Source organism: Rhizobium sp. 10PS4, from assembly GCF_032464805.1.
GTDB lineage: Bacteria > Pseudomonadota > Alphaproteobacteria > Rhizobiales > Rhizobiaceae > Rhizobium > Rhizobium laguerreae.
Genome location: NZ_JAWDIW010000004.1, coordinates 1 through 55,962 on the forward strand (window position 1 = coordinate 1; position 55,962 = coordinate 55,962).

55 protein-coding genes and 1 pseudogene are annotated in these 55,962 nt (G+C 60.5%); 31 read left to right on the forward strand and 25 right to left on the reverse strand.

Annotation, left to right across the window (positions count from 1 at the left end):
• Positions 1 to 258 (forward strand): annotated as a pseudogene (locus tag RWJ89_RS08075) (ISNCY family transposase); the annotation flags it as partial.
• A 72-nt stretch (positions 259 to 330) separates the two neighbouring features.
• Here the strand turns inward: RWJ89_RS08075 and RWJ89_RS08080 are convergent.
• The 3 genes from RWJ89_RS08080 to RWJ89_RS08090 all read right to left on the reverse strand — a co-directional run bounded on the left by RWJ89_RS08080 (position 331) and on the right by RWJ89_RS08090 (position 3,984).
• Complete coding sequence (locus RWJ89_RS08080) at positions 331 to 1,356, reverse strand: ABC transporter permease (RefSeq protein ID WP_316030820.1); 1,026 nt, start codon at positions 1,354 to 1,356, stop codon at positions 331 to 333.
• Positions 1,357 to 1,400: 44 nt separating this feature from the next.
• A complete protein-coding gene (locus RWJ89_RS08085; protein WP_316030821.1) occupies positions 1,401 to 2,942 on the reverse strand; it encodes a sugar ABC transporter ATP-binding protein in 1,542 nt (513 codons plus the stop codon).
• A 79-nt stretch (positions 2,943 to 3,021) separates the two neighbouring features.
• Positions 3,022 to 3,984: a sugar-binding protein gene (locus RWJ89_RS08090; protein ID WP_131642690.1), complete on the reverse strand. Its 963-nt coding sequence runs from the start codon at positions 3,982 to 3,984 to the stop codon at positions 3,022 to 3,024.
• Positions 3,985 to 4,332: 348 nt separating this feature from the next.
• Between RWJ89_RS08090 and RWJ89_RS08095 the strand changes: the two genes are divergently transcribed.
• Both RWJ89_RS08095 and ilvB read left to right on the forward strand, forming a co-directional pair.
• Positions 4,333 to 5,421, forward strand: a complete 1,089-nt coding sequence (locus RWJ89_RS08095) for a LacI family DNA-binding transcriptional regulator (RefSeq protein WP_316030822.1) — start codon at positions 4,333 to 4,335, stop codon at positions 5,419 to 5,421.
• A gap of 422 nt (positions 5,422 to 5,843) precedes the next feature.
• A complete protein-coding gene (gene ilvB / locus RWJ89_RS08100) occupies positions 5,844 to 7,550 on the forward strand; it encodes a biosynthetic-type acetolactate synthase large subunit (protein WP_316030823.1) in 1,707 nt (568 codons plus the stop codon).
• A 166-nt stretch (positions 7,551 to 7,716) separates the two neighbouring features.
• Here the strand turns inward: ilvB and RWJ89_RS08105 are convergent, their stop codons facing one another.
• Positions 7,717 to 8,067, reverse strand: a complete 351-nt coding sequence (locus tag RWJ89_RS08105; protein ID WP_131666953.1) for a type II toxin-antitoxin system RelE/ParE family toxin — start codon at positions 8,065 to 8,067, stop codon at positions 7,717 to 7,719.
• Positions 8,068 to 8,069: 2 nt separating this feature from the next.
• Positions 8,070 to 8,321, reverse strand: coding sequence for a ribbon-helix-helix domain-containing protein (locus tag RWJ89_RS08110; RefSeq protein WP_027665810.1), 252 nt, complete (start codon positions 8,319 to 8,321; stop codon positions 8,070 to 8,072).
• Between the two features lie 274 nt (positions 8,322 to 8,595).
• Between RWJ89_RS08110 and RWJ89_RS08115 the strand changes: the two genes are divergently transcribed.
• Positions 8,596 to 11,841, forward strand: coding sequence for an adenylate/guanylate cyclase domain-containing protein (locus RWJ89_RS08115; protein WP_131642687.1), 3,246 nt, complete (start codon positions 8,596 to 8,598; stop codon positions 11,839 to 11,841).
• Between the two features lie 74 nt (positions 11,842 to 11,915).
• Entirely contained in the window at positions 11,916 to 12,596 is a 681-nt protein-coding gene (locus RWJ89_RS08120) for a peroxiredoxin-like family protein (RefSeq protein WP_131642686.1), read from the forward strand.
• 61 nt (positions 12,597 to 12,657) lie between these two features.
• Here the strand turns inward: RWJ89_RS08120 and RWJ89_RS08125 are convergent, their stop codons facing one another.
• The 3 genes from RWJ89_RS08125 to copM all read right to left on the reverse strand — a co-directional run bounded on the left by RWJ89_RS08125 (position 12,658) and on the right by copM (position 14,101).
• Positions 12,658 to 13,212, reverse strand: a complete 555-nt coding sequence (locus tag RWJ89_RS08125; RefSeq protein ID WP_077980980.1) for a c-type cytochrome — start codon at positions 13,210 to 13,212, stop codon at positions 12,658 to 12,660.
• Positions 13,213 to 13,325: 113 nt separating this feature from the next.
• Positions 13,326 to 13,658, reverse strand: a complete 333-nt coding sequence (locus tag RWJ89_RS08130) for a four-helix bundle copper-binding protein (protein ID WP_003539709.1) — start codon at positions 13,656 to 13,658, stop codon at positions 13,326 to 13,328.
• Between the two features lie 11 nt (positions 13,659 to 13,669).
• On the reverse strand, positions 13,670 to 14,101 hold the full coding sequence (gene copM, locus RWJ89_RS08135) for a CopM family metallochaperone (protein ID WP_168282236.1): 432 nt from the start codon (positions 14,099 to 14,101) through the stop codon (positions 13,670 to 13,672).
• 229 nt (positions 14,102 to 14,330) lie between these two features.
• On the opposite strand from copM, the gene RWJ89_RS08140 reads away from it, so the two are divergent.
• The gene (locus RWJ89_RS08140) at positions 14,331 to 14,534 is read left to right on the forward strand and encodes a hypothetical protein (RefSeq protein ID WP_168282234.1); all 204 of its coding nucleotides are present in this window, start codon (positions 14,331 to 14,333) and stop codon (positions 14,532 to 14,534) included.
• 88 nt (positions 14,535 to 14,622) lie between these two features.
• Complete coding sequence (locus RWJ89_RS08145) at positions 14,623 to 15,126, forward strand: cytochrome b (RefSeq protein WP_168282232.1); 504 nt, start codon at positions 14,623 to 14,625, stop codon at positions 15,124 to 15,126.
• Here RWJ89_RS08145 and RWJ89_RS08150 read toward each other — a convergent pair.
• Positions 15,109 to 15,549 carry a YqaA family protein gene (locus RWJ89_RS08150; RefSeq protein ID WP_221998725.1) on the reverse strand — a complete coding sequence of 147 codons (441 nt, stop codon included), beginning with the start codon at positions 15,547 to 15,549 and terminating at the stop codon, positions 15,109 to 15,111. The two genes, RWJ89_RS08145 and RWJ89_RS08150, sit on opposite strands and share 18 nt — an antisense overlap.
• Positions 15,550 to 15,699: 150 nt before the next feature.
• Between RWJ89_RS08150 and RWJ89_RS08155 the strand changes: the two genes are divergently transcribed.
• The 9 genes from RWJ89_RS08155 (at position 15,700) to RWJ89_RS08195 (ending at position 23,321) form a co-directional block, all read left to right on the forward strand.
• A complete protein-coding gene (locus tag RWJ89_RS08155; RefSeq protein WP_206116619.1) occupies positions 15,700 to 16,113 on the forward strand; it encodes a hypothetical protein in 414 nt (137 codons plus the stop codon).
• Positions 16,114 to 16,207: 94 nt separating this feature from the next.
• Positions 16,208 to 16,435, forward strand: a complete 228-nt coding sequence (locus tag RWJ89_RS08160; protein WP_017960474.1) for a hypothetical protein — start codon at positions 16,208 to 16,210, stop codon at positions 16,433 to 16,435.
• The gene (locus tag RWJ89_RS08165; protein ID WP_131666945.1) at positions 16,432 to 17,898 is read left to right on the forward strand and encodes a TolC family protein; all 1,467 of its coding nucleotides are present in this window, start codon (positions 16,432 to 16,434) and stop codon (positions 17,896 to 17,898) included. The genes RWJ89_RS08160 and RWJ89_RS08165 overlap by 4 nt, the downstream gene beginning before the upstream one ends.
• A gap of 15 nt (positions 17,899 to 17,913) precedes the next feature.
• Entirely contained in the window at positions 17,914 to 19,260 is a 1,347-nt protein-coding gene (locus tag RWJ89_RS08170; RefSeq protein WP_131666944.1) for a multicopper oxidase family protein, read from the forward strand.
• A gap of 30 nt (positions 19,261 to 19,290) precedes the next feature.
• Positions 19,291 to 19,770, forward strand: a complete 480-nt coding sequence (locus RWJ89_RS08175; RefSeq protein WP_020049948.1) for a cupredoxin domain-containing protein — start codon at positions 19,291 to 19,293, stop codon at positions 19,768 to 19,770.
• 22 nt (positions 19,771 to 19,792) lie between these two features.
• Entirely contained in the window at positions 19,793 to 20,080 is a 288-nt protein-coding gene (locus RWJ89_RS08180) for a copper-binding protein (RefSeq protein ID WP_020049947.1), read from the forward strand.
• A gap of 133 nt (positions 20,081 to 20,213) precedes the next feature.
• Positions 20,214 to 21,569: an adenylate/guanylate cyclase domain-containing protein gene (locus RWJ89_RS08185; RefSeq protein WP_316030824.1), complete on the forward strand. Its 1,356-nt coding sequence runs from the start codon at positions 20,214 to 20,216 to the stop codon at positions 21,567 to 21,569.
• A 619-nt stretch (positions 21,570 to 22,188) separates the two neighbouring features.
• A complete protein-coding gene (locus tag RWJ89_RS08190; RefSeq protein ID WP_020049945.1) occupies positions 22,189 to 22,524 on the forward strand; it encodes a hypothetical protein in 336 nt (111 codons plus the stop codon).
• Between the two features lie 263 nt (positions 22,525 to 22,787).
• Positions 22,788 to 23,321, forward strand: a complete 534-nt coding sequence (locus tag RWJ89_RS08195; RefSeq protein WP_316030825.1) for a YidB family protein — start codon at positions 22,788 to 22,790, stop codon at positions 23,319 to 23,321.
• 47 nt (positions 23,322 to 23,368) lie between these two features.
• Here RWJ89_RS08195 and RWJ89_RS08200 read toward each other — a convergent pair whose 3' ends face one another.
• Positions 23,369 to 24,877, reverse strand: a complete 1,509-nt coding sequence (locus RWJ89_RS08200; RefSeq protein WP_316030826.1) for a winged helix-turn-helix domain-containing tetratricopeptide repeat protein — start codon at positions 24,875 to 24,877, stop codon at positions 23,369 to 23,371.
• A gap of 124 nt (positions 24,878 to 25,001) precedes the next feature.
• On the opposite strand from RWJ89_RS08200, the gene RWJ89_RS08205 reads away from it, so the two are divergent.
• The 3 genes from RWJ89_RS08205 (at position 25,002) to RWJ89_RS08215 (ending at position 27,579) form a co-directional block, all read left to right on the forward strand.
• Entirely contained in the window at positions 25,002 to 26,222 is a 1,221-nt protein-coding gene (locus tag RWJ89_RS08205) for an MFS transporter (RefSeq protein ID WP_316030827.1), read from the forward strand.
• A gap of 116 nt (positions 26,223 to 26,338) precedes the next feature.
• The gene (locus tag RWJ89_RS08210; RefSeq protein WP_131666081.1) at positions 26,339 to 26,827 is read left to right on the forward strand and encodes a MarR family winged helix-turn-helix transcriptional regulator; all 489 of its coding nucleotides are present in this window, start codon (positions 26,339 to 26,341) and stop codon (positions 26,825 to 26,827) included.
• Positions 26,827 to 27,579 carry a GNAT family N-acetyltransferase gene (locus tag RWJ89_RS08215; RefSeq protein ID WP_131666080.1) on the forward strand — a complete coding sequence of 251 codons (753 nt, stop codon included), beginning with the start codon at positions 26,827 to 26,829 and terminating at the stop codon, positions 27,577 to 27,579. Before RWJ89_RS08210 ends, RWJ89_RS08215 begins: the two co-directional genes overlap by 1 nt.
• On the opposite strand, the gene RWJ89_RS08220 is transcribed toward RWJ89_RS08215, so the two are convergent.
• Entirely contained in the window at positions 27,522 to 30,440 is a 2,919-nt protein-coding gene (locus RWJ89_RS08220; protein WP_316030828.1) for a M16 family metallopeptidase, read from the reverse strand. The two genes, RWJ89_RS08215 and RWJ89_RS08220, sit on opposite strands and share 58 nt — an antisense overlap.
• 229 nt (positions 30,441 to 30,669) lie before the next feature.
• Here RWJ89_RS08220 and RWJ89_RS08225 point away from each other — a divergent pair, with 229 nt between their 5' ends.
• A complete protein-coding gene (locus RWJ89_RS08225; RefSeq protein ID WP_316030829.1) occupies positions 30,670 to 31,665 on the forward strand; it encodes a substrate-binding domain-containing protein in 996 nt (331 codons plus the stop codon).
• A gap of 49 nt (positions 31,666 to 31,714) precedes the next feature.
• Here RWJ89_RS08225 and RWJ89_RS08230 read toward each other — a convergent pair whose 3' ends face one another.
• The 6 genes from RWJ89_RS08230 to RWJ89_RS08255 form a co-directional block, all read right to left on the reverse strand.
• Entirely contained in the window at positions 31,715 to 32,980 is a 1,266-nt protein-coding gene (locus RWJ89_RS08230) for an ABC transporter substrate-binding protein (protein ID WP_131642672.1), read from the reverse strand.
• Positions 32,981 to 33,006: 26 nt separating this feature from the next.
• Positions 33,007 to 33,843: a carbohydrate ABC transporter permease gene (locus RWJ89_RS08235; protein WP_077980994.1), complete on the reverse strand. Its 837-nt coding sequence runs from the start codon at positions 33,841 to 33,843 to the stop codon at positions 33,007 to 33,009.
• The gene (locus RWJ89_RS08240) at positions 33,840 to 34,763 is read right to left on the reverse strand and encodes a carbohydrate ABC transporter permease (protein WP_316030830.1); all 924 of its coding nucleotides are present in this window, start codon (positions 34,761 to 34,763) and stop codon (positions 33,840 to 33,842) included. The genes RWJ89_RS08235 and RWJ89_RS08240 overlap by 4 nt, the downstream gene beginning before the upstream one ends.
• Entirely contained in the window at positions 34,756 to 35,982 is a 1,227-nt protein-coding gene (locus tag RWJ89_RS08245; RefSeq protein WP_131666077.1) for an ABC transporter ATP-binding protein, read from the reverse strand. Before RWJ89_RS08245 ends, RWJ89_RS08240 begins: the two co-directional genes overlap by 8 nt.
• On the reverse strand, positions 35,979 to 36,809 hold the full coding sequence (locus RWJ89_RS08250) for a metallophosphoesterase family protein (protein ID WP_221945993.1): 831 nt from the start codon (positions 36,807 to 36,809) through the stop codon (positions 35,979 to 35,981). The genes RWJ89_RS08245 and RWJ89_RS08250 overlap by 4 nt, the downstream gene beginning before the upstream one ends.
• 201 nt (positions 36,810 to 37,010) lie before the next feature.
• Positions 37,011 to 37,406, reverse strand: a complete 396-nt coding sequence (locus RWJ89_RS08255; protein ID WP_221998747.1) for a hypothetical protein — start codon at positions 37,404 to 37,406, stop codon at positions 37,011 to 37,013.
• Between the two features lie 146 nt (positions 37,407 to 37,552).
• Between RWJ89_RS08255 and RWJ89_RS08260 the strand changes: the two genes are divergently transcribed.
• Complete coding sequence (locus RWJ89_RS08260; protein WP_221998748.1) at positions 37,553 to 37,855, forward strand: hypothetical protein; 303 nt, start codon at positions 37,553 to 37,555, stop codon at positions 37,853 to 37,855.
• 156 nt (positions 37,856 to 38,011) lie between these two features.
• Positions 38,012 to 38,200: a hypothetical protein gene (locus RWJ89_RS08265; protein ID WP_027665837.1), complete on the forward strand. Its 189-nt coding sequence runs from the start codon at positions 38,012 to 38,014 to the stop codon at positions 38,198 to 38,200.
• A gap of 21 nt (positions 38,201 to 38,221) precedes the next feature.
• Here the strand turns inward: RWJ89_RS08265 and RWJ89_RS08270 are convergent, their stop codons facing one another.
• Positions 38,222 to 40,594 carry an alpha-amylase family glycosyl hydrolase gene (locus RWJ89_RS08270; protein WP_316030831.1) on the reverse strand — a complete coding sequence of 791 codons (2,373 nt, stop codon included), beginning with the start codon at positions 40,592 to 40,594 and terminating at the stop codon, positions 38,222 to 38,224.
• Positions 40,595 to 40,849: 255 nt separating this feature from the next.
• Here RWJ89_RS08270 and RWJ89_RS08275 point away from each other — a divergent pair, with 255 nt between their 5' ends.
• From RWJ89_RS08275 to RWJ89_RS08295, 5 genes are all read left to right on the forward strand, one after another.
• Positions 40,850 to 42,715 carry a calcium-binding protein gene (locus tag RWJ89_RS08275; RefSeq protein WP_077981000.1) on the forward strand — a complete coding sequence of 622 codons (1,866 nt, stop codon included), beginning with the start codon at positions 40,850 to 40,852 and terminating at the stop codon, positions 42,713 to 42,715.
• Positions 42,716 to 42,879: 164 nt separating this feature from the next.
• Positions 42,880 to 43,386, forward strand: coding sequence for a winged helix-turn-helix transcriptional regulator (locus tag RWJ89_RS08280; protein WP_316030832.1), 507 nt, complete (start codon positions 42,880 to 42,882; stop codon positions 43,384 to 43,386).
• Positions 43,387 to 43,399: 13 nt separating this feature from the next.
• The gene (gene fabF, locus RWJ89_RS08285; protein WP_131661917.1) at positions 43,400 to 44,665 is read left to right on the forward strand and encodes a beta-ketoacyl-ACP synthase II; all 1,266 of its coding nucleotides are present in this window, start codon (positions 43,400 to 43,402) and stop codon (positions 44,663 to 44,665) included.
• A gap of 81 nt (positions 44,666 to 44,746) precedes the next feature.
• Positions 44,747 to 45,175 carry a DUF4864 domain-containing protein gene (locus RWJ89_RS08290; RefSeq protein ID WP_020049925.1) on the forward strand — a complete coding sequence of 143 codons (429 nt, stop codon included), beginning with the start codon at positions 44,747 to 44,749 and terminating at the stop codon, positions 45,173 to 45,175.
• Between the two features lie 109 nt (positions 45,176 to 45,284).
• Positions 45,285 to 46,370, forward strand: coding sequence for an acyltransferase family protein (locus tag RWJ89_RS08295; protein WP_316030833.1), 1,086 nt, complete (start codon positions 45,285 to 45,287; stop codon positions 46,368 to 46,370).
• A gap of 3 nt (positions 46,371 to 46,373) precedes the next feature.
• Here the strand turns inward: RWJ89_RS08295 and tgt are convergent, their stop codons facing one another.
• The 5 genes from tgt to coaD all read right to left on the reverse strand — a co-directional run bounded on the left by tgt (position 46,374) and on the right by coaD (position 50,318).
• Complete coding sequence (gene tgt, locus RWJ89_RS08300) at positions 46,374 to 47,504, reverse strand: tRNA guanosine(34) transglycosylase Tgt (RefSeq protein WP_025394548.1); 1,131 nt, start codon at positions 47,502 to 47,504, stop codon at positions 46,374 to 46,376.
• A complete protein-coding gene (gene queA / locus RWJ89_RS08305) occupies positions 47,501 to 48,586 on the reverse strand; it encodes a tRNA preQ1(34) S-adenosylmethionine ribosyltransferase-isomerase QueA (RefSeq protein ID WP_131642665.1) in 1,086 nt (361 codons plus the stop codon). Before queA ends, tgt begins: the two co-directional genes overlap by 4 nt.
• Before the next feature lie 74 nt (positions 48,587 to 48,660).
• Positions 48,661 to 49,170 carry a peptidylprolyl isomerase gene (locus tag RWJ89_RS08310; RefSeq protein ID WP_025394546.1) on the reverse strand — a complete coding sequence of 170 codons (510 nt, stop codon included), beginning with the start codon at positions 49,168 to 49,170 and terminating at the stop codon, positions 48,661 to 48,663.
• 29 nt (positions 49,171 to 49,199) lie between these two features.
• Complete coding sequence (locus RWJ89_RS08315; RefSeq protein ID WP_025394545.1) at positions 49,200 to 49,772, reverse strand: peptidylprolyl isomerase; 573 nt, start codon at positions 49,770 to 49,772, stop codon at positions 49,200 to 49,202.
• Positions 49,773 to 49,823: 51 nt separating this feature from the next.
• Complete coding sequence (gene coaD, locus RWJ89_RS08320) at positions 49,824 to 50,318, reverse strand: pantetheine-phosphate adenylyltransferase (protein ID WP_020049920.1); 495 nt, start codon at positions 50,316 to 50,318, stop codon at positions 49,824 to 49,826.
• Between the two features lie 299 nt (positions 50,319 to 50,617).
• Here coaD and RWJ89_RS08325 point away from each other — a divergent pair, with 299 nt between their 5' ends.
• The 3 genes from RWJ89_RS08325 (at position 50,618) to RWJ89_RS08335 (ending at position 51,250) form a co-directional block, all read left to right on the forward strand.
• Positions 50,618 to 50,839: a hypothetical protein gene (locus tag RWJ89_RS08325; RefSeq protein ID WP_246622553.1), complete on the forward strand. Its 222-nt coding sequence runs from the start codon at positions 50,618 to 50,620 to the stop codon at positions 50,837 to 50,839.
• Positions 50,840 to 50,950: 111 nt separating this feature from the next.
• Positions 50,951 to 51,079: a hypothetical protein gene (locus tag RWJ89_RS08330; protein ID WP_260685777.1), complete on the forward strand. Its 129-nt coding sequence runs from the start codon at positions 50,951 to 50,953 to the stop codon at positions 51,077 to 51,079.
• Between the two features lie 36 nt (positions 51,080 to 51,115).
• On the forward strand, positions 51,116 to 51,250 hold the full coding sequence (locus RWJ89_RS08335; protein ID WP_018445350.1) for a hypothetical protein: 135 nt from the start codon (positions 51,116 to 51,118) through the stop codon (positions 51,248 to 51,250).
• Between the two features lie 154 nt (positions 51,251 to 51,404).
• Here RWJ89_RS08335 and gyrA read toward each other — a convergent pair whose 3' ends face one another.
• A complete protein-coding gene (gene gyrA / locus RWJ89_RS08340; protein ID WP_131666068.1) occupies positions 51,405 to 54,242 on the reverse strand; it encodes a DNA gyrase subunit A in 2,838 nt (945 codons plus the stop codon).
• Positions 54,243 to 54,478: 236 nt separating this feature from the next.
• Between gyrA and RWJ89_RS08345 the strand changes: the two genes are divergently transcribed.
• Positions 54,479 to 55,126, forward strand: a complete 648-nt coding sequence (locus tag RWJ89_RS08345) for a MarC family protein (RefSeq protein ID WP_131666067.1) — start codon at positions 54,479 to 54,481, stop codon at positions 55,124 to 55,126.
• A 149-nt stretch (positions 55,127 to 55,275) separates the two neighbouring features.
• Here the strand turns inward: RWJ89_RS08345 and RWJ89_RS08350 are convergent, their stop codons facing one another.
• Complete coding sequence (locus tag RWJ89_RS08350) at positions 55,276 to 55,842, reverse strand: DUF2569 family protein (RefSeq protein WP_131666066.1); 567 nt, start codon at positions 55,840 to 55,842, stop codon at positions 55,276 to 55,278.
• Between the last annotated feature and the right edge of the window lie 120 nt (positions 55,843 to 55,962).

The window sequence follows — 55,962 nt, forward strand, 5'->3', positions numbered from 1 at the left end:
GACCCGATCGCAGCCGAGCAACCGGCGCACTGCGAGGAGTTTCGCAATGCGGCGCTGGATCTGATCCGGGAGCGCTATCTGGATTTCGGTCCGACGCTGGTGATCGAGCTGCACCGGATCTCGGTGGCCAAGGAAACGCTGCGTCAATGGATGACCGAGGCCGGCATCTGGGTCTCGCGTCGCGAGCGCAAGAAGCGGGTTTTCCAGCCACGCGGCCGGCGCGACTGTTTCGGGGAGCTGGTTCAGAACGATGGATCGGCGCCCTCACCCGCCCCGATCTAATCTTGCAACGGGGCAAAGGTCACGACACGCATGGCCCGATCAATTGACCTAGTCCTGATTGGCAACCGCTGGCAAACTGCCTTCGTTCGAAAGACGAGTTTCGGCCTGCCGGGCGGCCGAGACAAGGCGGCGCTTTGCGCGGATCGCGTGCCATTGTTGGTCGATCAGGACGCCGATGAGGATCACGCCACCCATGACGGCGAAATTCAGCGACGAGGGAATACCCAGTAGATTGACGAGATTCTGCAGCTCCTGGAGCAGGACCGTCCCCAGCACGACGCCGACGATCGACCCCTCGCCGCCGCGGAGCGAAAAACCGCCAAGTACGGCGGCGGCAATCGCGTAGAGTTCGTAGAACTGGCCATGGCTCGCCGGCGAGATCGAGCGCGTGTACATGGCGAAATAGATCGCCGAAAGCGCCGTCAGCAGCCCACAGATGACATAGGCCGACATGATCATGCGGCCGGTACGGATACCGGAATAGCGGGCCGCCTCCTCGTTCTTCCCGATTGCGTAAAGATAACGCCCGAAAACAGAGCGATGCAGCATGATCCACATGACCACGGCAATGATGACGAGTGCGATGAAGGTGTTGGGAACGCCGTAAAACCGTCCGGCGGTCAGGAATTCGAGGTCTGGAAAATTCTGGCCGAAAGCAAAACCCGCGGTTCCGTCGGCCGTATAGAAGCGCGCTGCCCCGCGATAAATCAGGAGGCCGCAGAGGGTGACGACGAAGGGCTGCAGATTGAGCCGGGTGATCAGCCAGCCGTGGACGGCGCCGATGACCGCGCCGAGCGCGAGAATGAGCGGCAGCGCCAGCATCCATGACATATCCTGGACCGCGATGAAATCGACGAACAGCACGCCGAGAAGTGCTACCAGCGAGCCCACGGAAAGCTCGATACCGCCTGTAATGATGACAAAGGCCTGGCCGATCGACAGGATGCCAAACAGACCGATCAGGTTGGCAGTGTTGGCCAGGTTGATCGGCAGCAGGAAGCGCGGATTGATGATGGCGACGACGATGCCGACGACGACGATCAAAAGCAGCAGTCCGAGATCTTTTTTGATCATTCGAGATCCATCCCCCGATACGTAATTTTTATGTGCCGCAGCCGCTATTTTACCCTTTTGCCGACGGCAAGCAAAAGGACGCTTTCCTGGCTGATTTCGTCCTCTTCCAATATGCCGGCGATCTGGCCCTCGTGCATGACGGCGATGCGGTCAGAAACGCCGATCACTTCTTCCATGTCGCTGGAGATCATCAGGATCGCCACTCCGGCATCGGCAAGTGCTCGCATCAGGCCGTAGATCTCGTTCTTCGCGCCGATATCGATGCCGCGTGTCGGCTCGTCGAAGATCATCACCTTCGGGCTCATCGACAACCATTTGGCAAGTACCACCTTCTGCTGGTTACCGCCGGACAGAGTGCCGGTTCGCGTCGAAACGGAGGGCGCCTTGATACCAAGGCGAACGCGCTGCTTTTCGGCCGCCGCCCTCTCCCGCTCGGCAGAAAGCATGAAGCGGCTGGAGAGCCGGGGAAGGTCGGCAAGGCTTATGTTCTGGGCGATCGTAAGATCAAGAAGAATGCCGTTGCGCTTGCGATCCTCCGGGACCAGGAAAATGCCACGAGCGACGGCATCTCGGGCAGAACTGACCGCAATTTGCCGCCCGTCCTGCAGAATGGCTCCGCCGTAGCTCCGGTCGATGCCGAAGAGTACTTTTGCAAGCTCGGTGCGGCCCGACCCAACGAGCCCTGCAAGCCCCATGATTTCTCCATACCGGATTTCCAGATCAACGGGGCGGCCGGGATAGGCCTCGGTGCGCACGCCGCTTGCCTTCAGCGCAACCGAGCCGGGCGAGCGCTGCGGTTTTGCGGTCCGGGCCGCAAGCACCCGGCCGATCATCAGTTTGACCATCTGGTCGTGACCGATGTCTTTCTTGGCGAGCGTGCCCACAAGGGTGCCGTCGCGCAGGACCACGACCCGGTCTGCGACGCGCTCAACCTCGTGGAGGCGATGCGAGATGAAAACCACACTGATGCCATCGGCTTTCAGCGATTTGATAATGCTCAGGAGCCGCTCGGTTTCGGCCAGCGGCAGGCTGGACGTGGGTTCGTCGAAGATGACGAGCCTGGCGTTGATGGACAGCGCCTTGGCGATTTCCACCATCTGCTGCTCGGCAAGGGAAAGCGATGCGACGGGCGTGTCGGCGGAAAAATGAGCCCCTACCCGCTTCAAGAGCGGCTTCACCATGTCTCGCAGCCGATTGCGATCGACGAGCTTGAAAGGTCCGGCCTTCAGCGGTTCGCGGCCCAGGAAGATATTGGCGGCAACGTCGAGATTCTCAAAGAGATTGAGTTCCTGGTGCACGAAGGCGATGCCGGATGTGATGCTCGATTCCACAGTGAGAAAATGAAGCTCTGCGCCATCGAGCAGGATCGTGCCTCGGTCGGGTGCGATCACGCCGCCGAGAATCTTCATCAACGTCGATTTTCCAGCCCCGTTCTCGCCGACGAGGCCGATGACCTCGCCCGGTATGATGTCGATCGACAGGCCCTCAAGCGCAACGACGCCCGGATAGGACTTGCCAACGCCGGAAAGCGAAAGGAACGGCGTTGCAAGCGCGTCCGGTGACGGGAAGTCGGAGCTGTGGTTCATCGCCTGTCCATAGCTGCTAATGCTGTCGGCATGGGACGTCTTTCGCGGCGGCGGCAAGTGCCCCCGCCGCGAAAGAGGGTTATTTTCCAGACATGGCCTTCAGGCTGGCGGCATATTTGTCAACGTCATCCTTGCCGATGATTACCGTCGGTATGATGATCAAGCCGTTGCTAGGAACGCCTGACTTGTCGCCCTTGAGGTAGGCCGCCATCAGCTTCATGCCCTGATAGGCCCATTCGAACGGCTGTTGCACGACGGTCGCTGCGACCGTGCCTTCCTTGACGCCGCCGAGCGTGATCGGATCGTCATCAAAGCCGACGACGGTGATCTGGCCGAGTTTGCCGGCGTCGCGCAACGCCTCATAGATGCGCGGCGTATTGTAGGAGTAGAAACCGACCATGCAGGTGACGTCGGGGCTGGCCACCAGCGCATCCTCGACGTTCTTCTTTGCGCGCGTCTGGTCGATATCGTCGCCGCGTACATCTGTCAGCTCGATCTTCGTGCCCTTCAGGCCGTCCTTCATGCCCTGGATGCGTTCCTTGGCATTATCGGCGCCGAGCAGGCCGACGAAGCCGATACATTTGCCGCCGTCCGGCATCGCTTTCTTGGCGATTTCGGCGGCCTGCATGCCGGCGTCGATATTCGATGAGCCGATATAGGCGACGCGGTTGGTCTGCGGCGCGTCGCTATCTGTGGTGAAGAGAGCAGTCTGCGAGCCGATCTTGTTCAAACCGTCCGTCTGGGTCTTGGGATCGACTGCGGAAACCATGATCCCCTTGACGCCGGCACTGACCAAGTCTTCCATAAGCCGTTGCTGAACGGCGACAGATGCCTGCTCAGGGTACTTCAGCTCCATCTGGTAGTCGGGCATCTCGCCCTGCGCCTTCTTCACGCCCGCCTCTGCGGCTTTCCAGAAGTCGGATGCGCCGTTGACGACAAATGCGAGTGTCGGCTTGTCGGCAGCATTTGATACGGCAATCGGTGCCGCGCTCAGCATCAACCCGGCGAAGAACAAGGCTGCATTGCGTTTCAGCTGTTTCATAATACACCTCCCGAGGGCCGCAGTTGCACGGGCCCGTTTCCGATTTACGGCCGGCCGGATGCGCGCCCCCTCCTAGGGCCGTCGCAAAGCGACGAGTGGCATAGGTTCCGATCGCTCCTTGACGGTATACAAGAAATTTAATTAGTAAATAGTATTATCAATGCAGATCAAAACATTTCATCGTGCAATGGCTACGATGGCGATTTTGTACTGACACTTGCCAATAACTGATAGAGTTGCAACAATTCCTGCAATTGCCAGCGCTTTCAGATAGATGATAATATTAATTACCAAAACCGACAATCAATCACCCTGAACCGTTATCCCAAGCAGAGACAGTCTCCACGAATGCGAAAGTCCAAGACCCAAAATAAGCCTGTGCGCGTGACGATGATGGACATCGCCGCGGCGGCTGGCTGCTCGCAGGCGGCCGTCTCCTTCGTCCTCAACGACACACCCGGCACCCGCATCTCACAGCAGACGCGCGATCGCGTATTGGAGGCGGCGCGCGCGCTCGGTTACATGGAGAAGACCTATACGACGAAGGCCTCTTATTCGGGACTGGACAACGTCATCGGTTTCGCCGTGGATCAACTCGCCACCAGCCCGGAAGCGATCGTTGCGATCGAAGGCGCGCGGCAAGCCTCCTGGAACGCCGGCAATGTCCTTCTGGTAACCCAGACGCTCAGTGACCCCGTCATGGAGCCGAAAGCAATCGAGGCGTTGACGAACGGAGGCATATCGGCGCTCATATATATGACAATTTATACTCGCCAGGTGGAGCTTCCATCCTATGTCAGCAAGCTCAACATCCCGACGGTCCTGCTGAACTGTTATACCGTGGACCATGCCTTTCCCGCCGTGGTGCCGAGTGAGATCGCCGGAGGGCAGAGCTCTACCCGGCATCTGATCATGCACGGACACCATCGTATCGCGACGATCACCGGTGAAATCTGGATGCAGGCGGCGCAGGACCGACTGACGGGATATCGCCGCGCGCTGGCGACCGCCGATATACCCTTCGATCCGGAATTGGTCATTGAAGGCGACTGGTCGGCCAGTGCCGGCTATGCCGCCACGATGAAACTGCTTGCTCTGAAAGAGCCGCCCACTGCGATCTTCTGCCAGAACGACCGCACTGCCATCGGGTGCTACGAAGCGCTCAAGGATGCAGGGCTTCGCATTCCCCAGGACATGTCGGTGGTGGGTTATGACGACGAAGAAATTTCACGACATCTCGTACCCCCGCTGACGACTTCGGTCCTTCCCCATCTTGCCATGGGGCAATGGGCGATCGAACATCTCAACCCGGAAAGTGTGCCCGGCAGGCGCTATCCCATTGCGAAGCTCGAATGCTCGCTCGTTAAGCGTCATTCCGTCGCCGCGCCGCGGGCCGAGGCGCGGCAGATCCTCGATGGTGCATATACGTCGCCATAGCGTTCGCGCCGGGTCACTCATCCACTGAGTGGAGCCCAGCTCGCTCGGAACTCCTGACCGGCCCACATTGGAGGAAGTGGTAGAAATCACTTCTCGAGCGATAGAGCGGGCAGAGCTTGCCGTTGGTCGATAGGCTTGCGAACGGATCGCCCTGCCCTTGCGTCGTCACTGACGAACCACCGATCTCAAATAATCTCAACCACAGATACAATCTACGCAGAGGCGACGTTGACGACGTGTGGATTTAGAGCTAGCTCTAGCGCCATGAAAATCGCAATGGTTCTCGTAGTGGTGATATCGCGCATGGGCAGGACGGTCTGATCGTCCGGCAATAGCCACCCATGCGCCGAAAACAGGTCCCTGACGGGGCCTTTTTTTATGCCCCGTCGCACCCATCACCTCACTCACGACGGAACCCAGATATGACCGGCGAGACAGCCAACTCTTTCCTCAACACCCCCTCTGATCGTCGCATGAACGGCGGCGAGATCGTTCTGCAGGCGCTGCGCGACAACGGTGTCGAACACATTTTCGGTTATCCCGGCGCAGCGGTGCTGCCGATCTATGACGAAATCTTCCAACAGGAGGACATCAAACATTTCCTGGTGCGCCATGAGCAAGGCGCCGGACACGCCGCCGAAGGCTATGCCCGCTCGACGGGAAGAGTTGGCGTCATGCTGGTGACATCGGGACCAGGCGTTACAAATGCGGTTACGGCGCTGCAGGATGCTCTTATGGACTCCGTTCCGCTCGTCTGCCTCGCCGGCCAGGTGCCGACAAGTCTCATCGGTACCGACGCTTTTCAGGAATGCGATACGGTCGGCATCACCCGCCCCTGCACAAAGCACAATTTCCTCGTCAAACACGTCGACGATCTGGCCAAAACGATCCATCTGGCTTTCCGGATCGCGGCGGCCGGCCGACCCGGCCCTGTTCTCGTCGACATGCCGAAGGACGTGCTCTTCGCCAGCGGGACCTACGTTGCACCTGACCAGGTAGCTGCGCTGACGAGCTACCAGCCGGCAATGCAAGGCGATCGGAACGCGATCCGAGCGGCGGTCGCATTGATGGCCGAAGCCCGGCAACCCATCATCTATGCCGGCGGCGGCATCATCAATTCGGGACCGGAGGCGTCGAGATTGTTGCGTGAGTTCGTCGACCTCACCGGCTTTCCCGTAACGTCGACCGTCATGGGGCTTGGAGCCTATCCCGCCAGCGGGCGGAACTGGCTGCGCGTCGCCGGACAGGACGGATCGCATGAAGCCAATATGGCAATTGGCGACTGCGATCTGATGCTCGCCATCGGCGCGCGGTTTGACGATCTCGCGATCTCGCGCGTCCATGAGTTTTCGCCTCACTCGAAGAAAATCCAGATCGATATCGACGCCTCGTCGATCAACAAACGCGTTCCCGTCGACATCGGCATTCAAGCCGACGCCGCGCATGTGCTGGCGGATATGATCCATGCTTGGCGGTCGCTCTCCACTATGCCCGACCAGAAACGGTTGCGGGCGTGGTGGACGCAGATCGACCATTGGCGAACCCACGATTCGTTTTCCTACGAGCGGCTGGACCATGCAATCATGCCGCAACATGCGCTGGAGCGTCTGTATGCGCTGACAAAGCCGCACGACCCGATCATCGCCACGGAGATCGGTCAGCAGATGTGGGTGGCGCGGTTCTTCGGTTTCGACAGGCCCAATCGCTGGATTACCTCAGGGGGATTGGGGACTATGGGTTTCGGCCTTCCTGCCGCGCTGGGGGCGCAGCTCGCAAATCCCGGCCGCCTTGTCATCGACATTGCCGGCGACGCGTCGGTGCAAACGACGATGAAAGAGCTGTCGACGGCGATACAGCATCAAGCGCCGATCAAGATTTTCGTCTTGAGCGATGAGCATCCGGGCATGGCGCAAGAATGGGATTCCATGCCGGATGGCAACAGTCGAGCGCGCTCTTATTCGGCCTCACTGCCCGATTTCACCAAACTCGCGGAAGCCTATGGCGCCATCGGCCTTCGTTGCGAAAGCCCAAGCGAACTCGACGCCAAAATCAAGGAGATGATCGACGCGGACCGGCCGGTGCTCCTCCACTGCCGGGTTGCAAGGCTGACCGATACCCATCGGCAGTAACGGCTGATGATCGAACACCCCAAAAGCAAGCCGTGCGATCGTGCAGCCGCAGTCATCGTCTATCCTAGCCGAAGACCTCATGATCGAGACTGGCGTCTCGATCATGGATTTATGCCGTTCTATGAGATCGATTTTCTTCAGCCCGCTTCTGATCAAAGATGCTGTGTCACGACTCTTTGTTTGAAAGAGCGGCCAAGTCCTCTTTAAGCCGCACCGGTAAATCCATCCGTTCGTGAAGAATGCTCATGACGCCAAGATCACCGTTATCAAGCTCACGAAAGAATAGGTAGTGATGCTCATAGCGGCTGAAATAGGCCCGACGCCTGATGTCAGCGGGAACTGCCAACCGTTGCGGAAGCTGTCGCCAGATCAGGCGATCTTCACATAAACGCTGCAAATAAACATGCAGCCCGAGAATGTACGCATCTGCCTGTTTTTCTCCCCACGCTTCGAAAGTGTCACGCCAAATCTTGTCCTGCGCGGCGTCAGCGCGTGGATAAAACCGATAGGCTACCATGCTCAGCGGCGCTTGTTGCGGCGGATAACGTCTTCAGCGGAAACGACGACAAACTCGCTGTCGTCGGCACGCATTGCGGGTGCAAGCTCCTTTTGCAGGCCATCCCATGCCTCGTCGCGCGTTTGCAAATCGCGTCGGATCAGGGCGCGAATGTACTCGCTCGCATTCTCATAGAGGCCGTCGTCACCGATCTGCTGCTGAATGTGATCTTGCAGCACGCCGCTGACCTTCACATGAATGCTGCCCGATGCCATGGGCATACCCTTTCGTTCTTCCTCTATCGTGGTGCAGCGTAGCATATATTGTCAATATTCATCACAAAGAATTCAATCGTGACATGGTTTCTCGAACCTCGCTCGGCGACTCGGCTGGCTTAAAGATGTTCCGAACAGGATCATCATCGTCGGTTCGCCGTTTGTTTAGTGCTTGCGGGCCTGGGGCAGCAGGTTCATGCTTGTTCCTGTTTTGAGGCCCGCTGGTTGCGGCTGAAATAGCCGTAACAGTTTGGGCTTTCGTGAGACGCGTGCGATGGAGTGCGCCGGCTGCGGGTTCAATATTCAGAGCGGTTTTGCTTTCTGTCCGCGATGCGGCGCAAGGCAACCGATCTCGTGCGCTGCCTGCGGCTATCCCTGTCAGCCCGATTTTGCCTTCTGCCCCAGCTGTGGCGCGTCGGTTTCAGGCAAAGTCCAACCCGCGTCGAAGCCAAACATCGAGACGGTGCAGTCTAAATCTGACGGCGATGCCGACCGGCGGCCGGTGACCGTGCTCTTTGCCGATCTCTGCGGCTTCACGACTCTGAGCGAGCAGATCGACCCTGAAGTCATGCGGGTGCTGCAGAACGAATTGTTCGAAGAGATGACCCAGGCGGTCGAGGCCTATGGCGGCTTCGTCGACAAGTTCGTCGGCGATGCGCTGCTGGCGCTGTTCGGCGCGCCGGTCGCTCATGAGGACGATCCGGTCCGGGCGCTTGGTGCCGCACTCGATATGATCAGTCGGGCCACGCAGGTCGGCGAGCGCTGGCACGCCCGGGCCGGCGTGCCGCTGCGTCTGCATATCGGAATCAATAGCGGCCCTGTCGTTACCGGCGGCTTTGGTGCGGTCAGTACAAAATCCTATTCGGTGACCGGCGACACGGTGAACACCGCCCAACGCCTGCAATCCATGGCCGGCGAAAACGATATCCTTGTCGGGCCGCTGACCTATCGCCTCACCCGCCATGCCTTTGCCTTCGAGAGTCTCGGTGCGCAGGCGTTGCGCGGCAAAAGCGGAAACGTCCTTGTCCATCGGCTGACAGGGCTGTTGGAAGCGCCGCATGCGGCGCGCGGGCTCGAGAGTCTCGGCCTTCAGGCGCCGATGATCGGACGAGATACGGAAATGTCGCGGTTGCTGACATGCCTCGATCTTGCCTGCGGCGGGGCAGCACAGCTTGTCCGCCTGATCGGCGAAGCGGGTATCGGGAAGTCGCGGCTGGTCAATGAATTCGTCGTGATAGCCAGCAATGCCGCTCGTTTCCAGGGCCTCGCCATCCGCAAAGCGACCTGCTCTCCCCTCGGCGAACAATCCTATGGCACGCTCGGCGCGGTCGTGCGCAGCGCCTACGGCATTGGCGAGCGAGACGATCTCGACAGGGCGCGGCAATTGCTGGCAACGGGGTTTCGCGCGCTCGATCTGACGCAGGAGGAGGTCGAGGGACTTCTGCCGCTCTTTCTGCATGTCCTCGGCCTCGGCGATCCCGATGGCGCGTTGCGGTACATCGAGCCGGAGCAGCTGCGGCGGCAGATCTTCTATGCCGTCCGCACCGTCTTCGAGCGGCGACTGGCGCAAGGTCCCCTGCTGCTTGTCATTGAGGATCTGCACTGGGCGGACGCTGCCTCGCTGGAAGTGCTTCGCTTCATGATGGACCGGCTGGAGCGCAGCCGGTTGATGCTGCTGGCGGTCTACCGGCCGACATCGCAGACCGACCCACTGGACTCCAATCGTGTCAGCGTCACCGTCCAACGTCTTGCCCCACTCTTTGCGGCCGACGGGCAGAAGCTGCTTGCTGCGTTTTTTGGCGAGAGCTATGCCAAGTTGCCAGTGACGATGCGCAAACGCATCCTCGACCGCGCCGGCGGCAATCCGCTTTTCATCGAAGAAACCCTTCGGGCGCTGATCGACATGGGCACGTTGCACAATGACGGCCAGCGCTGGCATGTCGCAGCGGAAGACACGGATGTCGATATACCGGTGAACCTGCAAGCCCTGTTGCTTGCCCGCGTCGATCGTCTGCCGCAGGAGATCAGACGGCTGGCGCAAGAGGCGGCGGTGGTCGGCCCGAAGTTCGATACCGCCCTGCTCCGCACCGTCGCCACAGACCCGGCCGCCATCGATGCTGCATTGGATCATCTCTGCGATGCCAATATCATCGAGGAATTGCGCGGGCCGGATGCCGGCGGCTCGCCGGGCTATCGCTTCAGCCAGACGCTGATGCATGACGTCATCTACCACAATCTCCTGCTGCAACGGCGCATGGAGCTTCATCAACGGATCGGCCGGGTTCTGGAACGTCAATATGGTGCAGCGCCCGACCGGCCCGAGCATCTGGCACAGCTCGGCCATCACTTCAGCCTGACCACCGAAAAGGCCAAGGGCGCCACCTATCTGATGGCGGCGGGCGATCTGGCGCGCAAGGCCTACGCCAATGACGATGCAATGCGCCTCTATCGTCAGGCCCTTGCGGCCTTCGCAAACGAGGCGGAGGTGACACCAGAGCAACAGGCGCTCCTGGAGCGTCTTGCCGATCTCTGCGGTCCCGCCGGCCTGCGCGACGCCGCCTTGAACCATTATCAGCGGGCGCTGACGACCCATCGCACCAAAGATGACCCTATCGCCGCGGCGAGGATATTGCGCAAGATCGGCCGTTTGCATCTCGATGCAGGACGCCGCGATCAAGCGGAGACACATTTGGCCGAAGCCGAAGCGATGATCGCTACGATCGACGCGCCGGTCGAACGTGCACATGTTCTGCAGGAGCGCGGCCATCTGGCCTTCCGCATGGGGGATCAGTCCGCTGCCGCAGAGTGGGCGACGCAGGCGCTGCAATGCCTGCAAACGCTGCCGATCGACGGGACGACCGAGGCCGGACGGGAGACAGCGCGAGCGATGGCGGAGGCGCTGAATACCAAGGGGGTAGCCTTTGCGCGGCTCGGACGCCGCCGCGAGGCCGTGCAGGAAGTGGAGCGTAGCCTCTCTGTTGCCGAAAAGGCGGATCTGCAAAGTGCTGCCTGTCGCGCCTATTCCAATCTTGGTGTTCTCTACACGATTGTCGATCCTGCCAACGCCATCAGAATCTGCCGGCGCGGTCTGGAGGTTGCGATCCGTATTGGCGATCTCGGCTTCCAGGCGCGCCTTCTCGCCAACCTCGCAGTTGCCTGCTGTACCTTCACCGATCGCTGCGCCGCCGAGGGTGTACCAGCGGCGGAGAAGGCCGTCGAAATCGACCGGGCGCTCGATCAGCGTGACCACCTCTCCGTGCCGCTGATCGTGCTGGGCCAGATTCATCAGTGCCACGGGCAGCCGAAGCTAGCTCGTAAGTATTACGAAGAAGCCCTTGAGGTTGCGAAGGAAATTGATGAACCGCAACTGCTCTTTCCGTGCTATGATGGCTTGGCGACACTCAGCCTTGAGCATGACGACATGGACGAGGCGGAACGGTATTTCACGCTGGCACAGGATGTGTGCATCCGCCACAACCTCGACCCCGGCACGCTCGTCGTCCTGCCGTTTCTCGACTGACTTGTCCTCGTTGCAGTGATCGCCGGAGATCGATTAGGAAAATCGATTCAAGAAGATAAAGGGAGGAACGAAACATGCAGGAGAACCACGCCGCAAGACCGTTACAGCCGGGAGATCGCGCGCCGAACGTGGTGCTGGATGCGATCACCCGCCAGGGCAAGGTCGCCATCGACGATTTTCGCGGCCAGAAGCCGGTGCTCATCGGTTTGTTCCGCGGATTGCATTGCCCCTTCTGTCGCCGGCAGATCGCCGCCATGGCCGAACTCACCGATGCCTTGCAGGAGAAAGGCATCGACAGCCTGACCGTCGTCAACACGCCGATCGACCGCGCTCGCCTCTATTTCCGCTACCATCCGCTTCCCAATCTGCTGGCGGCCTCGGACCCGGAACGGGTATCGCACAAGGCCTTCGGCCTGCCGAATCTGCAGTTCACCGAAGATGAGAATGAGTGGCCGCGCAAAGTCAGCATGAACACGGTGATGTCGATGCGCATCGACATGCCGGGCGAGCTTCCAGCGCCTATGGACCCGATGGCGGCGTCGGAATTCCTCGACAAGGCGGACGGCTATGAAATCACCGAGGATGACAAGCAGATGATCGCCGCCGGCCACGGCCAGCTCGTCGGCGAATTCCTGCTCGATCGGGATGGCGTCGTGCGCTGGTGTTTCACCGAAGTCGAGGAGGATGGCCGCCATATGTTCGGCGGTCCAGCCCCTCGGGAAGTGATGTCGGCAGCGTCGAACATGGCTGTTTGATGGGGCCGAAAGGTCGGACGCTTGAACAAGGCGAGCAATTCCCGGTCCCGCGTGATCGCCCCTATTCCATCCTGAATTTGGCGTGGCAGGTCGTACAGGTCTGAAGCATAAGGTGGAACGCGTGTTCCGCCGGCATTGCCAGCAGTTCCTGCTCGTTGCGAACATGGGTGCCGAGCGGGCCGCCACCCATCGCTTCCCCAGGCTTCATGCGCATGCTGGCGGACATCTGTCCTGGGTTATTCTGCGCGGCGGCGTCCAGCGCGACGGCGTAGTCGCGCAGGTCGTTGGCGATGCGGTCGAACCGGTCGCGCTCCTTAAGGATGTTCGGCCCGGCCTTCGATTGTCGACTGTCGGCCTCGGACGCGAAAAGTGCGGAGAGAATACTCCCGGACTTGTCGCGGATGGTGTCGGCCGCCCATTTGAACTCGCTGGCGTTGTAGGCCGCCGGATCCTTGAACATGCCGGAGATCGTCTTCGCCGCGGCGGCCATGGCCTTCATGTCCGCCTGTCGACGGGAGACGAGGTCCTCCGAGGCTGGCGATGGAAGCCCGGCCATCAGGACTGCTCCCACGATGGAGAGCAGCCCAGCCTTCTTCATATAAGCGGGTTGTTTCATAAACGCTGCGTTCCAAAACCGGGCCATGCCGCTTGCTTCGGATATCCGTCGCTTCAACGGATATCCGTTCTCATCTGGGCAGGAAGGGGGCGGACGGAGAACGCCCTCCCCGATCACGCCGCCATCTTGCGGCAGCTATCGGCGCAACGGCGGCAGGCGTCGACGCAGCTTTGCATGTCGCCCACCCGCTCGCAGTCTTCGGCGCACTGTCCGCAGATTTCTGCGCATTCCCGGCAGACATGCTTATGGTGCTCCGAGCCGATCAGCATGAAGTGCGCGGAGGTCCGGCAAATCTCCGCGCATGCCATCATCAGCTTGAAGTGCGGAGGCTTGGTGTGCTCCCCGCCCAGTTCCAGGCAATGTCCCATGGCCATCGACAGGCATTCGCTGTAGCAAGCGAGGCAATTGTCGATGCAGGCTTTCATTTCAGTCGACATGTGATGCATGGCTCAATCTCCTATTTGGCTTCCTTGTCCACCCACTTGGACATCTCTTCGATCTCCTTTTTCTGGGCTTCGATGACCTTTTTGGCCATCTGCTTGGCCTCTTCATTGTCGCCGTACTTCAGTTCGACCTCCGACATGCTGATCGCGCCCATGTGGTGGGCGATCATGCCGCAGACGAAGGAGACGTCGGCGTCCTTCTTCATCATCCCCTGCATCATGTTCATGTGCATGCCCTTCATGCCGTCCATCGACGCCTTCTGGTAGTCGGTCATGTCGCCCATCGGCATGCCGCCCGAAGGCATGTCCGCCTTCGACATGTCCATGTCTTCGGACTTGCATTTTTCCGGATAGGCCGTCGTCGACTGGGCGGAAACCGCCGACTGCAGGATTGCAAAGCCGGCGGCGACTGCCGTGCACAAGGCAAGCTTGGTGAACGTCTTCATTTTTCGATCTCCGAAAATTTGGTTGATTGTTTGGTCCGTCTTAGCCCGCCTGAAATCGGGGCGGCGGATCGATTGAACGGATCAGCAGGAGCGGCCTGTCGACGGGCTCCGTCCGTTCATGCCTCCCCGGTTCGAAGCGCGGAGCCGCGACCTTGGCAAGTTCCGGAAGGATCGGACAGCAGTGCATCGCCGAACAGCACCCGGCCTGCGTGCCGCAGGCATGCCCCGCATGGCGATCACGCTCCCCCACGACGGCACAGTGCTGGCTTTGCAAGGTGCTCGGCGCCGCGGCCATGCCGAAAGAATTCGCCGCCACCAGGAGAGCGACGAGCAAAAGCTGAGCGTACCGGAAGATGCTTCCAAGTCTCATTCGGCTGGGTTTCCTTCCGGCGCCGAACTGTGCGGCAGCCGCAATGTTCCACAGTACCAGTGATCTGTGGCGGCCTTGCGTTTTGGCAACGGCCGATGAGGAAGCATTAACCGTCGCCGGCTAGTCTGCGCCTCTCGCTCGGAAGAATTCGATGAAACCTGGCTATTCGCTGGCCCAGATAGGACTTCACTGGCTGATCGCCCTCCTAGTGCCGGTCCAGTATCTGACGGGCGGCAGCATCGAGAGAACCCACCACGCCGTCCACATGGGCATGACTCCGGCGTACTGGGACGTCGTCCAGCACCATCTCCACAACTACGCGGGAATGGCGATTGGCCTGCTGATGGGCCTGCGGCTGGTTCTTCGTCTTCTTCAGCCCTCCGAAACCAGCGCACCCCGCTCATGGAGTGAGCGAGCAGCCGCGGCGCTTCACCACGCCTTCTACGCCGCGATTATTGGGCAGGCCTGCATGGGCGTCGTCGCGAGCTACTTCTGGTTCGGGATTGCGCCATACCACGTCATCGGATCAAGGATCATCCTGGCGATGGTGGCGCTGCATCTCGCCGCGGCGATTTGGCACACGGTCGTCGCCCGTGACGAGACAGTCGACCGGATGGTGTTCCCGCGCCGGAAGCGGTCAGCCGACGATCTGTAAGGTAATCAGCGTCAGCACGACATAGCGGCCGGTCTTGGCGACGAACACCAGGATCGTGAAGGGGAGGAGCGGCTCCCTGAGTACGCCGGCGACAACGGTCAGGGCGTCGCCAAACAGCGGCATCCAGCACAGAAGCAACGTCCATTTTCCGTATTTCCGGTACCAGCAGGACGAACGCTCGAGCGCCTTCTCGCCGACCGGAAACCAATGCCGGTCACGAAAATTTTCGATTCCGCGTCCGAGGAACCAGTTGACGATGCTTCCAAGCGTGTTTCCGACGCTGGCGACGGCCAGCAGAACCGGAACGGAGAGCTTTCCGCTAAGAAGAAGGCCAACCAGCACGGGCTCCGACTGCATCGGCAGCACTGTTGCCGCGCCGAGAGCCGCGGCGAAAAGGCCGAGATAAGACGCGAGATCGATCATCGTCGGAAAAGAACAGCTCCTGTTGACCTTGCCACTATTGGAAGCCCAGCTTGTGCACGACGTGATGTTCGCGCCACATAAAGGACTCGAACGTCGGCGAGATATAGCTCTTAGTTGAAATCGATCTGCTTTGCATGTAGTTCGAGGAGCATGGGCAAGATGTACCGAATCGCAATGAGCAGGCTGCTCGTGATGATGCGGCTGGTGATCATCGTATCACTGGCTGGGTACTCGCTATCGAACGCCAGCGCCGCCATGCATGGCTCCTCCTTCCCCAAGGCGGCAGCGGTACTGTCCGAGTCCGATGCAATGCAGCATCACGATGGCCATGACATGACGAAGATGGCTGCCCATGACCATTCGCAGGGCGGCGGCAGTGATGACGCAGATGGCGCATCGAAGCCTGTCAAGCAAGAATGCTGCAAGGATTTCTGTGGCGGGCTCGGCATCATTTGTGAAGGCCAGGATGTCGACGGACCCGTCGTAACCTCGATCCGGCAGTTCATCGACGACCGGACGACCCTTGGCGAGCTGCCGCCCCTCCACCTTCCCCCGAATATCTGAATAGAGACCTACCCGTTTGATCGGGTCTAGTCGGACGCTTGCCTGCTTCCGGGCGAGCGCGCCGTAAGGCTATCTCCTATTCGGAAATTTCATAATGAAACCCTCGCTTTTCGTGGTGGGGCTGCCGCTTATCGTCGGCGGCTGCGCATCCACACTTCCTCCCGACGTGGTGGCGTTTCCCACCGCGGTCGATCAGCCGTCCGCACCTCCGGCGGCATACAGGTCGCCGATCGCAGGCTACGTCGCCCGGCAGCCGGTCGATCCCAAGCCCTGGCGCAGACAGAACGATCTGCAGTCTCCCATGAATGGAGACGACTCATGATCGGCACCAGAAAACTGATCTTGGCGCTGGCATTTCCGCTCGCTTTGAGCGGCTGTGTCACAGGCGCCGAGTATTCCCGCAAAGAGGCGGGCTTCACCTCCGTTGCCAACAAGACCGCCACCGTCACGGCGAAAGAGACCGTCTGGATCCAGAACCAGAACCAGGCTCGATCGGCGGCAGCTCAAGTCAAAAGCCTGCTTCCTCGAACGAAGCCTCTCGACGTCGAGACGGCCGTCCAGATCGCGCTGCTCAACAACAAGGGACTGCAGGCCGCCTACGCCGATCTCGGCGACAGCGCGGCCGACGCCTGGCAAACGACAATGTTCCTGAATCCGACTGTAGCCGTTGGCTTGACGGGCATCGGGACGCCCGGGCTGGAAGCCTTCAAGACAGTCGAAGGGGCCGTCGTCACCAACATCCTGGCGCTTGCCACGAAGAAGCGTGACATCGAAATCGCTGACACGCGGTTCCGGCAAGCACAGTTGAACGCTGCTGTGCGTACGCTTCAGCTTGCCGCTGATACCCGCCGCGCCTGGATAAACGCCGTTGCGGCCTGGGAGAATGTGGGCCAGTTGCAACGCGCCCAAGCGACGGCCGATGCGGCCTCCGAGCTGGCACAGAAGCTGGGCGAGACCGGAGCAATGGCCAAAGGCGCTCAGGCTCGCGAGCATGTGTTCGTGGCTGAACTGGCCGGAGAGACCGCAAAGGCACGTCTGGCGGCCCGGCTCACAAAGGAAGAGCTGACACGCCTTTTGGGGCTTTGGGGTTCAGACCTCGACTATCAAGTCCCGAACAGTCTGCCGTCTCTGCCAAAGGTTGTCGTGAAGCGCGACACAATCGAGGCGGAGGCGCTTCGCAACCGCATCGATCTGCAAGTCGCCAAACTTGAGTTGGAGGCAACCGCTCGCTCCTATGGGCTGACCGAGGCAACTCGATATGTGACCGATCTGGAAATCCTAACCGGGCTTGAAACGGAGCGCGAAATCGAGGACGGCGACAAGAAGGTCGACACGACAGGATTTGCCGAGCTGGAATTCGCTATTCCAATCTTCGACACCGGCAAGGCTCGCATGAGGAAAGCCGAGTTGGCTTACATGCGGGCAGCGAACCAGCTCGCCGAGAAGGCAGTCAATGTGCGGTCGGAGTCGCGATCTGCCTACCAGGCTTACCGCTCGAACTATGACATCGCGCGGCACTACCGCAACAGCGTCGTGCCGCTGCGCACCAAGGTCGAAGAGGAATCCCTGCTGACCTACAACGGCATGATCACCAATACGTTCGAACTGCTCACCGACACGCGCGACAAAATCAACTCCATCCTGCTCTCCGTCAACGCGAAGCGCGACTTCTGGCTGGCCGAAGCCAACCTCGCGCCAGCGATCTACGGCGGCGGCGCTTCGGCTGCGTCAGCAGAGACCGAAGTTGCCTCTGCTTCTGAGAGCAGCGCTGGCGGCGGTCATTGAGAAAGGAACATCGCTATGTTCAATAGAAGACAGATCATTGGAGCCAGCGCCGCTCTGCTTTCGACGGCCGCCTGGACAAAGACGTCGGCAATGGGCTTGCCGGACGCACCGACAATGGAATCGGCGGATATGCAGCCGCCGCTCCAACCAACATCGGGACCAGATTACCAGCCAGTGGTTACGCTGAATGGCTGGACCCTGCCCCATCGGATGAACAACGGCGTCAAGGAGTTCCACCTCGTCGCCGAGCCCGTCGAACGCGAGATGGCCGACGGCATGACCGCCTATCTGTGGGGCTACAACGGCCAATCTCCGGGGCCAACCATCGAGGCCGTCGAAGGAGATCGCGTCCGCATCTTCGTCACCAACAAGCTGCCGGAGCACACGACGATCCACTGGCACGGCATGATCTTGCCGTCGGGCATGGACGGCGTCGGCGGCCTGACGCAGCCGCATATTCCAGTCGGCAAGACCTATGTGTACGAGTTCGACCTCGTGAAATCCGGCACCTTCATGTACCACCCGCATTCCGACGAGATGGTGCAGATGGCCATGGGCATGATGGGTTTCTTCGTGATCCATCCGAAAGATCCCAAGTTCATGCGCGTCGACCGGGACTTCGTCTTCCTGCTCAATGCCTACGATATCGATCCCGGTTCATACGTGCCACGGATCATGGAGATGACCGACTTCAACATGTGGTGCTGGAACAGCCGCGTGTTCCCGGACATCAGCCCTTTGGTCGTGTCGAAGAACGACAGGGTGCGCGTCCGCGTCGGCAACCTGACGATGACCAACCATCCGATCCACATGCATGGCTACGATTTCGAGGTGACCTGTACCGACGGTGGCTGGGTGCGGCCGGAAGCGCGGTGGCCGGAGGTGAGCATCGACATCCCGGTCGGCGCGATGCGTGCCTATGAGTTCGACGCCAAGTATCTCGGCGACTGGGCGATCCATTGCCACAAATCGCACCACACGATGAACGCCATGGGTCACGACATTCCAACCTTCATCGGTGCGGACAAATCGAAGGTCGCCGAACAGATCAGAAAGCTGCAGCCGGAATACATGCCCATGGGCACGAAGGGCATGGCCGACATGGGCGAAATGGAAATGCCCATCCCCGAGAATACCGTTCCGATGATGACCGGCTGGGGGCCGCATGGTCCCATCGAAATGGGCGGCATGTTCTCGGTCGTGAAAGTCCGCGAGGGGATCTCAGCAGACGATTACTCAGATCCTGGCTGGTACGAAAACCCGCCTGGAACGCAGGCCTTCGAGTGGACCGGAGACCTTCCGGACGCGACCAAGGCCAAAGACTCAAAAACGCAAATTACGCCGAAGCCGACAAACGGCTGAGGTCCATCTCAACATCGAAAGGATCTACGCATGAAGAACTATGTACTGGCACTGGCGCTCGTCGCCCTCGCAACCCCAGCGCTCGCTTCCGGCAATCATGCCGGCGGTCACGGCGAGAAGATGGCTGTCGGAGAACCCGGCGACAAGGCCAAGGCGACACAGACAATCCGCGTCACGATGAAGGAAACCGACGACGGAAAGATGCTCTTCACCCCCGCGGTCTTCAACGTTCGCAAGGGGCAGACTGTCAAGATCGCGATCAAGAATGCCGGAACGATCGACCACGAATTCGTGCTCGATCAGGAAGACAAGATTCTGGAGCACAAGAAGGTCATGGAGAAGTTCCCGGAAATGGAACATGCCGACGCCAATTCTATCCGTCTTCCGGCGGGTCAATCCGGCGAGATCGTCTGGAAATTCACCACCGACGGCGAGTTCAAGTTCGCCTGCCTGATCCCCGGTCACTATGAAGCCGGCATGCACGGCGACGTCACGGTCGCCGGGAAATAATCCGCAAAGAGGAGCTACGAACATGAAAACTGCCATGATCAAAATCAGCGTGGCCGCCCTGATCTCTGCCAGCGCGGCCTTCGGTGCGTTCGCTCAGGAATTCACCAAGGGTGTCGTCAACAAGATCGACGCCAAGGCGAACAAGGTGACCATCAAGCATGAGGACCTGAAGAACCTCGACATGCCTGCGATGACGATGGTTTTCCGGGTCGAAGACCCGGCTCTGCTTGAAAGGCTGAAGGAAGGTTCGAATATTGAGTTTGTCGCAGAGCGCGTCAACGGCAAGCTCACCGTCACAGAGGTCAAGTAAGCCGACTCCACGTCGCTGATGTCCTTGGTACGCGGCCGTCGCTGACGGCCGCGTACCACCATCCGCCAACTGTGACAACGAATGCGTCCATTATCGCGAGGCGCAATCGAATACCTTCCGGTAACGACCCGCCATGAAATCTGCAATCGGCGTTCATTGGGACTACGCGCGAGAAATTCGCTCAATCCTGCTGCGCTTTGTCGCCTTCGCCATTCTTCTTGCCAACCTCTTGCTGGGCGGCAACGCAGGTGCCGAAGGAATGCTTTTAATCGTCGTCATCAGTTATCTCGTCATCAGCATCACTTCTGTCGTGACAGCACGATTCCTTCCTGATCGCTCCTGGCTGAAAATCCTCTTTGTCGTACTCGATGCCCTGTTGGTCGTCTCAATTTTATATGGGCATATCCTTAGCGGACCGGTGACCGAAAACCACAATTTGACGACCACCAGCTTGGTGGTGGCATTTATCCTGCTCAATCATGTAGGTCTCAAGCTGGATGGTCGCCTCGTCCTCATCTTCTCTGGCATCGTCCTTGTTTCCTGGGTGGCCATGCTGGCGGCCACGGCCGCCAGACATCATACGGCTGACACGGTGTCGTTGGTCGGATCGTTCTTCAATCAGGACCTGGGTCTGACGGTCAGCTTCGGCTTCACCGCCTTTGCGATCTATCTTCTTGCGAAGGACCACGACCGGACTCGCAAGGAGGCATTGCGAGCGGATGAGCGACGTCTCAATCTTTCACGCTTCTTCTCGCCGCTCGTGGTCGCGGACCTTGAGGAAGGCAGCTCGGCACTCGATCTCGAACGTCGCAACGCGGCGATAATGTTCGTTGACTTGCGGGATTTCACGAGCTTTGCCGAAACTGCGCCAGCACGCGAGCTGGCTTGGGTGCTGCGGGAATACCGGCAGCTTGTTTCCGGCATCATTTTTGAACACGGCGGGACCGTCGATAAGTTTATTGGCGACGGCGTAATGGCAGTCTTCGGCCAACCCTCCCCCACAGTAGACGATGCAGACCGCGCCTTGGCATGTGCTCTAGACCTCGTCGATGCGCTCACGGATTGGAAGAACTACAGTGTACAGAACGGCTATCCCGCCCTGAACGCAGGTATTGGCTTGCACTACGGCACGGTCATCGGCGGCGTCCTAGACAGCGGATGTCATAGCGAGTTCACGGTGATCGGTGATGCGGTTAACGTCGCCCAACGCTTGGAATCGTTGGCCAAATCATTCGATGCGCCACTCGTCGTATCGTCAGCGCTGATGGCCCAGCTGCGTAAACCAGTTCCGACCGCCCTTTGGATACCTGAGAGTTCGGTGGGTCTGCCGGGACGTCGGCATCCAATAGACGTGTGGTATTTACACCGCGAAGCGGGGTTTACTCCCGCCGAGGAAAACACTGGTTACGAGACGGGCGGCGTGCAGACCGCCCTCCATAGATCGTCCTTCCAGTCATCGCCTCCCGCGCCCGATGTGTGCACGGGGTAGTCAATACCTCGGACGGACACCTTGGCTGGATCGCCACATTTAACGAATGCTCGGTGCTTTCCCGGATCGCTGTAACCAGCACCCGCAGCATTGTCCTGCGAAAGCGAGATCAGGACATCGAAATCGTATCCCGCTCGCTCTGCGGTGTGGTTGCTTAAAACGCCAAGGCTAACAACGGTGTCATCGTCGAAATGAGCCGTATGAAAAATCAATGTTTCCGCTGCCTTCGCATTGGAAACCAATGGCAGCCCGGCAACAAATACAGTAAGAAACCAACGCATTCACCCCTCCCGTGGTTCATGCGAATGCGAGATCATATCACTTCAACGGACGGGCTGCTATCCATTCTACTGTAGGAGCAGCCATGGCAGTACAGCTACGCAAATGCGCTCGACCTGGTCGCATTTGGCTACGCGAAGCACACCATCCAGTTCGATCACTATTTGGAAAGTAACCGGTGTCTGGCCGCCATATGTTCGGCGGTCCCGCCCCGCAGGAAGTGATGTGGGCGGCGTCGAACACGGTTGTTTGAAGCGTCCGCGGCGCCTCCTCCTGGCTTGAGGAACAAAACGCTCTTGTCGATGTTGTCATTGCGATGGCATGGCCATGGGAGGTACTCATGCGAAAATCTCTTCAATTCATACTCATCGGCTCGGCGGCTTTAACCGGGTTGACGATCGCGCCGACGATCGCGGCCGCACAGGACTTGGAGCTGCGGGTCGGCCCCGGTGGCCTCGGCATATACGACCGTGATCGAGACCGGTATGATCGATACGACCGGCGGGGACCACGCGGCTGCGATCCGGATGATGCTCTCGACATCGCACGCAGCGAAGGACTTCGCAGGGCGCAGATCGTCCGCATGTCCCCCCGCAGCATCGTTGTCCAAGGGATGACGCGCCGCGGACCGGAACGAATAGTCTTCGCAAACCGGCGCGGCTGCCCGGAAATCTGACCGCGGCGTAAGCTGGCGGACGCCCGAGCATTGAGATCGCGGACGAATGCGGCCGTGGGCTTATTTCGACCCGGTGCGGAACCTTTTGGCACTTTGGGCATTGCTGCTACGTGCCCAGGAGTTCGCAGTAGCTTCGTGTCCATCCGACGGCATAATCAGAATCGACTCAATGGAAAATATATCGAAAATTCAAATTATTACAGCGTCTTTTTCACGTCTTGAAAGATGCGCGGCGCTGTAGACGCACCATGGGAGGATTTATGATGATGAGCGGTCCAATGAAGGCGCTTCTCGCCGTTCTTGCTGTTGCCGGTTACCAGAACAGAGACAAGATTGGGGAACTCCTGCGCGGCATCCAGAACCCACAGCAGGCCGGCGCGGGAAATCCGCAGCCAGGCGGGCTTGGGGGCCTTCTTGGTGGATTGGCCGGTACGGGCGGACTCGGCGGCCTTCTCGGCGGCCTGTCGTCCGGCGGCATCGTCAGCGGCGGGCTCGGCGATCTGCTGAAGACATTTCAGCAGAATGGTTACGGCGACAAGGCGGAGTCATGGGTACGCCCCGGCCCGAATGCCGACATCGACGACGGCCAGCTCGCGGAAGCACTCGGCCCGGACGTTCTGAACGAGATCGCGGCGAATACCGGCCTGTCGCATGAAGAGATTCTTGGGCGGCTGAAGCGCGATCTTCCGAAAGCTGTCGACGACCTGACTCCAGAGGGAAAAGTACCCACCGCCGAAGAGAGCTTTTTGTCTTCTGCAAGTCAAGCGACCACCATCGGACGGCCCGGCACCCTCTAATTTCGGGCCGTCTTTGCGTCGCACCAGCGCATCACTCGGCCAGCGCATCACTCGGGGAGACCGGCCTTGCGGTAGCCGTCGATGAAATGCGCAAGCGTCCGAGCGTCACGGAACGGTTCGGCCGCCGCCCAGTGGCGGGTTGAAAAATGCGGGTTGGCGACGAGGAACAATTCGACCTCGGCATGCGCCTCGTCGAGCCGGCCGAGTTGGGCAAGGCTTGCCGCAAGGAAACGGCGTGAGCTTGTGCGATAGGTCTCGTCCCGGCGTAGCGTCTCGACGGCGGCTTCGTATTGGCCGGCGGCATATTGTGCCTGGCCGAGCGTCAGATAGTACCAGCTTGCCGGGAACGGGTTCAGCCGGAAGGCCTTGGCGATATGCTCAAGCCCCTCCCCGACCCGCCCGGCGAGAACCGTGATGTCGGACAGGGCCGCAAAGGTGTCGGCCTCATTCGGGTCGAGCTCGATCGCCTTGGCGAATTCCGCATCGGCCTCAGCGAAACTGCGCTCATAGGCAAGCAGGTAGGCGAGGATCCAGCGGCAGCCGGCATCGTTGGGATCGATCGCCACCGCCTTGCCCGCCAGTTGCAGAGCAGTCTTACGTGTAGGCTCCGTCGGTCCGCCGGAATGCACCTCACCCATCCAGTGGTTTATGGCAAGCCAGCGATAGGGCTCGGCATAATCAGGGTCGAGCGAAATCGCGCGTGTCAGCATCAGATGCGCTTCCCGCGCCGTCTGTGGCGTATCATCCATCAGCTTGCGCGCCCGCACGCAGAGATCGTAAGCGTCGAGATTCTTGGGCCGGTTGCGCCGCGGCGGTGTGCGCAGCCGGCCGAGCAAGGCCTCCACGATCTTGGCCGTCACCTCGTCCTGAACGGCAAAGATATGGTCCAGGCTACGGTCGAAGCGTTCCGCCCATAGATGATCGCCACTTGCCGCATCGACCAGTTGGGCGTTGATGCGTACCTGTCCCGCTGCGCGTCTTGCGCTACCCTGCAGCAGGTAACGCACGCCGAGCTCCTCGGCGATATCGCGCACGTCCATCGCCCTTCCCTTGTAGGCGAAGGCCGAGCTGCGGGCGATGACGAACAGGCCCGGCATCCTGGAAAGGTCGGTGATCAGGTCTTCGGTCAGGCCATCGGCGAAGGATTCCTGCTCGGGATCGTTGCTGATATTCACGAAGGGCAGCACCGCTATCGATGGTTTGTCGTGCAGCGGCAAAGGTTTTCGCTTCACACCGCCGAGCTGATCGATGGCGCCGGTGAAGCGGTAGCCGACACGCGGCACCGTGGAGATCCATTCACCGCCGTCGGCGGCCGGACCGAGCAGCTTGCGCAGCTGGGCGATCTGGACAGTGAGGTTGCCTTCCTCGACTGATATGCCCGGCCAGGCCGCGTCCATCAGCTCGGCTTTGCCGAGAATTTCGCCGGGTCGTTCAACGAGTGCAGCGAGCAGCTTGACCCCGCGGTGGCCAATGGCAACGAGATCATTGTTCCGAAGGAGCGTTCCAGCCCCCGGATCAAGCACGAACGGACCAAAGGCAAAGCGCGATCCCTGCATGGGGCGCATCTATAATCGGTTTGGACGTTTTTGAGAACTTTTTGGGAAAGCTTAAGTACGACGCTCACCCTGTCCTGCAGAATTCATCCTCTTTCAGGTAAAGGCCCCCGGGCCTTCAAACCCTATGGAGGTTGCCGTGAACGATATTTCCTGCGTGGAGCCGGCGGACGTGTCGGATCGGCATTTGCACGGCACGACGTCGCTGCGAGCGGATCGGATCCCATGGGCCGCGATGGCGGGTATCATCGCGACCGTCACGGTATTTGCCGTGGCGCAGGGGTTGACCTATCCGCTGCTCAGCTTCATCCTGGAGCGGCAAGGGACGACATCAGGCCTGATCGGATTGTCGGCGGCTATGACGCCGCTCGGTTTCATCCTATCGGCGCCCTTCATTCCGGCGCTTTCGCGGCGCGTGGGTGGGGCGCGGCTGGCGATCCTGTGTTCAATCCTGGCCGCGCTCACCCTAATGACGATTGCCTGGGCGCAGGACGTCTGGGCCTGGATGCCGCTGCGCTTCCTGCTCGGCGTCTTCGCCAATCCGCTTTACGTGATCAGCGAAACCTGGCTGATCTCGCTCACGCCGGCGCCGCGCCGGGGCCGGATTATGGGCCTTTATTCATCGATCGTTTCGGCTGGCTTCGCCATCGGCCCGCTGTCGCTCTGGCTCACCGGCACTGAGGGTTGGCCGCCCTTCGTGATCGGCACTACGGCCTTCCTCCTCTGCGGCCTGATCGTGCTTGCGGTCGTCCCACGCCTGCCCGACATGCCTGGTGAAGGCGAGGCAACAACGGTGAGCCGCTTCTTCGCGCTGGCACCACTGCTGTTGTTTTCCGTTTTTACCGCTGCCGCCTTCGAGCAGATTCTGCTTTCCCTCTTCGCGGTCTACGGCGCAGCACTCGGCAGCGCCGAGGAGCGCATCGCTTCGCTCATCACCTGTTTCATCGCCGGCAATGCCGTGCTGCAGATTTTGCTCGGGCGCTTGGCCGAACGGTTCGGCTCGACGCGGATGATGCTCTTCTGCGTCCTGGCTTGCCTCGCCAGCTGCCTGCTGCTGCCGTCGGCCTTCAATTCGTGGCTTATCTGGCCGCTCGTTTTCGTCTGGGGCGGGGTCTCGTTTGGGATCTACACCCTGTCGCTGATCCAGCTCGGCGAGCGTTTCACCGGCCAGGCCCTGATCGCCGGAAATGCGACCTTCGCCTTGGTATGGGGTATCGGCGGCATCGTCGGATCGCCCACGACAGGACTGGCGATGCAACTGATCGGACATCAAGGTCTGCCATTCTCCCTTGGCCTGCTCAGCTGTGTGCTGGCGGCGCTGCTGATGGCCAGGACATGGCGGGGCTGATCGAGGCACTTGCTCGTGCCGCCCTGCCCCGGCTTGACCTGCCGGCCCTTTGCTCAGAAGAATTGCCATTTAATATATAACATGTTATATAACTTCCTATACAAATGGAGATCGGCATGGTCGAGGATGTGGTCCGGACGCTGGGGTTTCTGTGCATGGGCAGCCGGCTGCGGCGCATCGGAGAAAGGCTGCAGGCCGATACCCAGCAGGTCATCGACGAGGCCGGTCTCAGCATTCAGGCGGGCCAATATCCATTCCTTGCAGCGATCGACCGGTCTGGGCCATTGACGATCGGCGAGCTCGCGCAGGCGGTGGGCATCACCCAGCCCGGCGCAACCCGCACCATCGGCCAGCTTCTCGAATTCGGTTACGTCGACATGCAGCCGGCCCCGGATGATCAGCGTCGCAGACTGGTCTCGCTGACCGACAAGGGACAGGACCTCGTCGATTATTCGAAAAAGGTGATCTGGCCGCGCATCGCCGCCGCCGTTGCGGATCTTTGCGGCGATCTCGACGGACCGATCCTCGAACAGCTTGCGGCCATCGAGGACGGGCTTGCCGCGATGCCGCTTGCGCGCCGCAACGCCGCCAAGGAGGAACGATAATGCCCCATGTCCTCGACCGGCCGATCTGGAGCGCGCTGGAGACCGCCCATGCCTATCTTGCCGAAGGCGGCAAGTTCGCGCGGCGATACCCTCCCTCCATCGTTCCTTTCGCGGCGTCCGCCGACGAAACGCCGGAGAGCCTCGACGCCCTGGAGAACCTGCTTTCGCAGGAGGAGAGCATGATTCTCGTCGAATCCGGGCCGATCGCCATTCCACCGGGTCTTGCCGTCGCAACGGAGGCATCGGTGGTCCAGATGGTTGCCGAGCGGCCCCATGAGCGGATTTCCGATCCTCGCATCCAACCGCTGACGGAGTCCGATGCCGCCGACATGCTTGATTTGGCGACACTGACCAAACCCGGGCCGTTCACGTTGCGAGCCCAAAGCCTCGGCAGCTTCTGGGGGATCAAGAGCGAGGGCCGCCTCGTGGCGATGGCCGGGGAACGGATGCGGCAGACAGGCTTCATCGAGCTCAGCGGGCTTTGCACCCATCTCGATTTCCAGGGACGCGGCCTCGGCACCCTGCTCTTCCGCTTCGTTGCCGGCGAAATCGCATCGAGCGGCGACACCGCCTATCTGCACGCCTATGCGGCGAACACATCGGCCATTTCGCTCTACAAGACACACGGCTTTGCGCTTCGCGCGGAGATGAACATGCGCGTGGCCAAACGCCGTTCCCGAGCTGTGCCCACGACCTATCGCACCGCCGGCGGCAGCACTTCGAATTTCCAGAATTTTTCCGGGCTGAAATAGGTCGTGGCAAAAGCGCGAATATCTGCGGCGGCAACCTTCTCGTAGCCGCTGAGATTGTCGCGTATCCGGTCTAAACCACGCGAATCCGTCTGAGCGCCGTGCAGATATTCGATCCAATATTCGTTACCCTGCTGCTGATGCTTCAGTGTCTCGATAATGGGTTCCCGGGCGCGCGTGAGTTCGTCCGGGGAGACATCACGCGACCGCAGATCCTTGGCGATCTCGTCGACGAGTGCGTAGAAGCGCGCGACCTTTGCCGGGTCTGTCTCGACGTAGAAATATGCGTAGCCGTAGCCAGGGAGTTCACTTGACAGGTCAGCATCGCCCTCCATCACATAGCTTGATCCCTCTGCGATACGAAACTGGTCGATCAACCTGTTTTGGAAAATCTGGGTGGCGAGATTGGCGGTGAAGGACCGCGGCAGGTCGGAAAGCAAATCGCCAATGGGAACCCCTACCGCGGCGGCGGCGTTATCTGCTCTGCCGTTATGGGCCTCCACAACGGGCTTCTCGGTCGTCGCCGGAAAACGCACGTCGCTCCCGTCGTCGCTCGACGTCGTCTGCGAGCGCGGCGGCAAGGCGCCAAAGGTTTCAGCTGTCAGCCGGATCGCGTCGTCCACCGTCACGTCGCCGACGATGGTGATATCGATTGGGCCGTTGGAGATCATAGGTTGGAACAGCGCCTCGAAATCGTCTGGATGAGCGGCCGACAACTGTGCGCGATCGGGGAAGGTCCAGCGCGGGTCGCCCGAATGGACGAGACCTGGGAAATCGCGGCTGACAACGCCGCCGGGCGTCGCCTCATACTGATCGATACCGCTCAAATAGGCTTGCTGCACACGCTTGAAAGCCTCGGGGCGATAGGCGGGATCGGAGGTGTATGCGGTCATGAGCTGCAGCTGCGTTGCAAGATCTTCAGTCCTTGTACGACCGTCGAACCTGAAGGAGCTATCGCCTACCGAGAAATCGATGCCGACGATGTTGGCCGTCAGCGCTTTCTGGATATCCTGGTAATCCATGGCCTTGACGCCGGACAGCACGACGGCCGGAGATGCCCAGATCGGGGCGGAACGGTCGTGCGGCAGGTCCAGCCGACCACCGCCGATATTTTCACGCACCAGCACTTCGTTGGCACGCAGCTTGGTTGGCTTGACGGTAAGCCGTACGCCGTTGGAAAAGCGCACCATGGCCAAGCCGAGATCGTCGACGGCGCGGCGTTCGACCACGGCGCCCGGCGCGCCGAAATGGGCGTAGGGCCAGGCGACGTCAGCTGCATTGGATAGCGCCGAGACGGCAACGGCATTCGAAGCATCGTAGACTTGCCGAACCGCGTCGGCTCCGCCCTCAGGTGATTGGGCCGTCTGTAGCACGACCTGCGGACCGTTGCCGGAGAACGCACGCTGCAGCGCCTGATTGACCTCGGCCGCCGTGACGCCGTTCGTCATCGTCTCGAACAGCGAGAGGTCTTCGGCAGGCGAGGTGAAGACTTGATCGTCATCGACGCTGCTCGCCAGCAGGGAAGCGACGTCGGTGGTCGTGCGCGTCGCGGCTCCGGCCGCAGCAGCCTGCAGGGCCGAACGATAGTCGAGGATTTCGCGATCGATCTCCGCCTGCGTAGCGCCGAACTCCTGGATACGACGCTGTTCCTGGTCAATGGCCGTGAGCGCCGCCTGCCATTTGTCCGGCTCGGAGTTCGCCGCAATCAGCACGACATGAGCGGAATCGACGATATCCTGAGAGCCGACACCCGCACTGATGAACGGGGCATCCGCCTTGCCGGCGATGGTGCTCACCCGGCGATTGAGCACCATAAGTCCGAGACTTTCAATAAGTTCGGCCCGGCGCTTGGCGAAGGTGTCAGGCGCCGCGTCAAAGAGACGTGTCCAGGCGACCTGTACGCTCGTCATGCCGCCGGGAACAACGATGAGGGCGGCGCTTTCGCCTTTCGTCACCAGCGTGCCGAGATCCGGTTTTGCCGGCGCCGGATCCACGGCCTTCCAATCGCCGAAGCGCTGCCGGATTTCCGTTTCCATGCCGGCGGGGTCGATATCCCCCACCACGATCAGCGTTGCCCGATCGGGTCTATAGTTGGCCCGGTAATAATCACGGACGAGGGCCACAGGCGCATTGCTGATGATGTCGGCTTTGCCGATCGGCGCGCGCATGGTCGCACGCTTACCGGCAAGCAACGAATTCATGATTTCGAGCGCCGCGCGATACTGCGGTGTGTCGCGCAGCCGCTCCTCCGACAAGATGACGCCGCGTTCGCGATCGAAGGCGTTGGCATCGAGGCTCAACTCGCTCGCCGTTTCTCGCATCAGCATCAGGCCCGTCGAAACCGTGTCTGCATCGACCTCGGGCAGATCGAGTGCATAGACAGTCTCGTCATATGAGGTATGGGCGTTGGTGTCCGGCCCGAAGGCCAAACCCTTGCGCTGCAAGATACGGATCATCTCCCCTTCGGCGACATGTGTGGAACCCTTGAAGGCCATGTGCTCGAGAACATGCGCCAGACCCTGCTGGTTGTCGTTTTCGTCGAGCGAACCGGAGCCAATGCGAAAACGGATCGCCGCCTGTCCGGGCGGCGTGACATTGCGCATGATCGCAAATCGCATGCCGTTGGCGAGCATGCCGAAACGCACGTGGGGATCGGCTTGGATGTCGCTTTGCGTTTGTGGCCAGGGCACGGACGGGCTGTCCGCATAGGCTGGCGACATGAAGTTTGCGGCGAGGGAGATCGTCGCGAGAAACCACCACACCGTGGAGCATTCCATTTTTTTGTGAGACATTCTTGTCCAGGTGATGAGAATGAAGAGGGTAGATCGCGCCAACCTGACTATTCCACAGGTTGCATTCCCCATCAACTTCCATGTTTGTAATGAATAAGAAGTAGATAACTCTCCCTAGGACAGGATGATTTTACGCCCGGTCGGCCGAAAATCTGAATCCTGTTCTCAATTAAAGAGTTAGAGCATGATGTCGTCCGAAAACTGCTCACAGGTTTCGGCATCATGCTGTGGGTGTCAGACCAATGTCATCGAACCCGCCTAAGGGATTGCGCCTCGATACTGTCACCAGGAGGCGTTTTCGATGGCGACATTGGAGCAGGTCGCGTTCCGGGCAGGATGCTCGCTGGCGACCGCAAGCAGGGTTCTCAACCGCAACGGACCGGCCAGCGACCTGATGGTGCGCAAGGTGCGCCGTGCGGCCGCCGAACTCGGTTATCGCCCGGCCGGCTCGTCCGCCGGCAGGCTCGGACGCAGGCCTGTGATCGGCGTGCTGATTCCGAGCATCACCAATCCGGTGTTTGCCTCGTCGCTGTCGAGCATCCAGAACCGCATGCTGGTGGCCGGCCATGGCGTCCTGATCGCCCAGTCGAATTATGATCCGGCGCGCGAGGCCGATGCCGTCGCAGCACTCCTGAACGACCGGCCGACCGGGCTGATCCTCACCGTCTGCAATCCGTCGACCAGCCAGGCGCTGCTTGCGAAGCTCCCGCCGACCGTGCTGCTCAACAACCTGCCGACGGCGCAGTTTCCGGCGGCTGTTACCGCCGACAATCGTGGCGCCGGCCGCGAGGTCACAACATTTCTGATCGGCATGGGCCATCGCCGCATTCTATTTCTCTCCGGCAATTTCGCCGCCTCCGACCGCGCCCACCTTCGCTACCGCGGTTATCTCGACGCCATGGCTGAGAACGGGCTGACAGCGCTCGATGCCGTACAGATCCCGTTCGTCAGCGGTTACGACCAACTTGATCTCGCGGCCCCGGTGATCTCGCTTGCGCCGACGGCGATCATCGCCTCCAACGATCTTCTGGCGCTCGGCGTCATCGGTGCGCTGAAGCGCGAGGGGCTTTCAGTGCCTGGGGATGTCTCGGTCGCCGGCTTCGACGGCATTGCCATCGGCCGGCTGATCGATCCGCCCCTCACGACCATCGAAATGCCGGATGCCAGCATGGGGGCGACGGCCGCCTCGCTGCTTCTCGACATGGCGGAGAATGCCGCCCCTGCCCGCCATCTCAATGTCGCCTATACGCTTCGCCGCGGCGGCACCGTGCGCGTCATCACCCCTGCCCTGGAATAGAAAGGCCGCCGCGTCTTCGCGGCGGCCCAATTCCTGACGAAGACGACGATCAGCTGCGCGGCAGCATGCCCTCGACATCGGCGGCTGCGTCATCGAGTGCTTCCTTCGGCTCGGCCGACTGGTCGACGATGCGCGAGAGGTTGTCGACGATCGTCTGCGTAACCTTGACGCCGTTCGAGCCTGGGAAGGCATACCAGGGGATCATCACCGGCATCTGGCTGAGGCCTGCCTGGAATAGCGGGTTCTGCTTGTAGAAATCGCCGAGATAATCGGCCGACTTGGCGGCAAGCTCGTTGTTCGGGACATAACCGGTGCCGGGCACGACGACGGAAGCGCCATAAGGGCCGGCGGCGAATTTGGCGAACTTCCAGGCGGCATCCTGCTTGGCGGCGTCATGCGTCAGGATGACGACGGCGTTGCCACCGGTCGGCAGATGTCCGTTTACCGGATCGATCAGCGGGATCTTGGCCGTGCGCAGATCGAACTTGTTGCCGACATTCTTGATCGTGTTGCGCAGCGCGCCCGTGGTCTGGAACTCAAAACCGACCTTGCCGGCTGCGAAAGCCTGTTCGCCGGCGGCCTTGGTGAACACGGGCATGCCGCCCTCGGTGACCAGGCGATGCAAGACTTCGACGGCCTTCTGGCCTTCCGGCCCATTGAAGGCAACCTTGCTTTCGTCGTCGCTCAGCATCTTGCCGCCGGCGCCGAAGAGCAGTGCCGAAAACATCCAGTCGTCGCCCTGCCAGCGGAAGTCGATGCCGTCGACGCCATTGCCGAGCGCCTTGATCTTGCCACCGAGCGCGATGACCTCATCCCAGGTCTTCGGCGGATTTTCCGGATCGCCGCCGGCCGCCTTCACGAGATCGGCGTTGTAATACATGATCGGGTTGGAGGTCGCGAAAGCCAGGCCCACCTGCTTGCCCTTGACCTGAGCAAGCTTGAGGATCGTGTCGGAGAAGCCCTGCTCGCCCATGTTGCCGTCCTTCTGGACGAGCGGACCGAGGTCGACGGCGACGTCGCGTTCGTCGAGCATGCGCAGGCGATTGAGGCCGATGAAGGTGATATCGGGCATTTCGCTGGTGCCGACCTGGCGAAGGATCGTCTGGATGCCTTCTTCATAGGTGGCCGACGGGCTGGCGAACTGGATCTTGATATCGGGATTTTCTTCCATGAACTTCTTCGAGATCGTGTCCATCACGTCCTTGAAGAAGCCCGGCATCGGGTAGTGAACCGTCAGCGTCGTCTCGGCATGCGCGGGAAGCGCGATTGCCATCGAGACGGCCGCTGCGGCGAGAAGCTGGGTGATATGTTTCATCGCTCGTTCTCCTGGGTTGAAACCGGTCAGCCTTTGAGACCGGTCATGGTGATGCCTTCGACGAAGCGCTTCTGCGCAAGCAGGAAGGCGATGACGAGGGGAAGGGTAATGGTGAGGGTCGCCGCCATCAGCGCGCCGTAGTCGTCGCCGGCCTCGGCGGCGCGGAAATACATCAGGCCGAGCGGCGGTGTGGCATAGTCCTGCTTGCTGATGACGATCAGCGGCCAGTAGAGATCGTTCCAATGGGCGACGACCGAAAAGATGGCGAAGGCCGTGACCGCCGGCCAGGCATTCGGCACGATGACGCGGGCGACGATTCCGAGTTCCGACATACCGTCGAGACGTGCGGCATGGATGAGATCATCAGGCATGGCGCGGAAGAACTGCAGGAACATGAAAATTGCGAAGACCGAAATGGTGAAGGGCGCGACCAGGGCGGCATAGCTGTTGAGCAGCGCGGCGCGGTCGAAGGCGACATAGAGCGGCAGCGCGGTCGCATGGATCGGCACTAGCAGGCCGAGCATGACAAGCACCATCATGGCGCGGGCGGCGCCGAAGCGCAGCTTTGCCATGGCGTAGGCGCAAGGGATCGCCACCAGCACCTGGAAAAAGAAGATCAGCCCGCAGACGACGACGCCGTTCCACAACAGATGCGCCATCGGTACCCGGCTCAAGGCCTTGGCGAAATTTTCGGCATAGGTGAAGTGCGCCGGGATCAGCGACAGCGACGAGGTGAAGATGTCGCTTTGGGCCTTGCCGGCCGTCGAGATCATGAAGACATAGGGCGACAGGAAGATGATTGCGCCGAGCGAAAGCAGCGCCAGGCGGATGATCCTGCCGAGGGAAGAAGCGTTCGTCATCATGTGTAATGCACCCGGCGATCGAGAACGCGGTACTGCAGGAACATCAGCACCACCAGGATCAGCAGAAAGACCACCGTCATCGCGGAGGCATAACCGACGCGCAGATAGACGAAGCCTTCCTGGTAGATCGTGAAGAGCAGCACCTCCGACGCCTTGTTCGGGCCGCCCTCGGTCAGCGTCTTCACCGTCTCGAAGACCTTGACTGAATTGGTGATGCTGATGGTGATGACGAAAAGCGTCGTCGGCCCGAGCATCGGCCAGGTGACGAGCAGGAACCGGTCGAGGGAGGATCTGGCGCCGTCCACTTCGGCTGCCGCGTAAAGCTCGCGCGGGATTGCCGTCAGTCCGGCCAGGAACAGCACCATATTGAAGCCGGCCGATTGCCAGACGCCGATGATCGAGAGGCTGTAAAGCACCGTGCCGGAGCTGCCCAGCCAGTTCGGGCCGGGAATCCCGACGAGGGCGAGCAGTGCGTTGAGCGGGCCGATTGTGGGGTGGAACATATATTGCCAGACGGTCGCCATAGCGACGATCAGCGAGGCGACCGGGAGGAAATAGGCAGTGCGGAAGAAGCTGCGCGCCTTCGTCTCGCTCTCGATCAACATCGCGATGCCGAGACCGAGAAGGATCGAGACGGGTGCTACGACCGCGGTATAGACCGTCGTATTCCACAGCGACTTGCGAAACGTGCGGTCGGTGACCAAATGCGCGTAATTCTCGAAGCCGACGGAACGGAACTTGCCGTAGCCGAGTTCGAAATCGGTGAAGCCGAGCACGATGACTGATGCAACCGGCAAAAGCACGAAGAGGAATAGCAGGACCATCGCCGGCATCACCAGCATCCAGGCGATGCGGGCCTCGCTGCGCCGATGCGCAACGGCGGCATCCTGCGGCACGGCCATGGAGACGATGCTAGCCATGCGCCCTCTCCCGCTGGGCATCGCTTATTGCGAGCCCGGCATCGCTTGTAGCGAGCCCGGCATCGGCAGCGCCGAGCCCTGCATCACCCACTGCAACGCCGCCGGCCAGCCGGCTGCCGTCTTCGGCAAAGATCAGCGTGCGGTCGGGCAAAAGCCGCAGCCCGACCGGATCGCCGGCAACAAGGCCGGAGGCTTCGGCCGGTTGAACCTTGGCGACGATAGTCTCGCCGATCGCGTCCAGCCGGCAATGGAGGATGACTTCGGAGCCCAGGAATTCGACGCGTTCGATACTAGCGGCAAGGCCGTCATGCCGGCTCTTGGAGACAAAGACGAATTCCGGGCGAATGGCGAGCGTGACCGGCATCTTGCCGACGGGCGCATTCTCAAGCGCCAGGCGCAGGCCGCCGCAGAGAATGACGCCGCCTTCGGCAAAGGCCGGCAGCAGATTGATGCGCGGCTGGCCGATGAAGCGGGCGACCTCAATATGGGCGGGATCGTCGTAGATGACCTCGGGGCTGGCGATCTGCAGCAACTTTCCGCCCATCATCACGGCGACACGGTCGGCCATGGAAAGCGCTTCCGCCTGGTCGTGAGTGACATAGAGCGTCGGCACGCCGGCGCGGCGATGCAGGTCGACGATCTCGCCTCGGGCGTGAACGCGCAGATTGGCATCGAGATTGGAGAGCGGTTCGTCCATCAGGAAGATGCTCGGCTGGCGCACCATGGCGCGGGCCAGCGCCACGCGCTGACGCTGGCCGCCCGACATCTGGCCGGGCTTGCGGTCGAGCAGGTGATCGATCTTCAGCGATGTCGCCATATCCCTGACGTCGCGGGAGATCGTCCTACGGGTGGCGCTCTGGCCCGGCATCAACGACCCGATGAAGGGCAGCCGCTGCATCCTCGACAACCGACGCATCGCCAAAGGCACGGCGATATTCTCAGAGGCCGTCAGATGCGGATAAAGCGCGTAGGACTGAAAGACCATGGCGATGTTGCGGTCGGCGGCCGCAACGCCGGACATATCCTTGCCGCCGATCAGGATCTCGCCCTGGTCGGCGTGGTCGAGGCCGGCAAGGACGCGCAACAGCGTGCTCTTGCCGCACCCGGAAGGACCGACCAGCGCGATGAATTCGCCGGCGGCGACATCCAGGCTGACGCCATCAAGGATCTGGTTGCCGCCGAACGCCTTAGCAATGCCGCGAAGCGAGAGCGCGCTCATTCGACGGGTTCCCGCTGCTTGACCGCCTGGGGGTAGACCTCGTGCACGACATCGTCGAGCACATGCGCGGTCATGCCGGGAACGGCGACGATCGTGCTTTCGACACCAGTATCGAACTCGTGGACAACAGCGCCGATCAGGCGCTCGCCCGGCATCTCGCGCTCCATCTTGTCGATGATGAAGGCGGCCGACGGACCCCATGTCAGCTGGGTATTGCCGAAGCGACCCTGCCAGGCCCAATGGAGATGGCCGCTTGCAAACAGCGCCACGTCATGAGCAGCGATCAGATCATAGAGCCGCCGGCGCTGAGCCGGGCGAACGCTCCAATATCCGGTATCGCCTTCGTCGGGTGCATCGACGAACAGCGGCTTGTGCGCAAACAGCGCCATCCGCCGCCCTGCCCTGTCGGACAGCGCCTGGTCGAGCCATTCGAACTGAGCTTCTTCCTCGTCATCCTCATGACCGAGAAGCAATGAGTTCAAGCCGATGAAGCGCCAGCCGGCCGCATCTTCCAGCCAGCGGTCGTCGCCGGCAAGGCTGCGCCAGCGGGACAGCCGCTCGGCATTGACGGGCTGGTCCGATCCCTTGAGGTGGCCGACATCGTGATTGCCGGGGACGATCAGCATCGGGATCGACACCTGACGCATCAGGTCCATTGAAAAGGTGATGTCGTCGCCCTTGTCGGCACCGTCGACAGTGAGATCGCCAGTATGGACGATCAGGTCCGCGCCGGTCGCTTCGATCCAGGTCAAAAGCGGGGCCCAATTGCCGTTGAAATGCGGCTTGCCGGGGCTGAAATGGGTGTCGGTGATCTGAATGATTTTCATGGGGGCGCGTCTCCGAGACGTCGGCAGCGCCTCACGGGCGCTCCCTTCTCGTGCCCTCTCTAGAAGGCTCTCATGTCAATCACACAGCTGGAGTTTTCACCTGTTTCTCAGTTTTGACATCAAGCTGTCATGTAATAAGAAGGCTGTCGGCGGGAACCAGGGCAGCCTTCGCCTGCATTTGGAATTGAGATCGCGGTGAAATCAGTGCCGTGGTGCGTTGGCGGGAATGGATGATACCGTTGCCGAGACAGGGTCGCTTGCAGGAAAGCTGTCCTCGAGGCCTTCATCGAGTTCCTCTTCCAGCGTTTGCCTGTCGCCGGCCGAACGCGCACTCGGCTGGCCGATCAAGCCCTTGCTGCCTTCGTCGAAATTGCCGTTGCTCAAGGCATCATAACGGTTGATGCTGCCGTCTGCTTCCGCGCCGGCAAAAGCGGTCACCTGAACCATCATGACCTTGGCGTGGTCGACCGCCGTCGTGTCGTCGAGCTCGCCATGGGAGTTGTCGATTTTGACGGAAATCGATTCTCCTCCCTCGCCCAGGAATTCGACGGTGAAGATGTCGCCGGCCTGCGTCACCCGAGTATCGATCAGCTGCATGGAAACCTCCTGTGTTCATGCACCTCAACGGCCATCCAGGTCCGGAGTTCCATTTCAATGCAAGCGGCCGGCCCTCGCGACGATTGACCGGCTCGGGAACAGATAATGCGGATGCGAGTTCGTTCGAGGTTCAACAGGTCGCGTCCATGTCGAAGTCACCACTGTCGCCCTCTGAAAAACGCTCGTTCTGCGATATTCCGGCAGATCGGAAACGCGCATTGATATCGAGCTATTCGGAGGCGCTGCGAAAACTCGCCAGATCGGCCGAAGCAGTCGGACGCGCCGACATGCTGCCAGCGCTGATCGAGGTAGCGGACGGATTGGAGAGCATGGCAACCACGATTGCCGAGACAGAGGCCGGCGCCGAAGTGCTGGCGCGCATAGCGCGGCTGGTCCGCGCGAGCGAGGGAATGCTGGCGTCGATGTCCTCGTCGTCAAACGTCCATTGAACGTTCCTGAGAACGATCGCGGCTGTCCGGCTAGGCCGATGGCGATCTCCTTTGCCGAAGACCGGCATTTATGGTTAATTTATTAATAATTGCGGGATTATGAATGGAACCAGACAACCTTTCCAACTGTTGATGCTGCGCCGTGGAGGAACCCCGATGATCCTGAAAATCCTTGCACCCAAGATCGACGCCGATTGCCATGACACCGGCACCTATCCCGATGGGATCTTTGCCGAAAACCGGATCGATCTTTCCGCTCGCCGCGACGGCCGTCGTCGCTCGCCGCATGAGCGCGACTACGGCAATGACAGGAAAGTGGAAAACCTGCCGCTCGGCTTTGCCTGACCATATCGGACGTCGGAAGCGTCAGAGCCTGCGAAAGACCAGAACGCCTGATGCCGGCAACACGGCATTCAGCACTCCCGCCGTTGCTCTGATTCTTCCGCCGCCATTACCGACGTTCCAGCCGCCATATATCTGAGCATCGGTGTTGAAGATCTCCTCCCAGAGGTCATCGCCCAGACGTTCGCTGTGCAGCCGATAGCCGTGTTCGAAGGGAGCGTCGTTCAGCGACCCCACGACGAGGCAATCCTCGCCATCGTTCCATCGATGAAACGCGATCACCCGATTTTCGTCGTGAACCACGGGAATGGCGATGTTGCGGGATCGAATAGCATCCTGATGGACGCTGAGCGCGATGAGATCGCGATAACAGCTGAGCATCCCCGCGCCGCTACCATCAGCTTCGCCGAGAATATTCTCCCGGTTCTCGAGGAAATCATTGTAGCGATAGGGTTTCTGGGCGCCGATTTCCTCACCCATGAAAAACATCGGCGTCCCTGGCGATAGCAGCGTCATCGCCGCTGCGAACCGGGATCTCGCCTCCGCCCACGCCCTGGTCTCACCGGCGATTGGCGCGAAATTGACGGCGATAACAGCGGTTCGCGCCGATCCTTCACGATTGCCGCAATCGTCATGCGACTGGTTGTAGACCACCTTGGATCGCGCGCTCGTCTGCAGCGCGCCGGCAAGAGACGACATGGTCAGCGCCCGCTTGTCGCCGAAACCGGCATTCTTCAACAGCTGCGCCTGCGCGCCGCCGTGATATTCGACGAGGTTGTGATGAAAATCACCGTACCAGGTCGCATCGAAGCCGAGCCCGTCGCCGGTCAGGCTTGGCTCGGTCATCGCCGACCAATCCGAATAATCCTCGGCCGTCAGGAAAAGCTGCGGCTTGATCAGCCGCATCGTGCGGGTCCACTGCTTCAGAAACTTGGCCCCGAAGGCCGCGGCCCGATCGGCGCGCCGGCCATCGGCATGCAGCACCGGATATTGATGGATCGAACTGGTCTGATCAAGGCGGAAACCATCGATATGGCAGACGGAGACGAGAAATGCCGCGCTGGAGATGAAAAGCTGGCGCACGGCTTCCTCATGGAAGCGGGGCGCCCATCCCGTGGAGATGTTGTCGATATAGCCGCCTGTCGGATCGGCGTAGTCGCCGGGGCGTCCCTCATACCAATAATAGATGTTGCGGGTGTGATCGGTGGAATCATAGGCCCATTGCGCCCGCTCGCCATCCGGATCGAAGTGGTTATAACAGACATCGAGGATAACGGCGATGCCGCGCTGGTGGCAGACCTTGACGAACATCTTCAGCCGATCGGTACCGCCAGCCCCCTGGTCGGCGGCAAAGAAATGCGACGTGCCGTAACCCCAGTTGGCCCGGGTCTCGAATTCCGCAATCGGCAGCAGTTCCACGGCGTTGACGCCGAGCGCCGACAGATGCTCAACGAAGGCAATGGCATCATCAAGTGTGCCGGGCGCGGCCTTGCCGAAACCGAGTGCGCCGACGTGCAATTCATAGATCACCAGATCCTCGAGCCGCTCCGGAAGTGTTCGGCCGCCAACGAATTCGTCAACCCAGAACGTCTCGGCGGCAACCTCCTGCCCGGATGGAAGTACGACCCGCTTCGGATCGCAGACGACCGAGCAGCTTTGCGGTCCGTCCAATGCCGCCGGCGATCCGTGATAGACGGCTCCATCCGGATCGAAGTCTCCGGCGCCGATCTGCATGAGCGACCAGATATCCGTGCGGTAAGCAACCGATCCATCATCCCTGGTGATGCGGTACATATAGGGCGTGCCGACCATGCTGTCGAAATCGGAAAGGCCGTCGTCCTCGCCGGTTTCAACGCTCCAGAATCCATCAACGGTCCTTCGCATCCCGATGGTTGCGACCGTTCCGGTGCCGTCGTCGGCGACGTAGCCGATGGCAGGATCGGCTATCACGAGCGAAATCGCCCTGGCGTTTGGCGCCCAGACCGAAAAGCGGATGCCGTCGGAACTGTTGGGCTTCTCAACCCGGTTCGCTCCCAGACGGCCGATCCACGTCAGATAATAGGTCTGCGGCCCGATTCCCTGCTGGAGATGGAAGGAGCATTCGCGGCGCGAGGAGGCCTCATCGTCCAATTCAGCGGCGATCGCCCATAGGTCTGGAATGCCCGGCCGATCGAGTTCGATCCCCCAGCGAAAATGCGTACCGATCTCGCCATCGGGAAAGGGCACGCGGGCGACAAAAACATCATAGCCATCCTCGTCACGAGAGCGCTGCATCGGATGAGACGTCCACCCGTTCGAGGGACGGCCTTGCTCGTCCCAACTGCCGCGGAGACGGACATTGTCGAACGCCATCGAAGGCAAACCGCTGCGAAACCGGAATTGAACATTGACGGTCATCGGATCCTCCAAGCCGTGTCGGATTTGCGGTCCCCGCTCATGCGGCCATCTCACTCGGGCATGATCAGCCGGCTGAATACAAAAATGCAAGCATAGATTCGGCATTCAATGCGATCCGGAACGGGCCACATTCAGGACAACATATCATGGTTAACGGGCAATACTGCGCAGCCCTCCTTCTGTATTAAATCGAATCGGCATCAGAAATGGGATAAATTCCCATCGCCAATTCCCTCATGAACTGGGAGAAAAAATTTGGCTCAAGCCGTTAGAACAAACGATATTATTCGTTCCTTTGGAATTGATACGCATATCGACTATACCGACGGAAAATATTCCAATGTTGGAGAAGTTGTTAAGGCTCTCGACTATCTTGGCCTTGATACGGTCCGCGATCACGCCCCAAACTCCGCTTCCGACCCCAATGGCCAAACGCATCTCGGCGATGCGGCCGAGGCCGGCGTGCAATTCGTCTTCAGTGCCCAGCGGGAAGTCGACCCCGCCACCGTCGCCCAACGGCTGCACGCCTTCGTGCAGGCCCATCCCGGATCGGTCGTTGGCATCGAAGGTCCGAACGAAGTCAACAACTGGCCGGTCAGCTATCATGGCCTGAGCGGCCAGGCAGCAGCGGTTGCCTATCAGAAGGATCTGTTTGCGGCCGTCAGCGCCGATCCCTTGCTGAAGAATATCCCCGTCCTCGGCTTTACCGGATATACGGTCGCGTCGGCCTCCGACTACACGACGATCCACACCTATGCGAAGGATGGCGACCAACCATTCTCATGGCTTTCCCGAGAATCCGGCGTTCAGCGCGCTGCCGATCCGGGCAAGCCGCTGGCGATCACCGAGACCGGTTACCACACCTCGCTCACCGCCGACACCAATGGCGGCTGGGAAGGCGTCAGCGAAGCGACGCAGGCAAAGCTCCTGCTCAATACGCTGATGGACGGCGCGGCACTCGGATCGAAACAGACATTCATCTACGAACTGCTGGACGCCTATTCCGACCCGCAGGGCGCCAATCAGGAAAAGCATTTCGGCCTTTTTCATCTCGACTATTCGGCCAAGCCGGCTGCGACGGCGATCCACAACCTCACCGAAATCCTTGCGGATGACAGCGCTCAGAAGGCGAGCTTCAGCGCCGGAGCGCTCAACTATTCGATCGACGGCCTGCCGTCCTCCGCCCGCAGCCTGCTCACGGAAAAATCGGATGGGAGCTACCAGATCATCCTCTGGAACGAGCCCGATATCTGGAACCAATCCTCCGACACCGCCATTCAGGCTGCGACAACAGCCGTCAAGGTCAATCTCGGCGCCTCGTTCGGCTCCGTTAAGGTCTTCGACCCCGTGACCGGAACGACGGCGATCAAAAGCCTCAGCAACGTCTCATCCCTGACGCTCGATGTCGTCGACCATCCCTTGATCATCGAGGTAGCAGGCAGCGGCGCCAGCACGCCGCCGCCGGCCAACAGCCATCTCTATGGCGGCACCGGCAACGACACCTTCACCGTGACCAATGCCAACCAGATCGTCGACGAAAGCCGGGGCGGCGGAACGGATACCATCAAGGCGTCGATCTCCTTCAGCCTTGCCGATCAGAAGCATACGATTGGAACGATCGAAAACCTCACCTTGACCGGAACGGCCAATCTCAGCGCGACAGGCAACAATACGGCCAACATTCTGACCGGCAACGACGGAAACAATTTCCTCAACGGCGGGAAAGGGAACGACCGATTGATCGGCGGGCTCGGCAACGACAAGCTGTTCGGCAAAACCGGTGCTGACGTTCTCACCGGCGGAGGCGGAGCCGATTCCTTCGTCTTCGATGTGAATCCCAGCAATTCCAGCGTCGACAAGATCGTGGATTTCTCGTCAGCCGCAGGCGATAAGCTGGTGTTCGACGATGCTGTCTTCACCGGGCTCAAGCCATCGAGCTTTTCGGCCGAGAATTTCGTTCTCGGAACAAAAGCGCTCGAGGCTGATGACAAGCTGATCTACGATCAGGCCAGCGGCATTTTATCCTATGATGCGGATGGAAGCGCAGCGGGCGGGGCAATCCATGTCACCGATCTCGACAATTCCGCCGCACTTCACTTCAAAGATCTCCTGCTTGTCTGACCCTGTCGGCCGGTCTCCTTGGGGGGGCGGTCTCCCGCTCTTAGCCTAGATCCCGGCCACATTCTCCATTGACGCCACGCGTGCCGCAACGGTGAGGCCTTTGAGGGCGACGTTTGATATAACTAACTTGCATGATGATAGTCACTGCTGTAGTGACATCAGCCATGCAGCGGACGAGCTTCAGCGACTTCAAATGCCCGGCGGCGCGTGCGCTCGACAGCGTCGGCGACTGGTGGAGCATGCTGATACTGCGCGATGCCTTTCAGGGGCTTTCGCGCTTCGACGAATTCCAGAAAAGCCTCGGCGTGGCGCCGAACATCCTGACGCGGCGGCTCAAACATCTGACGGAAAAGGGGCTGTTCGAACGGCGGCTCTACCATCAGCGCCCTGCCCGCTACGAATATCTGCCGACGGAAAAGGGCCGTGATTTCTTTCCTGTTCTGATGACGCTGTTTTCCTGGGGAAGCCGGCACATCCCGGAAGAGGACCTCGCCTTTCTCTTGGGCGATGCCGCTTCCGGCAGAGAGCGCCAGACGATGCTGGTCGATGCGCGGACCGGCGAAGAAGTGACCCCCGAAAACACCAGCCTGCTTGCAGGCCCCGCCGCCGACAACGAGGTGCACGAGCGGATCAACCGCATGCGCGCCTGGTATCTCGGCATCGACGCATAGAAAGGACAAAAGAATGGATCGCATTGTTGTCACCGGCATGGGACTTGTCTCGCCACTCGGCACCGGTGTCGAGCCCGCCTGGAAGCGCCTTCTCGATGGCGGTTCGGGGCTGCGGGTGCTGGCGGAGGATATCGTCGGCGAGCTCTCGGCCAAGGTCGGCGGCATCGTTCCCGGTATCGCGGAAGATGCTGAGGCTGGTTTTGATCCCGACCGTTACATCACGCCCAAGGACCAGAAGAAGATGGACCGCTTCATCCACTTCACCATGGCGGCGACGGAGGAAGCGGTGAGGCAGGCCGGCTGGATGCCGACCGACGAAGTCGAGCGCGAGCGCACGGCAACGATCATCGCGTCGGGCGTCGGCGGATTTCCGGCGATCGCCGAAGCGGTGCGGATCGGCGAAACGCGCGGCGTTCGGCGGCTGTCGCCTTTCACCGTGCCGTCCTTCCTCGTCAACCTCGCCGCCGGCCAGGTCAGCATCCGCTATGGCTTCAAGGGGCCGCTCGGGGCTCCGGTGACGGCGTGTGCGGCCAGCGTCCAGGCAATCGGCGATGCGGCGCGGCTGATCCGCTCCGGCGAAGCAGATGTGGCGATTTGCGGCGGTGCAGAGGCCTGCATCGACAAGGTGAGCCTCGGCGGCTTTGCCGCTGCACGTGCCCTTTCCACCGGTTTCAACGAGACGCCGGAGTTGGCGTCACGGCCCTTCGACACGGCGCGCGACGGTTTCGTCATGGGCGAAGGTGCAGGCGTCCTGGTCATCGAAACACTGGAGCATGCGCTTGCCCGTGGCGCCACGCCGCTCGCCGAACTCGTCGGCTATGGCACCGCTGCGGACGCCTACCACATGACCTCAGGCCCAGAAGACGGCGACGGCGCCCGCCGGGCGATGGAGGCAGCACTCAGGCAGGCGAAGATCCCCGCTTCGGAGGTCAGGCATCTGAACGCGCATGCGACCTCGACACCGGTCGGTGACAGAGGCGAGATCGCGGCGATCGGCACGGTCTTCGGCCGCAATGGCGATATTGCCGTCAGCGCGACGAAATCGGCGACCGGCCACCTGCTTGGCGCCGCCGGCGGCCTGGAGGCGATCTTCACCATCCTTGCGCTGCGCGACCAGATTGCACCGCCGACCCGCAACCTCGATGAGGCTGATCCGGCCGCCGACGGCATCGATATCGTCGGCAAGACGGCGCGGCCGCTAGCGATGAACTATGCGATCACCAACGGTTTCGGCTTCGGCGGGGTGAATGCCAGCGCCCTGTTCCGCCGCTGGTCGTAAAGTTCACTTTCCTTGCGCTGAAAATCGCCTACACTTCTGCTTTATCGGCGATCCTTTCCCCGATAGAGCCGGAGGTACACCATGCGCGCCTTCTTCGCAGTTCTTATTCTGTGTGCCGCGTCCTTTCTCTCCCCTGTCTCGGCCCGCGCCGAAGATCCGATCGACACGACGCGGACGATGATCGAGGACCAGATCAAGGCCTTCCTCAAGGACGATGCCGAGACCGCCTATTCTTTCGCTGCTCCCGGCATCCGGGCACTGTATCCCGACAAGAACCTGTTCTTCGCCATGGTGAAGAAGAGCTACGAGCCGGTCTATCACCCCGGCAATTACGCCTTCGGCCGCAGCCGCTCGATCGACAATGGCGCGCTGATCTATCACGAGGTGCTGATTTCAGGCCGCGACGGCAAGGACTGGACAGCGATCTACCAGATCACGCGTCAGCCGGACGGCAGCTACAGGATCAACGGCGTGCAGATCATGCCGGACGCGGACAGCAAGGGCATCTGACGCGCTGTTTCCACTCTTCGGTGGAAACTCGACAGATTACACGGTTTCGTTGCAATAACGATTTCGAAATCCTCCTGGAGTAACAACGTGCCAACGGAGGGTTGTTGCGTTGAACGCCGGCAAACAATTTTTTACAGCTCTTGAGGCGTTGCGAGGAATTGCGGCTATCATGGTCATGTTCCTCCACACGGGTGGTACGCTGGGTCCGATCCCGGCGAATATCAGTTACCTTGCCGTTGACCTCTTCTTTCTGTTGAGCGGCGTCGTTCTTGCAAATTCATATGAGAAGCGACTGACAAGGGAGCAGATTTCGCCCACCGGGCTTCTGCTACAGCGTATCATTCGACTCTACCCTCTTTATCTTCTTTCGCTTCCGATCGGACTTTTCAGCTATGCGCTTAAAAACGGGTTGGACTACTCCACCCTGGCGGACCTTCTGCTGAGGGCAATTCTGTTCATTCCAAGCGCAAGCCAAGAAGGTATCTTTCCCTTCAACGGGCCCAGCTGGTCGCTCTTCTTCGAGCTCTGGGTCGGAGTGCTGTTCTCCGTGCTTCTGATACGACTGTCATTCAGAAGCTTGCTCGCCATCGCCCTGGGTGCGGCCGGCATCACCATCTTTGGGGCATCGGTCGCAGGTAACTTCGATATTGGTCCCGAGGCGGGCGACTTCAGATTTGGCTTTTCAAGAGTGCTGTTCTCGTTCTCGCTCGGAATCTGCCTTTACAGGTTATATGACGTCCAGAAACCGAATACAGCCAATAACGGCAACGTTATCGGCCTTCTTCTCTGTGGTTGTCTGATCGTCATCGCCAACATACCAGCCCGCATATTCTTCGGTTTCCCATATTTTGATTTTTTAATATGCCTCGTGGTCTTCCCGGCCATTGTCTGGCTTGCGATGCGCACGAGACAGACCGGCCTGGTCGAGCTGGTATTCCGTTGGCTGGGGAGGCTTTCCTATCCGATTTATATCCTGCATGGCCCCATCTTCAGTCTGCTGCAGTCGCTGCGGCAAAAGGGCTTTGACCTTCCTACCTCTCCGGCAGCCGGTATGGTCGTCGTAGTCGGAATTTTCATTGTGGCTGGCATCGCCGCCGTCCACTTCGACGAGCCAGTGCGAAAAAAACTTAGATTAATGGTTGCGCCAAACCCGGCGTCCGCAGTCCCCGCGGTAAGCAACGCGGGGCCGGAGTAGCCTTTACACCGGTTCGAGATCGCCCCTCGCCCATTGCTCCTGCGTTTCCGCCATGAAATCGGCGAAGCGGCCTTCGGCGATCGCCTTGCGGATGCCCTGCATCAGCTCCTGGTAATAAGCGAGATTGTGCCAGGAGAGCAGCATGCCGCCGAGCGCCTCGTTGGAGCGGACGAGATGGTGCAGATAGGCGCGCGAATAATCACGCGAGGCCGGGCAGTTCGACTGTTCGTCGAGCGGGCGCATATCCTCGGCATGGCGGGCATTGCGGATATTGACCTTGCCGCGGCGGGTAAAAGCCAGACCATGGCGGCCCGAACGCGTCGGCATGACGCAGTCGAACATGTCGATGCCGCGGGCGACCGATTTCAGGATATCATCAGGCGTGCCGACGCCCATGAGGTAACGCGGCTTTTCCAGAGGAAGCACGGGCAGCGTCGTTTCCAGCATCTGCAGCATGACATCCTGCGGCTCGCCGACGGCAAGGCCGCCGATCGCATACCCCTTGAGATCGAGCTGGGCCAGCGCCTCAGCCGAGCGGATGCGCAGCGCCGGGATATCGCCGCCCTGGACGATGCCGAACATCGCCTTGCCTGGCTGCTCGCCGAAGGCGACCCTGCAGCGCTCGGCCCAGCGCAGCGACATTTCCATGGCGCGCTCGATCTCCTTCGGCTCGGCCGGCAGCGCCACGCATTCATCGAGCTGCATCTGGATATCGGAGCCGAGCAGCCCCTGGATTTCGATGGAGCGCTCTGGCGACATATGGTGGAGGCTGCCATCGACATGCGACTTGAAGGTGACGCCCTGCTCGTCGAGCTTGCGCAGGCCGGATAGCGACATCACCTGGAAACCGCCCGAGTCCGTCAGGATCGGGTGCTCCCAGCGAATGAGCTTATGCAGGCCGCCGAGACGGGCGACACGCTCGGCCGTCGGCCGCAGCATCAGGTGATAGGTATTGCCGAGGATGATATCGGCGCCGGTCTCGCGCACCTGGTCGAGATACATGGCCTTAACCGTACCGACGGTGCCGACCGGCATGAAGGCCGGCGTGCGGATCTCGCCGCGCGGCATGGAGATTTGGCCGAGGCGTGCGCCGGCATCGGTCTTCTTCAAGGTGAATTGGAAGTTGTCTGTCATCTGTCTTTCCGGAAAAGAAGGCTCGCGTCGCCGTAAGAGTAGAAGCGGTAGCCCGTCGAAATGGCGTGTTGATAAGCCGCGTGCATGGTCTCGAGGCCGGCAAAGGCCGAGACCAGCATGAACAGCGTCGAGCGCGGCAGATGGAAATTGGTCATCAGCATGTCGACCGCCTTGAAGCGGTAACCAGGCGTGATGAAGATGCCGGTAGCGCCGGCCCAGGGCATGATCTCTCCGCTTTCCGCGGCCGCACTCTCGATGAGCCGCAACGAGGTGGTGCCGACACAGATGATGCGCCCGCCTCTTTCCCGCACGGCATTCAGCCGGGCGGCGATCTCAGCGCTGACATAGCCGCTTTCCAGATGCATCTTGTGATCGGCGGTATCGTCGGCCTTGACCGGCAGGAAAGTGCCGGCACCGACGTGCAGCGTGACGAAATGGCGTTCAATGCCGGCCCTATCGAGCGCTTCGAACAGGCCCGGTGTGAAATGCAGGCCGGCGGTGGGGGCGGCAACGGCGCCCTCCTCGCGGGCATAGATCGTCTGGTAGTCGGCGCGGTCGCGTTCGTCCTCGGGACGTTTGGCGGCTATATAGGGCGGCAGCGGGATATGGCCGACGGCGGCGATCGCCTCGTCAAGCGCCGGGCCTGAGAGATCGAACAGCAGCGTCACCTCGCCGGCCTCGCCCTTTTCCTCGACGGTGGCGTCGAGCGAGCCGAGAAAGCAGCTTTCGCCGGAATGGCCGAAGGAGATGCGGTCGCCCTGCTTGATACGCTTGCCCGGCTTGGCGAAGGCCTTCCAGCGGCTGGGGCCGGTGCGCATGTGCAGCGTTGCCGACACCTGCTGGCCGCCGGCGCCGTCACGATGGCGGATGCCCTCGAGCTGGGCGGGAATGACCTTGGTATCGTTAAAGACCAGCGCATCGCCGGGCCGCAGAAAGGATGTGAGATCGCCGACGCGATGGTCCGACAGGCTGTTTTCCGCATTCGGATCGATGACGAGCAGGCGCGCGCTGTCGCGCGGTTCGGCGGGCCTCAACGCTATACGTTCGTCGGGCAGATCGAAATCGAAAAGGTCTACGCGCATCAGGGCACTTTCAGGCAAAGCGAAACCCGCCCCGCGCAGCTATGCGCAAGGGCGGGTTTCAGCAGAAATCACAATCAGACGTCGGCGGCAACCCGCATGGAGACGATCGAGTCCGGATCGGAAACCGGCTCGCCGCGCTTGATCTTGTCGACGTTGTCCATGCCTTCGATGACCTGGCCCCAGACGGAATACTGCTTGTTCAGCCAGGGCGCGTCGGTGAAGCAGATGAAGAACTGCGAATTGGCCGAGTTCGGGTTCTGCGAACGGGCCATCGAGCAGGTGCCGCGCGTATGCGTGGTCGCAGAGAATTCGGCCTTCAGATCCGGCTTCGAGGAGCCGCCCATGCCGGCGCGGCTGGGATTGAAGGTTTCCGAGCCCTTCTTGCCGAATTCGACATCGCCCGTCTGGGCCATGAAATCCTGGATGACGCGGTGGAAAACGACGCCGTCATAGGCCTTCTCGCGCGCGAGTTCCTTGATGCGGGCGACATGCTCCGGAGCAACCTGCGGCAAAAGCTGAATGACAACCTTGCCCTTGGTGGTTTCCAGAATGACGGTGTTTTCGGGATCCTTGATCTCGACCATTGTCTTCTCCTCTAGTTTTCTCTCGTAACTTACTTGTTGCCCAGGGTGACCTTGATCATCCGGTCGGGACTTTTGACTTCGCCGTTCTGGCCTTCGCCCTTCTTGATCTTGTCGACGTTCTCCATGCCGGAGACGACCTTGCCGACGACGGTGTACTGGCCGTTCAGGAAGGAACCGTCGGCGAACATGATGAAGAACTGCGAATTGGCGGAATTCGGATCCTGCGAGCGAGCCATGCCGACCGTGCCGCGCACGAACGGGGTCTTGGAGAATTCAGCCGGGATGTCAGCCATGTCAGAGGAGCCGGTGCCGGCGAGACTCGCATCGAAGCCCTTTTCCATGTTGCCGTATTTGACGTCGCCGGTCTGAGCCATGAAGCCATCGATGACGCGATGGAAGGCGACATTGTCGTATTCGCCCTTCTTGGCCAGCGCCTCGATCTGGGCAACATGCTTCGGCGCCACCTCAGGCATGAGTTGGATGACAACAGGGCCATTCTTCAGCTGGATGGTGAGATAATGATCGGCCGACTGGGCGAAGGCATCCCCCGCGAAGGAGGCGAGATACAACACGCCGGCAAATGCGAGATAAAAGAGTTTCATATGAGCTCCATTGCGGCGGGTTCCGCCTAGTCTTTGCGCTTGCTAGTCTTGCTAGTTTGGGCGCTTGGATGTGAGGGCTTGCAAGACGGCGGCCGGCACGAAAGCGCTGACATCGCCGCCCATGGCGGCGATCTGGCGGACCAATGTGGCGGTAATGGGCCGCGAGGCCGTGCCCGCCGGCAAAAAGATGGTCTGAATATCGGGCGCCATCGTCCGGTTCATGCCGGCCATCTGCATTTCGTAATCGAGATCGGTGCCGTCGCGAAGACCGCGGATCAACAGCGTGGCGCCATGGGTGCGGGCGGCATCGACGACCAGATTGTCGAAGGCGACGACGGTGACGTCGCCGGTCTTGCCAGGCAGCGCTTCAGCCAGAGAACGGCGGATCAGCTCAGCTCTCTCCTCAAAGGAAAAGAGCGGCGCCTTGCCGGGATGGATGCCGATCGCGACGATCACCTTTTCGGCGACGTTGAGCGCCTGGACCAGAACATCCACATGCCCATTGGTGATCGGGTCGAAGGACCCCGGATAGAAAGCTGTCGTCATGTGGCCCGACCGTTGGTTTGACGCCTTTTGTCACGGATGCCGCCTTCCCGCAAGTGATTTGCCCAGCTCCGGCCAGAGCGCCGCGCCCCCAACCGGACGCGCTAAGGACGCTCTATCACTTTGAATTGGCGCATAATCCCTTCCGAAAATCGAAACCGATTTTCCGGGTTATGCGCCGTGCGGTTGAACGCTGGATGAATGGGCCGTTCAAGGCCGTTTCAGACGCCATCTGCTTAATTCCCGTCATTGACGCAGCCGATGCCATTCCGGCATCCGGCGCTCCCCGAAAGACCAGGTCCATGCTGATCGTGCTCGTTGCACTTGCCGTCGTTTCCTCCCTCGCCGCCGAGATGGCTTATGGCTATTTCGCCGATCGATACGAGATGAGCTGGGTGCGGTCGGAGCTTGCCGAGCATGCGGCGATCGTGCGCGCTCAGGGCCGGCTGCGTGAAAAAACGAGCTTCGAATCTGAATGCCAGATGAACGAGACATTCAAGGTCGCTTCAGATCGGCATTGGTAAACACCCGATCAACATCCGGCGGAACCATTTACAGACGGATGCGTTCATTCAACCGATACATAGAGCGGCGCGGAAGGAATAAAAATGCCCGGTAAGATTACGATGATTAACGTGCTCTGGATGGTAATGGTCACGGGCATGTTGACCGCAACTGTCGCTCTCTATGATCAGAAGGTCGATACGTCCAAGGTTTATGGTCCCTATGCTTCGGCCCGGACGGCCGTGCTGGGCCAGTACTGAGGGGCGAGAACGCAACTCCCCAGGAAAGGAATGCCTATGTTCACGATCTTGACAGTGCTCACCGCCCTTATCAGCGTCATGTTCATCGTGTCTGTGGCCTCGACGATTTCAGCGCTCCGGCGCGAAGGCGAAGAGGTGAAGGCTCTGAACGAAAAACATAGAGCATTCTGACGTTTCTTTCTCTCCTCTTCCCACCCTTGAGCGGCACCCTTCCGTCGCCAGGGCCATTCAAAGCCGGATGCACCCAGCGTCCGGCTTTTTCTTTGGGTGTCGTCCTCAACCATTGAAAAGAAAAGGGCGGCTCGAAGCCGCCCCGTTCATTTGATCATTCCTCGGCAGGCCCGGCCGGATCGCCATCGGCAATCGGCGCCTGGTCGCCGCCACCTTCGCCGGCAGCACTCTCGTCGGTAACGGGGGCGCCTTCGGCGACCTCGACAGCCTCTTCCGTCTCCTCCTCCTCCGGCTCGCTGATGCGCTCGACCGAGACGACCTTCTCGTCCTTGGCCGTCGAGAAGATGGTGACGCCCTTGGTGGCGCGGCTGGCGATACGGATACCGCCGACCGGCACGCGGATCAGCTGGCCGCCATCGGAGACCAGCATGATCTGGTCGCCGTCATCGATCGGGAAAGCCGCGACCAGCTCGCCGATCTCGGCGGTCTTCGAGGTGTCGGTGGCACGAATGCCCTTGCCGCCACGGCCGGAGATGCGGAAGTCGTAGGAGGACGAACGCTTGCCGAAGCCCTTTTCGGAGACGGTGAGGACGAATTGTTCGCGTGCTCTCAACTCGTCATAGCGCTCGTCGGAGAGCTGTCCCTCCTCGGTGACTTCCTCACCGACCAGCGCAATATCCTCTTCATCCACACCCGTCGCCCGGCGTTCGGTGGCGGAACGCTTGAGATAGGCAGCACGCTCCCACGGCTCGGCATCGACATGACCAACGATCGTCATGGAGATGATGCGGTCGCCATCGCCGAGATTGATACCGCGCACGCCGATCGAGTTGCGGCCGGCAAAGACCCGGACGTCGTCGACGGAGAAGCGGATGCACTGGCCGAGCGCCGTCGTCAGCAGCACGTCGTCATCTTCCGTGCAGGTCTCGACGGAGAGGATTTCGTCGCCCTCCTCCTCGAGCTTCATGGCGATCTTGCCGTTGCGGTTGACCTGGACGAAGTCCGACAGCTTGTTGCGGCGAACCGTGCCGCGCGTCGTCGAGAACATGACGTCGAGATTGTCCCAGCTCGCCTCGTCCTCGGGCAAGGGCAGAATGGTGGTGATGCGCTCGCCGGGCGCGAGCGGCAGCATGTTGATCAGCGCCTTGCCGCGTGAGGTCGGCGTGCCGATCGGCAGGCGCCAGACCTTCTCCTTGTAGACGATGCCGCGCGAGGAGAAGAACAGCACCGGCGTATGGGTGTTGACGACGAACAGCCGGCTAACAAAATCCTCGTCGCGGGTGGTCATGCCCGAGCGGCCCTTGCCGCCGCGGCGTTGGGCGCGGTAGGTGGTGAGCGGCACACGCTTGATATAACCGAGATGCGAGACAGTGACGACCATGTCTTCGCGGGCGATCAGATCCTCGTCGTCCATTTCGAGACCGCCATCGACGATCTCAGTGCGGCGCGGCGTGCCGAACTCGTCGCGGACGGCGATGAGTTCATCCTTGACGATGGTCTGGATGCGGACGCGCGAGGAGAGAATATCGAGATAATCCTTGATTTCCTCGCCGATCTTGTTGAGTTCGTCGCCGATTTCGTCGCGGCCAAGCGCCGTCAGGCGGGCAAGGCGCAGTTCGAGGATGGCGCGGGCCTGCTCTTCGGAGAGGTTGTAGGTGAGATCCTCGTTGATGCGATGGCGCGGATCGTCGATCAGACGGATCAGGCTTTCGACATCTTCCGCCGGCCAGCGGCGGGTCATCAGCTCTTCGCGGGCCGACTGCGGATCGGGCGCCTGGCGGATGACGCGGATGACCTCGTCGATATTTGCGACGGCAATGGCGAGACCGACCAACACATGGGCGCGGTCACGCGCCTTGCGCAGCAGGAATTTCGTTCTCCGGCTAACGACTTCCTCGCGGAAGGAGACGAAAGCGCGCAGCATGTCGAGCAGCGTCAGCTGTTCGGGCTTGCCGCCGTTCAGCGCCACCATGTTGCAGCCGAAGGAGGTCTGTAGCGGCGTATAGCGATAAAGCTGGTTGAGGATGACCTCGGCATTGGCATCGCGCTTCAGCTCGACGACGACGCGATACCCCTGGCGGTCGGATTCGTCGCGCAGATCGGAGATGCCTTCGATGCGCTTGTCGCGCACCAGCTCGGCCATCTTCTCGATCATCGTCGCCTTGTTCACCTGGTAGGGAATCTCGGTGATGATGATCTGCTCGCGGTCACCGCGCATCGGCTCGATGGCAGCGACGCCGCGCATGATGACGGAGCCGCGGCCGGTCTCATAGGCCGAGCGGATGCCGGCACGGCCGAGGATCTTCGCCCCCGTCGGGAAGTCGGGACCGGGAATGATCTGGATCAGTTCCGGCAGCTCGATGGCTGGATCGTCGATCAGTGCGATGCAGCCGTCGATGACTTCGGAGAGATTGTGCGGCGGGATGTTGGTCGCCATACCGACAGCGATGCCGCCAGCGCCGTTGACCAGCAGGTTCGGGAATTTGGCGGGCACAACGACCGGCTCGGAGAGCGTGCCGTCGTAGTTGTCGCGGAAATCGACGGTTTCCTTGTCGAGATCGTCGAGCAGCGAGTGGGCAGCCTTTTCCAGGCGGCATTCGGTATAACGTTCGGCCGCCGGCGGATCACCATCGACCGAGCCGAAATTGCCCTGACCATCGATCAGCGGCAGCCGCAGCGACCAGGGCTGCGCCATGCGGGCGAGCGCATCATAGATCGCGGAATTGCCGTGCGGATGGAATTTACCCATCACGTCACCGGTGACGCGGGCGCATTTGACGTATTTCTTGTTCCAGTCGATGCCGAGTTCGGACATGCCGTAGAGGATGCGCCGGTGCACGGGCTTCAGACCGTCGCGCACGTCGGGCAGCGCGCGGCTGACGATGACGCTCATGGCGTAATCGAGATACGACCGCTGCATTTCCTCCATGATGGAGATGGGCTCGATGCCTGGCGGGAGCTTCCCGCCGCCGGGGGGTGTTTGCTCAGTCAAAACAGATCACGATCTCTTCTAGAATCACTTGAAGATTTATAGCGGAAAGCCTGTTGCCGCGCCAATTTCACAGCGCGTTTTGAACAGGCTTTTGCGGCTTAAAGAGGGTAAAACATGCAAGTTGCGCGGCCGGACCGGACAAATCCGCCGCGGCCCGCCGCGGGATATTTGCCAAATCGAAATCCCCGCTTCACAATCATAAAAACCACGCACCCATATGGGGTTCCGGAGAGCCGATGGCAAGCGCCGACCAATTGATCAACGCCTTCACGACGCTGCTTGTCACCATCGATCCACCGGGGCTTGCGCCGATCTTTCTGGGCCTGACGACAGGCATGAGCCGGACCGAGCGCACGCAGGTGGCGCTGCGTGGGTCGGTCATCGCCTTCATCATCCTTGCCGTCTTCGCGCTGTTCGGCGCCGGCGTGCTCGGCGTGCTCGGGATTTCGATCGGCGCTTTCCGCATCGCCGGCGGGCTGCTGCTGTTCTGGATCGCCTTCGAGATGGTGTTCGAGAGGCGGCAGCAGCGCAAGGAGAAGGCGACCGAGGCGGCGATCACCAAGGATCATATCGAGAATATCGCCGTCTTTCCCCTCGCCTTGCCGCTGATTGCCGGCCCGGGTGCGATCTCGGCGACGATCCTGCTTGCCGGCACGCTGGCCACCTCGATCGGGAAAGCCCAGTTGATCGGTGTCATTGCCGCCAATCTGCTGCTGACCTTCCTCATGCTGCTTATCGCCGAAAGGCTGGACCGTTTCCTCGGCGTCACAGGCCGGGCGATCCTGACGCGGCTTCTTGGCGTCATCCTCGCAGCGCTCGCCGCACAATTCGTCGTCGACGGGGCTAAGTCGGCGTTCAATCTGATCAGCGCGACACCGCACTGAAAAGGGCAAAAAAATCAAAGAGAGCATTGACGCCGTTTTGTGACATCACGCTCCGAAGTACTGTCAGCCGCAAGTTCACCGGTTGGAACGGAAAGCAGAACACGGATGTAAACTGACTGGAAGAGCACAACGGATCAAATCGTCGCCTTCTACGAAAGTATCTCGCGCCGAGTGCGGGCTTTGAGGATAAACGTGTTCCGAACCCTTAGGGATTTGGACACGTACCACACCCACAGACCGGTGATGATGAACGCAGCTACGCTCGGGCCAACAACCTCTGCTGTCAGAAATTGACTAACACCGACCCCTAGCACGGCGGAAACGAGTGCAACATCGAGTACGAAGGCGACTGCGATGGCTATCCACTGATAGAAAAATAACCTCGGAAATAGTCTGTCCTTCTTAAACATAAACCAGACTACTACTGCTTGAAGCATCACAAGGGCAAGGCTCAAGACTGCCTCGCCAACAATGACCAACTGGCTTCCTCCGATAGAATTATATTCAGTGTAATTTTCTATCGAGTTCGCAACATTAGCCAGCGCCCTAAGTAGTCCCAAGACTTCTGCTATTGCCAAAAGCAGAAGCCACCCACCGAAACCCGATGGGCCGTTGACCGGGTCTGTTGTTCTCCTAGCTGATATAACAGCAAGGCAAATTGGCACTCCGAAAATCAGAAAAACTATTACCCAATGCCAAATAGAAAATGATCCCATCAGTCCCCCGAAAGCCTGAGGTCACCACCCGCATAAGGTGGCTCCGTTCATTCCCGACACTAGTTCTGGCCGATCACACGACTTTTTATTCGGGGATCATCCAGAACCGATGAAGTCTCT

Coding starts and splice junctions, on each gene's coding strand:
- RWJ89_RS08080 (WP_316030820.1), bottom strand. CDS start 1,356: ATGATCAAAAAAGATCTCGGACTGCTGCTTTTGATCGTCGTCGTCGGC.
- RWJ89_RS08085 (WP_316030821.1), bottom strand. CDS start 2,942: ATGAACCACAGCTCCGACTTCCCGTCACCGGACGCGCTTGCAACGCCG.
- RWJ89_RS08090 (WP_131642690.1), bottom strand. CDS start 3,984: ATGAAACAGCTGAAACGCAATGCAGCCTTGTTCTTCGCCGGGTTGATG.
- RWJ89_RS08095 (WP_316030822.1), top strand. CDS start 4,333: ATGCGAAAGTCCAAGACCCAAAATAAGCCTGTGCGCGTGACGATGATG.
- ilvB (WP_316030823.1), top strand. CDS start 5,844: ATGACCGGCGAGACAGCCAACTCTTTCCTCAACACCCCCTCTGATCGT.
- RWJ89_RS08105 (WP_131666953.1), bottom strand. CDS start 8,067: ATGGTAGCCTATCGGTTTTATCCACGCGCTGACGCCGCGCAGGACAAG.
- RWJ89_RS08110 (WP_027665810.1), bottom strand. CDS start 8,321: ATGGCATCGGGCAGCATTCATGTGAAGGTCAGCGGCGTGCTGCAAGAT.
- RWJ89_RS08115 (WP_131642687.1), top strand. CDS start 8,596: ATGGAGTGCGCCGGCTGCGGGTTCAATATTCAGAGCGGTTTTGCTTTC.
- RWJ89_RS08120 (WP_131642686.1), top strand. CDS start 11,916: ATGCAGGAGAACCACGCCGCAAGACCGTTACAGCCGGGAGATCGCGCG.
- RWJ89_RS08125 (WP_077980980.1), bottom strand. CDS start 13,212: ATGAAACAACCCGCTTATATGAAGAAGGCTGGGCTGCTCTCCATCGTG.
- RWJ89_RS08130 (WP_003539709.1), bottom strand. CDS start 13,658: ATGCATCACATGTCGACTGAAATGAAAGCCTGCATCGACAATTGCCTC.
- copM (WP_168282236.1), bottom strand. CDS start 14,101: ATGAAGACGTTCACCAAGCTTGCCTTGTGCACGGCAGTCGCCGCCGGC.
- RWJ89_RS08140 (WP_168282234.1), top strand. CDS start 14,331: ATGGCGATCACGCTCCCCCACGACGGCACAGTGCTGGCTTTGCAAGGT.
- RWJ89_RS08145 (WP_168282232.1), top strand. CDS start 14,623: ATGAAACCTGGCTATTCGCTGGCCCAGATAGGACTTCACTGGCTGATC.
- RWJ89_RS08150 (WP_221998725.1), bottom strand. CDS start 15,549: ATGATCGATCTCGCGTCTTATCTCGGCCTTTTCGCCGCGGCTCTCGGC.
- RWJ89_RS08155 (WP_206116619.1), top strand. CDS start 15,700: ATGGGCAAGATGTACCGAATCGCAATGAGCAGGCTGCTCGTGATGATG.
- RWJ89_RS08160 (WP_017960474.1), top strand. CDS start 16,208: ATGAAACCCTCGCTTTTCGTGGTGGGGCTGCCGCTTATCGTCGGCGGC.
- RWJ89_RS08165 (WP_131666945.1), top strand. CDS start 16,432: ATGATCGGCACCAGAAAACTGATCTTGGCGCTGGCATTTCCGCTCGCT.
- RWJ89_RS08170 (WP_131666944.1), top strand. CDS start 17,914: ATGTTCAATAGAAGACAGATCATTGGAGCCAGCGCCGCTCTGCTTTCG.
- RWJ89_RS08175 (WP_020049948.1), top strand. CDS start 19,291: ATGAAGAACTATGTACTGGCACTGGCGCTCGTCGCCCTCGCAACCCCA.
- RWJ89_RS08180 (WP_020049947.1), top strand. CDS start 19,793: ATGAAAACTGCCATGATCAAAATCAGCGTGGCCGCCCTGATCTCTGCC.
- RWJ89_RS08185 (WP_316030824.1), top strand. CDS start 20,214: ATGAAATCTGCAATCGGCGTTCATTGGGACTACGCGCGAGAAATTCGC.
- RWJ89_RS08190 (WP_020049945.1), top strand. CDS start 22,189: ATGCGAAAATCTCTTCAATTCATACTCATCGGCTCGGCGGCTTTAACC.
- RWJ89_RS08195 (WP_316030825.1), top strand. CDS start 22,788: ATGATGAGCGGTCCAATGAAGGCGCTTCTCGCCGTTCTTGCTGTTGCC.
- RWJ89_RS08200 (WP_316030826.1), bottom strand. CDS start 24,877: ATGCAGGGATCGCGCTTTGCCTTTGGTCCGTTCGTGCTTGATCCGGGG.
- RWJ89_RS08205 (WP_316030827.1), top strand. CDS start 25,002: ATGGAGGTTGCCGTGAACGATATTTCCTGCGTGGAGCCGGCGGACGTG.
- RWJ89_RS08210 (WP_131666081.1), top strand. CDS start 26,339: ATGGTCGAGGATGTGGTCCGGACGCTGGGGTTTCTGTGCATGGGCAGC.
- RWJ89_RS08215 (WP_131666080.1), top strand. CDS start 26,827: ATGCCCCATGTCCTCGACCGGCCGATCTGGAGCGCGCTGGAGACCGCC.
- RWJ89_RS08220 (WP_316030828.1), bottom strand. CDS start 30,440: ATGGGGAATGCAACCTGTGGAATAGTCAGGTTGGCGCGATCTACCCTC.
- RWJ89_RS08225 (WP_316030829.1), top strand. CDS start 30,670: ATGGCGACATTGGAGCAGGTCGCGTTCCGGGCAGGATGCTCGCTGGCG.
- RWJ89_RS08230 (WP_131642672.1), bottom strand. CDS start 32,980: ATGAAACATATCACCCAGCTTCTCGCCGCAGCGGCCGTCTCGATGGCA.
- RWJ89_RS08235 (WP_077980994.1), bottom strand. CDS start 33,843: ATGATGACGAACGCTTCTTCCCTCGGCAGGATCATCCGCCTGGCGCTG.
- RWJ89_RS08240 (WP_316030830.1), bottom strand. CDS start 34,763: ATGGCTAGCATCGTCTCCATGGCCGTGCCGCAGGATGCCGCCGTTGCG.
- RWJ89_RS08245 (WP_131666077.1), bottom strand. CDS start 35,982: ATGAGCGCGCTCTCGCTTCGCGGCATTGCTAAGGCGTTCGGCGGCAAC.
- RWJ89_RS08250 (WP_221945993.1), bottom strand. CDS start 36,809: ATGAAAATCATTCAGATCACCGACACCCATTTCAGCCCCGGCAAGCCG.
- RWJ89_RS08255 (WP_221998747.1), bottom strand. CDS start 37,406: ATGCAGCTGATCGATACTCGGGTGACGCAGGCCGGCGACATCTTCACC.
- RWJ89_RS08260 (WP_221998748.1), top strand. CDS start 37,553: ATGTCGAAGTCACCACTGTCGCCCTCTGAAAAACGCTCGTTCTGCGAT.
- RWJ89_RS08265 (WP_027665837.1), top strand. CDS start 38,012: ATGATCCTGAAAATCCTTGCACCCAAGATCGACGCCGATTGCCATGAC.
- RWJ89_RS08270 (WP_316030831.1), bottom strand. CDS start 40,594: ATGACCGTCAATGTTCAATTCCGGTTTCGCAGCGGTTTGCCTTCGATG.
- RWJ89_RS08280 (WP_316030832.1), top strand. CDS start 42,880: ATGCAGCGGACGAGCTTCAGCGACTTCAAATGCCCGGCGGCGCGTGCG.
- fabF (WP_131661917.1), top strand. CDS start 43,400: ATGGATCGCATTGTTGTCACCGGCATGGGACTTGTCTCGCCACTCGGC.
- RWJ89_RS08290 (WP_020049925.1), top strand. CDS start 44,747: ATGCGCGCCTTCTTCGCAGTTCTTATTCTGTGTGCCGCGTCCTTTCTC.
- tgt (WP_025394548.1), bottom strand. CDS start 47,504: ATGACAGACAACTTCCAATTCACCTTGAAGAAGACCGATGCCGGCGCA.
- queA (WP_131642665.1), bottom strand. CDS start 48,586: ATGCGCGTAGACCTTTTCGATTTCGATCTGCCCGACGAACGTATAGCG.
- RWJ89_RS08310 (WP_025394546.1), bottom strand. CDS start 49,170: ATGGTCGAGATCAAGGATCCCGAAAACACCGTCATTCTGGAAACCACC.
- RWJ89_RS08315 (WP_025394545.1), bottom strand. CDS start 49,772: ATGAAACTCTTTTATCTCGCATTTGCCGGCGTGTTGTATCTCGCCTCC.
- coaD (WP_020049920.1), bottom strand. CDS start 50,318: ATGACGACAGCTTTCTATCCGGGGTCCTTCGACCCGATCACCAATGGG.
- RWJ89_RS08325 (WP_246622553.1), top strand. CDS start 50,618: ATGCTGATCGTGCTCGTTGCACTTGCCGTCGTTTCCTCCCTCGCCGCC.
- RWJ89_RS08335 (WP_018445350.1), top strand. CDS start 51,116: ATGTTCACGATCTTGACAGTGCTCACCGCCCTTATCAGCGTCATGTTC.
- RWJ89_RS08345 (WP_131666067.1), top strand. CDS start 54,479: ATGGCAAGCGCCGACCAATTGATCAACGCCTTCACGACGCTGCTTGTC.
- RWJ89_RS08350 (WP_131666066.1), bottom strand. CDS start 55,842: ATGGGATCATTTTCTATTTGGCATTGGGTAATAGTTTTTCTGATTTTC.